The organism is Streptomyces ziwulingensis (assembly GCF_039542605.1).
GTDB classification, from domain to species: Bacteria; Actinomycetota; Actinomycetes; order Streptomycetales; family Streptomycetaceae; genus Streptomyces; species Streptomyces ziwulingensis.
Map to the genome: position 1 here is coordinate 1 of NZ_BAABIG010000023.1, position 56,998 is coordinate 56,998.

The following is a 56,998-nucleotide window of genomic DNA, read 5'->3' on the forward strand; positions in this document are numbered from 1 at the left end:
CGGGGCGGTGCGCGGCGAGGGCGGCGCCGACATCGCGGCCGGCGGCGGGGCGACCGGCTGGGCCGGTGCGGCCGGCTCCTCCACCGAGACACCGAAGTCGGTGGCGATGCCGGCCAGGCCGTTGGCGTAGCCCTGGCCGACGGCGCGGGCCTTCCAGGCGCCGTTGCGCAGGTAGATCTCCACGATCACGAGGGCCGTCTCGGTGCCCAGCCGCGGCGGCGTGAAGGTGGCGAGCACGGAGTTGTCGTCGGCGCCGCGGAGCGTGGCGGTGGGCTCGATGCCCTGGAAGGTCTGTCCGGCGGCGTCCGGGCTCGCGGTGACGACGATCTTCTCGATGCCCGGGGGGAGGGCGGCGGTGTCGACCGTGATCGCGTCCGGGGCGGTGCCGCCGCCGGAGCGGTGGGTGACGCCGGGGCCGGTGGGCTGGTTGTAGAAGATGAAGTCGTCGTCGGAGCGCACCTTGCCGTCGGCGGTGAGCAGCAGGCCCGATACGTCGAGCCGCACCGGGGCGGTGACGTCCACCGTCACGCGGGTGGTGGCGAGGGGGATGTTCGAGCCGGGGGTCATAGCTGTCATGCCGGGTGAACGAGCGGGGGCGTTTTACCGTTCCCTTACCCGGGGCCGTTCGGCCGACCGGGGGATTCCGCCCCCGCCGCCGCCCTTACGGCACCACCACGATCTTGCGGCCGACCCCCGCCGCGAACTGTTCCAGCGCCTCCGGGTAGCGGTCCAGGGGGATGCGGTCGCTGATGAAGAGGTCGGGGTCGAGGACGCCGCCCGCGAAGAGTTCCGCGGCGCGTTCGTAGCTGTGCAGGACCGCCATCGAACCGGTGATGGTGATCTCCTGGTTGTAGATGCGGTACGGGTCGATCGTCACCCGGGTCGCGTAGTCGGCCACGCCGAACTGGAGGAAGGTGCCCGCCTTGGCGACCCGGTCCAGGCCGTCCTGGATCGCCGCCGCGTTGCCCGTCGCGTCGATGACGAGGTCCCAGCCCTGGGGGCGGTCCAGTTCGTCGGGGCCGGCCGCCGCGGCCGAGACGCCGAGGGAGCGGGCGGTCTCCAGGCGGGCCGGGTTCACGTCGACCATGTCCACGCTCGCCGCGCCGGTCCGCTTGGCCAGCTCCAGCATCATCAGGCCCATCGTGCCGGAACCGTAGATGAGGACGTGGGCGCCGAGCCGGGACCTGAGGACGTCGTAGCCGCGCACCGCGCAGGACAGCGGCTCGATGAGGGCCGCGTCCTGGGTGCGGACGTGGTCGGGGAGCTTCACGCAGTTCGCCACCGGCGCCACCGCGTACTGCGCGGCGCCGCCGGCCGTGGTGACGCCGATGGCGGCCCAGCGTTCGCAGAGGTTGTTGTGGCCGTTGCGGCAGTAGCGGCACTCATAGCAGTACAGGGAGGGGTCGACCGCGACCCGGTCGCCGACCGCCACCTCCGTGACGGCCCCGCCGACGCCGACCACCTCGCCGGCGAACTCGTGCCCCGGCGTGATCGGCAGCTTCGGCGCGAACTCGCCCTGGAGGATGTGCAGGTCGGTGCCGCACAGTCCGCAGGCGGCGACCTGGACGACGACCTCGCGCGGCCCTGGCGTCGGGTCGGGAACCTCGGCGACGACGGCACGGCCCACGGACTCGATGACGGCGGCCTTCATTTCACGGCTCCAAGCGACAGGCCCTGGACCAGTTTGTCCTGGGCGGCGAACCCCGCGGCGAGCACCGGCAGGGAGATGACGAGCGACGCGGCGCACACCTTGGCCAGGAACAGCCCCTGGCTGGTGATGAAGCCGGTCAGGAAGACGGGGGCGGTCTCGGCGACCACACCCGTCAGCACCCGGGCGAAGAGCAGTTCGTTCCAACTGAAGATGAAGCAGATGAGAGAGGTGGCGGCGATGCCGGGCAGCGCGATGGGCGCGACGACACGGGTGAGGACCGTCGGCAGTTTCGCGCCGTCCACCCGGGCCGCCTCGATGATCGCGACGGGCACCTCGGAGAGGAAGGACTGCATCATCCACACCGCGATCGGCAGGTTCATCGAGGTGTACAGGATGACCAGCAGCCAGATGTTGTCCAGCAGGCCGGTGTTCTTGGCGAACAGGTAGATCGGCAGCAGGCCCGCCACCACCGGCAGCATCTTGGTGGAGAGGAAGAAGAAGAGGACGTCCGTCCACTTCTTCACCGGGCGGATGGAGAGGGCGTAGGCCGCGGGCAGCGCCAGGACCAGCACGAAGAGGGTCGAGGCCAGGGAGGCCACCGCCGAGTTGACGAGCGAGGGCCAGGGGCTCGCGCCGCCGCCCGCGCCGAAGAACTCCCGGTAGCCGTCCAGGGTGAGGGAGGCCGCGAAGGACGGCGGGTTGGTGGCGGCGTCCTCCTCCGAGTGGAAGGAGGTCAGCGCCATCCAGGCGATGGGGAGGAAGAAGACGATCCCGGCCAGCCAGGCCACCAGGCCGAGGCCGGCCCCGCGGCCGCGGCGGCGGGGCGGTGCGGACGCCCGGGGCGCGGTGCTCGGGGTGCTCGGTGCGCTCGCGGCGCTCGGTGCGGTCGAGGTGCTCATGCGCGGGACGCCTCCTCACGGAACAGGGACGACACCACGCGCAGGGCGAAGGTCGCGATGACGATCGAGCCGATGACGACCAGGACGCCCGCGGCCGAGGCGAGGCCGTTCTCATGGGCCTGGTAGAAGCTCTGGTAGACGGTGTACGGCAGGTTCGCCGTGCCCAGGCCGCCGGAGGTGAGGGTGAAGACCGCGTCGAAGTTCTGGACTATGTAGATCGAGCCGAGCAGGGCGCCCAGTTCCAGGTAGCGGCGCAGGTGCGGCAGGGTGAGGTGGACGAAGATCTGCCAGTCGCTCGCCCCGTCCACCCGGGCGGCCTCCATCTGCTGCTGGTCCCGGCTCTGCAGACCGGCCAGCAGGATCAGCATCATGAACGGCGTCCACTGCCACACCAGCGACAGTTCGACCGCGAGCAGCGGGGTGTTGGAGATCCAGTCGGGCTGGGGGCCGCCGACGTAGTGCAACAGGCCGTTGAGCAGGCCGTACTCGGGGTTGTAGAGGACGTGCTTCCACAGCAGGGCCGCCGCCACCGGTACCACCAGGAACGGGGCGATCAGCAGGGTGCGGACCACGCCCCGGCCCTTGAACCTGCGGTCCAGGAGCAGGGCCAGGGCCAGGCCGACGACCAGGCTGGCCAGGACCACCGCCACCGTCAGCAGGATCGTCGTCCACACCGACTTGCGCAGGTCGGGGTCGGTGAGGACGTCGCCGTAGTTGGCCAGGCCGGTGAAGTGGCGGGCGTCCGGGTAGAGCGCGTTCCAGTCGAAGAAGGAGATCACCAGCGTGGCCACGAAGGGGAGCTGGGTGACCGCGATCATGAAGATCAGGGCGGGGAGCAGCGGGGCCCGGGTGGCCCAGGCGCGCAGCTTGGTGGAGGGGCCCCGGACCGGGGTGCGGACGTCGGTTGCGGCCGCGGGGGCCGTCGTCGTGGCGGTCATCGTCCCTCGTACTCCTCGGCGATCTTCGCGGCGAGCTCCTGCGACTTCTTCAGGGCCGACTCGACGGACTGGCGTCCGGCGATGGCCGCGCTGATCTCCTGGGAGACCTTGGTGCCCAGGTCGGTGAATTCGGGGATGCCGACGAACTGGATACCGGGGGCGGGGCGCGGCTGCACACCGGGGTCCTTGGGCTTCGCGCCCTCGATGGCCTCCTTGGTCATCTCCTGGAAAGCGGCGGCCTCCTCGCGGTACGCCGGGTTCTCGTACGTGGAGGCACGCTTGCCGGCCGGGACGTTGGACCAGCCGATCTCGTCGCCGACGAGCTGCTCGTACTCCTTGCTGGAGGCCCAGGAGACGAACTTCCACGCCTTGTCGGTGTTGCGGGACGCCTTCTGGATGCCCCAGGCCCAGGTGTAGAGCCAGCCGGCCGAGTCGGTCTTCTCGACCGGGGCGGGGGCGTAGCCGACCTTGCCCTTGACCGGGGACTTGGCCGATTCGAGGGAGCCGGCCGCGGAGGTGGCGTCGTACCACATGGAGACCTTGCCCTGGGTCATGTTGTTGAGGCACTCGGCGAAGCCGGCCTGCGGGGCGCCGGACTCGCCGTGCTCGCGGACCAGGCCGACGTAGAACTTGACCGCCTTCTCGAACTCGGGGGAGTCCAGGCGGGCCTGCCAGTCCTTGTCGAACCAGGTGCCGCCGAAGGTGTTCACCACGGTGGTGAGCGGGGCCATCACCTCGCCCCAGCCGGGCAGTCCGCGCAGGCAGATGCCCTTCATGCCGGGCTCGGCGCCGTCGGCCCGCGCCGCGAGGTCGGCGACCTGCTGCCAGGTGGGGTGCTCGGGCATGGTCAGGCCCTCCTTCTCGAAGATGTCCTTGCGGTACATCAGGAAGGAGGACTCGCCGTAGAAGGGCTGGCCGTAGAGCTTGCCGTCCTCGCCGGTGAGGGACTCGCGCATCGGCTTCAGGACGTCCTGCTCGTCGTAGGCGCGGTCCTTCGCGGCGTAGGAGTCCATCTCGCGCAGCCACTCGTTGCGGGCGTAGATGGGGATCTCGTAGTTGGAGAGGGTGGCGACGTCGTACTGGCCGGCCTGGTTGGCGAAGTCCTGGCTGATCTTGTCGCGGACGTCGTTCTCCGGCAGGACGGTGAAGTTGACCTTGATGCCGGTCTCTTCGGTGAAGTGGTCGGCGGTGAGTTTCTGCAACTCGACCATCTGCGGGTTGTTGACCATCAGGACGTTGATGGCGTCGCCGCCGGACCCGGTCCCGCCCGCTCCGACCCAGCAGCCGGTGAGCAGCGGGGCGAGCAGCGTCCCTGCGGCGGCCGTGACGAGCGCGGCTCGTGGCCTCCGTCGGCTCTGGGTTCGCATGGATCGCTCCTGGACGTAAGGTGACAAAAGGGTGGGTTAAGGGTGTGGTGCCGCCGCGCGGGGCGCGGTACGGAGCCGGTCAGACGCGGATGACCTGGGGGCCCAGCAGTGAGTAGCGGTGGGCCTCGGCGGCGGGCAGCAGCGTGCTGGTGACGATCGCCTCCAGGGAGCCGATCTGGGCGAAGCGGCAGAAGCTGACCGCCCCGAACTTGGTGTGCGTGCCCGCGAAGACGGTGCGCCGCGCCGCCCGGATCGCCTGCGCCTTCACCTCGCTGACCGCCGGGTCGGGGGTGGTCAGGCCGTGTTCGCGGGAGATGCCGTTGGCGCCGATGAAGGCCAGGTCGAGGACGAATCCGGCCAGCATCCTGGTGGTCCAGTGGTCGACGGTGGCCAGCGTGCCCGAGCGGACCCGGCCGCCGAGCAGCAGGACGGAGGTGTCGCCGGCCCCGGCGAGGGCGCCCGCGACCGGCAGGGAGGCGGTGACCACGGTCAGCGGCCGGTCCCGGGGGAGCGCCTCGGCGATGAGCTGCGGGGTGAAGCCCTCGTCGACGAAGACCGTCTCGGCGTCCCCGAGGAGTTCGGCCGCGGCGGTGGCGACCCGGCGTTTCTCGGGGACGTGGCTGGTGGAGCGGAAGGCGAGGGTCGTCTCGAACCCGGCGCTCTCCACCGGGTAGGCGCCGCCGTGGGTGCGGCGGACCAGCCCGTGGTCCTCCAGGGCGCGCAGGTCGCGGCGTACGGTCTCCTTGGCGACACCCAGTTCGTCGGCGAGCGCGGTGACGTCGACCGAGCCGCCGGCCCGGGCGGCCCGCACGATCTCCCGCTGGCGCTCTTCCGCCGTTCTCGTGCCCACGCCCACACCCGCCTCGCCCGTGCCCATGCCCGTGCCCCTGCCCGTTCGGGCCCGATGGAGCCCGAGGGGGCCCGGTGGGCCCTTGGGGGAAAGTTCTACAGCGGGTCCGCGGCGGCTACCAGGTCTGTTGCGGAGGCGATGCTGACCGTTTCTGCCCGTTCCGGTCGCCGGGTGACCGTCATGGACCAGGAGTGGGGCGGAGCGGGGCGTGGGTTCGGGCACGGCGGATGCCCGAACGTCCAAGCGGACGGGCCCGTTCGGTGCCCGTCCGCTCTCATCGGGCCGCTTTCATCCGGCCATCCGTCCGTCACCTCGGGCCGCTTTCATCCGGCCGTCCGGTCCGTTCGCGTTCAGTACGGCCAGATCGGCGGGTCGGTCACGAAGTGGCCGCCCAGACGCGCGTGCGCCGGGTTCTTTGGGTCCAGTTCGCCCTGTTCGGCGATGAGCTTCGCGGCGTAGGGCTCGGAGTCGTCCCGCGGGTCGTAGCCGAGCGCACGCGCGGTGGTGAGGTCCCACCACAGGCGGGTGTTGGCGGAGGAGCCGTAGACCACCGAGTGGCCGACGCCCTCGGCGGTCAGGGCGGCGTGGAAGAGCCGGGCGCCGTCGGCGGGGCTCATCCACACCGAGAGCATCCGCACGCTGGTCGGCTCGGGGAAGCAGGAGCCGATGCGGACGGAGACGGTCTCGATGCCGTGCTTGTCCCAGTAGAACTGGGCGAGGTCCTCGCCGAAGGACTTGGAGAGGCCGTAGAAGGTGTCCGGGCGGCGCGGGGTGTCGATCGGGATGAGCGGGTCCTCGCCCCGGGGCCGCGGGACGTAACCGACGGCGTGGTTGGAGGAGGCGAAGACGACGCGGCGGACGCCTTCCTCGCGGGCGGCCTCGTAGACGTGGTAGGTGCCCTCGATGTTGGCCTTGAGGATCTTCTCGAAGGAGGCTTCCAGGGAGATCCCCGCGAGGTGGACGATCGCGTCGACGCCCCGGACCGCCTCGCGCACGGCGTCCCGGTCGGCCAGGTCGGCGACCACGGCGTCCGGCTCGTCGTCCATCGGGCGCAGGTCGAACGGGCGCAGCTCGTAGCCGAAGGCGGGGAGCAGGTTCCGCATCAGGGTGCCGAGGCCGCCGGCGGCGCCGGTGAGCAGGACGGTGCGGGGAGCGGGCATCCTCGGTGTCTCCTTGAATCGCCGGCCGGTGTTCATCCGGGTTCGTCCGGTGGGCGGTGCACCCCCGGTGGGTAGGCGTGCTCGGCCGCGCCTGGTACACATGCGCGTACGGCATTCATATCCGTGGACACGCTAGAAGTGCCGTCCGTGCCCGTCAAGTGTCCCGCAGGAACGGTGAATCCGCAGGTGTGTTGCGCGCGGACACGCTTGACCGCCCTTCAGGGAGCGGCTTAGCGTGGCATCGTTCAGAAATGTAGACACCCATCATGTAGACGCACATCGTGAATATGGAACAGGGAGACCCCGTGACGTCAGCCCCTCTCGCCGCCCGGCTCACTGTCCCCAGCGGGCCGCTGTTCTTCCCCGTCACGGCCTACGGCCCCGGCGGCGAGGTCGACCTCGACGTCTACCGCGCCCATGTGCGCCGCGGGGTGGAGTCGGGGGCCGCCGCGGTCTTCGCGTGCTGCGGCACCGGTGAGTTCCACGCCCTCACCCCCGAGGAGTTCCAGCTCTGCGTGCGCGCGGCCGTCGAGGAGACCGCGGGCCGGGTCCCGGTCGTGGCGGGTGCCGGCTACGGCACCGCCCTCGCCGTCCGCTACGCCCGCCTCGCCGCGGCCGCCGGGGCCGACGGGCTGCTCGCCATGCCGCCCTATCTGGTCGTCGCCGGCCAGGAGGGGCTCGTGCGGCACTACCGCGAGGTGGCCGCGGCGACGCCGCTGCCCGTCGTGGTCTACCAGCGCGACAACGCCGTGTTCACCCCGGAGAGCGTGGTCGAACTGGCCCGCACCGAGGGGATCGTGGGCCTCAAGGACGGGCTCGGTGACCTCGACCTGATGCAGCGGATCGTGAGCGCCGTGCGCACCGAGGGCCCCGGCGACTTCCTCTACTTCAACGGGCTGCCGACCGCCGAGCAGACCCAGCTCGCCTACCGCGGCCTCGGCGTCGCCCTCTACTCGTCCGCCGTCTTCTGCTTCGTGCCGGAGATCGCCCTCGCCTTCCACCGGGCGCTCGCCGACGGCGACGACACAGTCGCCCACCGCCTCCTCGACGGCTTCTACCGGCCCTTCTCCGACCTGCGCGCCCAGGGCCGCGGCTACGCGGTCGCCCTGGTCAAGGCCGGGGTACGGCTGCGCGGCCTGGACGTGGGCGAGGTCCGGCCCCCGCTGCACGAGGCGGCCAAGGAACACGTGGACCAGCTCGCCCGGATCATCGAGCGCGGGTACGCGCTGCTGGAGGAGGCCCGATGAAGGCGTCCGCGTTCGTCTACCCCTGGGACGTCGTCGGCGACCCGCACGCGGCCGCCGCGATCGCCGGCCTCGGGGTGGAGCAGGTGACGCTCGCCGCCGCCTACCACTCCACCCGCGCCCTGACCCCGCGCCACCCCCGCCACCGCGTCGTCACCGCCGAGCACGCCGCCGTCCTCTACCCGCCGGGCGAGCACTGGCGGGGGCGTGAGCTGCGGCCCCACGAGTCCGGCGACTGGGCGCCCGGCGACGCCTTCGGCGAGGCCGCCGCCGCGCTCGCCGGCGCGGGCCTGGAGGTGCACACCTGGGTGGTCCTCGCCCACAGCTCCCGCCTCGGCGCCGAGCACCCGGGCACCTCCGTCGTCAACGCCTACGGCGACCGCTACCCGTGGGCGCCGTGCGTCGCGCAGCCCGCCACCCGCGAGTACCTCGTCGCCCTCGCCGCCGAGGCGGCGGTGCGGCCGGGCGCGCGCGGCACCGAACTGGAATCCCTCGGCTGGTACGGACTGGCCCATCTGCACGCCCACGACAAGACCGGCGGGGTCGGCCTCGGCGACGCCGGGCAGTACCTGATGTCCCTGTGCTTCTGCCCCGCCTGCCGGGACGGCTACGGCGGGCATGGACTGGACGCGGCGGAACTCGCCGCCGCCGTACGGGACGCGCTGGAACCGGTGTGGCGCGGAGCGCCGTCCGACGGGGGCTGGGCGGGGGTGGAGAAGCTGCTCGGCGAGACCCGGGCGCGGGCCACGCGCGAGTGGCGGGAGACCACCGCCCGCTCGCTCCAGGAGGAGGCCGTCGCGGCGGTACGGGCCGCCGCGCCCGCGGGCTTCCAGGTGCTGCTGCACGCCGACCCGGTGTCGTACCACTGCGGCGCCAACGCCGGCGTCGACCCCGCGCACATCCTGTCCGTCGCGGACGGGGTCGTCGTGCCCTGCGCGGGCGGCCCGGAACCGCTCACCGCGTTCGCCGGCCGGGGCCGGGCCGGCACGGTCCTCGCCGCCAACCTCACGATCGTCTCCGGCATGGGCGGCACCCCGGCCACCCTGGCGGCCGACGCCGCCCGCGCCCGCGAGCGGGGCGCCACCGAACTGCGCCTGTACCACGCGGGGCTGGCGTCGGACGGGGATCTGGAGGAGGTGCGCCGGGGGCTGGCGGAGCGGTGAGCGTACAGCGGGAGCGCCGGGAGCGCCGGGAGCGCCGGGAGCGCCGGGAGCGCCGGGAGCGCCGGAGGCGCNAGGCGCCGGGAGGGGCGAGAGCGTTGGGCGCCGGCGGCGCGTTGAGTTGGGCGCACCCGGTCGCGGTGAGCGCCGCGCCCGCCCGGCGGACCGCCCGACGCCCTGGCGCGACCCCCCCCGGCCGGACCGGCACGACCCGGTCGGGCCGCTTCGCGCTGCCCGCGACCGGGGCCGGGGAAACGCGCTCCGGCCCGGCCGTACCGCGGCCGCCGCGCCCTCTTCCACTTCTCTTCGCCGGACCTTTGTCAGAAGCATTGACGAAGCCCCGCACCCCTCCTACCTTCAACGCGTCGTACCTCGTACGTCATATATGAGACGCGATACGCGAGATCTCATATGCGAGCTGCTCCACGCGAGATCACCCACGCGATCCGACGCGAAGATCCGAGAGGCGCGCATGACCTCTGTGCCCACGCCGATCCCCTCCCGCACGCAAGTCGTGCACGAGGAGATCAAACGCCGCATCCTCACCGGGCGGCTCTCACCAGGTCAGGCCCTGGTCGAGACCGAACTCGCCGCACTGTTCGGGGTGTCCAAGACACCCGTGCGGGAGGCGCTCAAGACGCTGGCCGGCACCGGCCTGGTCGTCATGAGCCAGTACAAGGGCGCCACGGTGCGCATGGTGGACGCGGACATGGCACGCGAGGTCTACGACGTGCGGCTGCTCCTCGAACCGGAGGCGCTGCGGCGCACGGTGCGGCGCGGCGCCTCCCTCGACGCCGCCCGCGCCGCGCTCACCCGGGCCGACAGCGCCACCGACACCGCCGAACGCTCCCTGGCCAACCGGGAGTTCCACCGCGCCCTGTACCTGCCGTGCGGCAACCCGCTGCTCGGCCGGATGCTCGACGAGGTCCGCGACCAGGCCGCCCTCGTCTCCGCCGTCGCCTGGGCCGCCGACCCGTCCTGGGACCGGGAGGCGGGCGAGCACCAGGAGATCCTGCGGCTCGCCCTGGCCGAGGACGCGGACGGCGCCGCCCGCGCCCTCCACCGGCACATCGCGTCGTTCGTCGAGCGCGCCTTCCCGGCGGCGGAACACCGGGCCGGACAGGCCCAGGAAAAGGACGGTCCGGCATGACAACGACGTTCGAGACCCAGCGGACGGCCCTGGCCGACGTGGTGGCGATCCCGGTGACCCCGTTCGCCGCGGACGGCTCCGTCGAGGCGGACGTCTACCGGGCCCTGCTGCGGCGCCTGATCGACGCCGGCATCACCACCCTCACCCCCAACGGCAACACCGGCGAGTTCTACGCCCTCACCCCGGCCGAGCGCCGCCGCGTCACCGAGCTGACCGTCGAGGAGGCCGGCGGCGGCGCCGCGATCCTCGTCGGTGTCGGGCACGACGTACCGACCGCCGTCGCCTCCGCGCTGCACGCCCGGGAACTGGGCGCCCGCATGGTGATGGTCCACCAGCCCGTCCACCCCTACGTCTCCCAGGCCGGCTGGGTCGACTACCACCGCGCCATCGCCGAGGCCGTGCCCGAGCTGGGTGTCGTCCCCTACGTCCGCAACGCGCAGCTCGCCGGCGCCCGGCTCGCCGAACTCGCCGACGCCTGCCCCAACGTGATCGGGGTGAAGTACGCGGTGCCGGACGCGGCGAAGTTCGCCGCCTTCGCCCGCGACGCGGGCCTGGACCGCTTCGTCTGGGTCGCCGGGCTCGCCGAGCCCTACGCCCCGTCCTACTTCTCCGCCGGCGCCACCGGGTTCACCTCGGGGCTGGTCAACGTCGCCCCGGCCGTCTCCCTCAACATGATCGAGGCGCTGCGCGCGGGCGACTACACCGCCGCCATGAAGGTGTGGGAGCAGATCCGCCGCTTCGAGGAGCTGCGCGCGGCCAACGGCTCCGCCAACAACGTCACCGTCGTCAAGGAGGCCCTCGCCTCGCTCGGCCTGTGCCGCCGCGAGGTCCGCCCGCCGAGCAGGCCGCTGCCGGAGAGCGAGCGGGCCGAGGTCGCCGCCATCGCCGCCGGGTGGTCGATATGACCGGGCCGGACCAGGACGGGGCCGCCCCGGAGGCCACCGCGGACCAGGGCGGGGTCACCCCGGAGAACGCCCGGGCCGAGTCCCACCGCCCCGCCGGCGGCAGACGTCCCGAGGAACTGCGCAGCCACCAGTGGTACGGCGCCGGCGGCCTGCGCTCCTTCAGCCACCGGGCCCGCACCCGCCAGCTCGGCTATCTGCCCGAGGAGCACCTCGGCAAGCCGGTCGTCGCGATCCTCAACACCTGGTCCGACATCAACCCCTGCCACGTCCACCTGCGCGACCGCGCCCAGGCGGTCAAGCGCGGGGTCTGGCAGGCGGGCGGCTTCCCGCTCGAATTCCCGGTCTCCACGCTCAGCGAGACCTTCCAGAAGCCGACCCCGATGCTCTACCGGAACATGCTCGCCATGGAGACCGAGGAACTGCTGCGCTCCTACCCGGTCGACGGCGCGGTCCTGATGGGCGGCTGCGACAAGTCCACGCCCGCCCTGCTGATGGGCGCCGCCTCCGCCGACCTCCCGGCGATCTTCGTACCGGCCGGCCCCATGCTCCCCGGCCACTGGCGCGACGAGGTCCTCGGCTCCGGCACCGACATGTGGAAGTACTGGGACGACCGGCGGGCCGGTCTGATCGGCGACTGCGAGCTGCAGGAGCTGGAGAGCGGCCTGGCCCGCTCGCCCGGCCACTGCATGACGATGGGCACCGCCTCCACCCTGACCGCCGCCGCCGAGGCGCTCGGCGTCACCGTCCCGGGCGCCTCCAGCATCCCGGCCGTCGACTCCGGGCACGACCGGATGGCCGCCGCGGCCGGCCTGCGCATCGTGGAACTGGTCCGCACGGACCGCAGACTCAGCGACATCCTCACCGCGGACGCCTTCGAGGACGCCGTCACCACCGTGCTCGGCCTCGGCGGCTCCACCAACGCCGTCATCCACCTGATCGCCATGGCCGGCCGCGCCGGAGTCACCCTCACCCTGGACGACTTCGACCGCGTCGCCCGCACCGTCCCGGTGCTGGCCAATGTCCGGCCGGGCGGACAGAAGTACCTGATGGAGGACTTCCACTTCGCCGGCGGCCTGCCCGGCTTCCTCTCCCGCATCCCGGACCTGCTCCACCTGGACCGGCCCACCGTCTGCCACGACACGCTGCGCGAGCAGCTCGCCGGCGCCCGCGTCCACGACGACGACGTGATCCGGCCCCGCGACCGCCCGGTGGCCGACGAGGGCGGGGTCGCCGTCCTGCGCGGCAACCTCTGCCCCGACGGCGCCGTCATCAAGCACATCGCCGCCGAACCGCGCCTGCTGCGGCACACCGGCCGTGCCGTCGTCTTCGACGACTACCGGACCATGCAGCGCACCGTCAACGACCCGGCGCTGGACATCACCGCCGACAGCGTCCTGGTGCTGCGCGGCTCCGGACCCAGGGGAGGGCCCGGCATGCCCGAGTACGGCATGCTCCCGATCCCCGACCACCTGCTCAGACAGGGCGTCCGGGACATGGTCCGGATCTCCGACGCCCGGATGAGCGGCACGAGTTACGGCGCCTGCGTGCTGCACGTGGCCCCCGAGTCGCACATCGGCGGCCCGCTCGCCCTGGTCCGCACCGGCGACGAGATCACCCTCGACGTCGAGGCCCGCACCCTCCACCTCCATGTGGACGACGAGGAACTGGCCCGCCGCCGGGCGCGGTGGACGCCGCCCCCGACCCGGTTCGAGCGCGGCTACGGCGCGCTCTACGACGCACAGATCACCCAGGCCGACACCGGCTGCGACTTCGAGTTCCTCGCCCGACCGGGCAAGGTGCGGGACCCCTACGCCGGCTAGCACCCCCCGTCCCCGACGGAAGCACGGCGCACACCCCTGTACTGGCAGAAAGCGCTTCCTGCACGCCTTCCCGCACCGCACCGCACCCGCACGACGTACCAGAACGGAGAACAGTCATGGCCCATGCCGCAGCCGTGGCGAAACCGCCCGCGTCACCGAGGCGGCGCCGCACCTCCGCCACCCCGCGCAGGCTCCCGTACCTGCTGATCGCCCCGGCGGGGCTGCTGATGCTGGGCTTCATCGCCTACCCGGTCATCAGCGTCTTCTACTACAGCCTGCAGGAGTACAACCCGACCAAACCATGGCGGAACGGCTACGCGGGCCTGGACAACTTCGTCCGGATCTTCACCGACGACCCGGTCTTCCGGGACACCCTCGTCTTCAGCGCCAAGTGGGTCTTCGTCGAGGTCGGCCTGCAACTGCTGTTCGGTCTCGCACTGGCCCTGATCGTCAACCAGACCTTCGTCGGCCGGGGCCTCGGCCGCGCCCTGGTCTTCTCCCCGTGGGCCGTCTCCGGCGTCCTCACCTCCGCGATCTGGGTGCTGCTCTACAACTCCCAGACCGGCATCACCCGCTACCTCGCGGACCTGGGCGTCGGCTCCTACGGCACGAGCTGGCTGTCGGACACCTCGACCGTCTTCTCGGCGGCGATCGTCGCCGACCTGTGGCGCGGGGTGCCCTTCTTCGCGATCCTCATCCTCGCCGACCTCCAGTCCGTCTCGAAGGACCTCTACGAGGCGGCCGAGGTCGACGGGGCCGGCCGGATCAAGCAGTTCTGGCACATCACGCTGCCGCACCTGAAGGACGCCATCATCCTCGCCACGCTGCTGCGGGCGGTGTGGGAGTTCAACAACGTCGACCTGCTCTACACCCTGACCGGCGGCGGACCCGCGGGGGAGACCACGACCCTCCCGCTCTACATCGCCAACACCTCCGTCGACGCCCACGACTTCGGCTACGCGTCCGCCCTGACCACGGTCGCGTTCGTGATCCTGCTCTTCTGCTCGATGGTCTATCTGCGGCTGAGCAAGTTCGGAGGCGAGAACAAGTGATCACCAAGGAGGCCACCGCGGCCGCGCCCGCCCCCGAGCGGGCCGCCCCCGCCCCGCCCCGCCCGGCGCGCAAGCACCGCCCCGCCTGGGACGAGATCCCCCGCTGGCAGATCTACCTCCCGCTCGGCGGGTACCTCGTCTTCACCCTGATCCCGTTCTACTGGATCCTGCTCTTCTCGCTGCGCCCGGCCGGCTCCACCTCGCTGGTGCCCTGGCCGGTCACCTTCGACCACTTCGAGAAGGTGTGGACCGAGCGCAGCTTCGGCACCTACTTCGGCAACAGCGTGCTGGTCGGCGTCGCCACCCTGGTGATGACCACGCTCGTCGCGCTGGCCGGCGGCTACGCCCTCGCCCGGTTCGACTTCAAGGTCAAACGGGTGTTCATGCTGGCGCTGCTCTGCTCCCAGTTCGTCCCCGGCGCGCTGCTCCTCGTCCCGCTCTTCGAGATCTTCGCCGAACTGCGGATGATCAACTCGCTGGTCAGCGTCATCATCGCCGAGACCGTCTTCCAGTTGCCGCTGTCGATGATCCTGATCAGCAACTTCATCAAGAACGTGCCGTACTCCCTGGAGGAGGCCGCCTGGGTCGACGGCTGCGGCCGGATGCGGGCCTTCCGGATCGTCGTACTGCCGCTCCTGCGCCCCGGCCTGATCGCGGTGGGCTCCTTCGCCTTCGTGCACTCCTGGAACCACTTCCTCTTCGCCCTGATGTTCCTCAACAACCAGGGCAAGCAGACCATCCCGGTCGGCCTCAACACCCTGATGAGCGCGGACAGCGTCGACCTCGGCGCCCTCGCGGCCGGCGGCATCGTCGCCGCCGTCCCCGTGGTGATCGTCTTCGCCTTCATCCAGAAGTGGCTGATCACGGGCTTCAGCGCGGGGGCGGTGAAGGGGTGAGCCGCACCAGCACCTCCGCGCCCCCGCCCGCCGACGCCCTGCCCGTAGTCCCCCCGCCCGCCGTCCCCCCGTCCGCCCCCGTGCCCGTCGTCCTCGCCGGTGCCCGCGGGCACGGCCGCTGGCACCTCGCCAACCTCCGCCGCCTTCAGGAGGCGGGGCTGGTCGAGCTGGCCGGTATCTGCGAGCCGGCCCCGCTCACCGAGGAGGAGTTCGGCGGCCCGCTCCCCGAGCAGTCCGCCGACCTGGGCGCGCTGCTCGACACCACCGGCGCCCAGGCCGCCGTGATCTGCACCCCGATCCCCACCCACACCGACCTCGCGTTGACCGCCGCGCGCAGGGGCGCGCACCTGCTCCTGGAGAAGCCCCCGGCGCCCTCGTACGCCGAGTTCCGCCGCATGGCCGACGGGGTCGCCGAGGCCGAGGTGGCCTGCCAGATCGGGTTCCAGTCGCTGGGTTCGCACGCCGTGCCCGCGATCCGGGAACTGGTCGCGCAGGACGCGATCGGCGAGGTCACCGGGGTCGGCGGGGCCGGTGCCTGGGTGCGCGACGAGGAGTACTTCCGGCGCTCGCCGTGGGCGGGCCGGCGCCGGCTGGACGGCGCCGACGTGGTCGACGGGGCGCTGACCAACCCCCTCGCGCACGCCGTCGCCACCGCCCTCGCGCTCGGCGACTGCACCCGCGCCGAGGACGTCACCGGCATCGAGACCGAACTGGCCCGCGCCAACGACATCGAGGCCGACGACACCTCCTGCGTCCGCGTCACCACCGCGGCGGGCCGCCGGATCACCGTCGCCGCGACCCTGTGCGCCGAGCGGCCCGGCGAACCGTACGTCGTGGTGCACGGCACCCGGGGCCGGATCACCTTCTGGTACAAGCAGGACCGCGTGCTGCTCCAGCGCGCGGGCCACGGCCCCGAGGAGTACGACCACGGCCGCACCGACCTGCTGGAGAACCTCCTCGACCACCTGCGCACCGGGGCCGCGCTGCTGGTCCCGCCGGAGACGACCGGCGCCTTCATGCGGGTGGTGGAGGCGATCCGGCGGGCCCCCGACCCGGCCGCGCTGCCCGGGACGGCCTGGCAGCGGATCGCCGCGGAACGGCGCCGGGTCGTCCCCGGCGTCGACGCCCTCGTCACCGCCGCCGCCGACACCCTGTCCCTCTACTCCGAGCTGGGCGCCCCCTGGGCTCCCGCCACCCGGCGCTCCCTGGAAGGGGTGAGCACCCGATGACCGGCACCGACTCCCCGGTCCTGCGCGTGGCCGGCCGGCCCGTCGGCCGGTACGTCATCCGGCCCGAGCTGCCCGCCCGGCACTCGCCGCGCCCCTACCTGCACCCCGTCACCACCCTGACCGGGACCCCGGTCACCGAGTTCAGCCCGGCCGACCACCCGCACCACCTCGGCGTCGGTGTCGCCGTCCCCGACGTCGAGGGGCACAACTTCTGGGGCGGCCGCACCTACGTCCGCGACCAGGGCCCGACCGAGCTGGACAATCACGGCTCCCAGCGCCACACCGGCTTCCCGCTGCGCGACCCGGACGGCTTCGTGGAGGAGCTGCGGTGGGTCGCCGACGGCACCGAGCTGCTGCGCGAGCGCCGTACGGTCGCCGCCACCGCGCTCACCGACCGGGCCTGGGCGCTGGACTTCACCTTCTCGCTCACCAACATCACCTCCCGCCCGCTCACCCTCGGCAGCCCCGCCACCAACGGCCGCCCCGGCGCGGCCTACGGCGGCTTCTTCTGGCGGGCCCGCAAGGAGGCGGCCGCGCCGGACGTGCTCACCGCGGCCGCCGAGGGGGAGGCGGCCGTCCACGGCCACCGCGCCGACTGGCTCGCGCTGGTGGGCTCCACCTGGTCGCTGGTGTTCGCCGGGGCCACCGGACGGACCCGGGAGGACCCCTGGTTCGTACGCACCGAGGAGTACCCCGGTGTCGGTTCCTCGCTCGCTCACGGCAGCCGCCTGGAGGTGGCCGCCGGTGACACGGCCGTCCGCCGGGTCGTCACCGTCGTCGCCGACGGCCGCCTGGACGCCGACGCCGCCGCCGCGCTGGTCCGCAAGGCGGTGAACCAGTGAGCACACGGGAGGCGGGGGCGGCACAGGACGCACGGGACGCAGGGGACGCACGGGACGCACGGGGCGCGGAGACCTACCGCAACCCCGTCCTGAACGCCGACTGGTCGGACCCGGACGTCGTCCGGGCCGGCGACGACTTCTATCTGACCGCCTCCAGCTTCGGCCGCGTCCCCGGACTGCCGCTGCTGCACTCCCGCGACCTGGTCCACTGGACCCTGGTCGGGCACGCCCTGCCGCGCCTGGAACCGGCCGACGTCTTCGCGGCCCCCCGGCACGACTGCGGCGTCTGGGCCCCGTCCCTGCGCCACCACGCCGGCCGCTTCTGGATCTTCTGGGGCGACCCCGACCAGGGCGTCTTCCAGGTCAACGCGGCGGCCGTCGAGGGGCCGTGGACCGCGCCGCACCTGGTGAAGGCGGGCAAGGGCCTGATCGACCCCTGCCCGCTGTGGGACGAGGAGAGCGGCGAGGCGTACCTCGTGCACGCCTGGGCCCGGTCCCGCTCCGGCGTCAAGAACCGGCTCACCGGCCACCGCATGCGCCCCGACGGCACCGGCCTCCTCGACCAGGGCGAGGTGATCGTCGACGGCGACCGCATCCCCGGCTGGTTCACCCTGGAGGGCCCCAAGCTCTACCGGCACGACGGCTGGTTCTGGATCCTGGCGCCCGCCGGGGGAGTGGAGACCGGCTGGCAGGGCGCCTTCCGCTCCCGCGACTTCTTCGGGCCGTACGAGGAGCGGGTCGTCCTGGAGCAGAAGGACACCGACGTCAACGGCCCGCACCAGGGCGGCTGGGTGCGCACCGCGGCCGGTGAGGACTGGTTCCTGCACTTCCAGCAGCGCGGCGCCCACGGCCGGGTCGTGCACCTCCAGCCGGTGCGCTGGGACACGCCGGACGGCTGGCCGGTGTTCGGCGACGACGGGGCGCCCGTCACCGAGCACCGGCGGCCCGCCCTGCCCGCCGGACCGCCCGCCGCGTCCGCGACCGACGACGACTTCCCCGGCGGACGGTACGGCCTCCAGTGGTCGTGGACCGCCAACCCCGGGGACGGCTGGACGGTCCCGCACCCCGGGGACGGGCTGCGGCTGGCCTGTCTCCGCTCGGCCGACGCGCGTGATCCGCGCAAGGTGCCGAGCGTGCTCACCCAGCGGCTGCCGGGCACCCCGTGCGCGGTCGAGGTCGACCTGCGGCTGGCGAGCGAGGAGCCGGGCGCGCGGGCCGGCCTCGCCGTGCTCGGGGACGCGTTCGCCTGGATCGGGCTCCAGCGCGGCGCGGACGGGGCGGTGCACCTGGTGCACCGCTTCGGCGAGGCGGTCGCCGAGGCGGAACGGGACGCCGCCCACGCGAGACCCGCGCCCGGGGGCCGGGTCCGGCTGCGGGTGGAGATCGACGCCCACGCCCGCTGCCGTTTCCGTCACGACACCGGCACCGGGGACGGCTTCCGCCCGTCGGGCCAGGTCTTCGCCGCCACTCCCTGGCGCTGGGTGGGCGCCCTGCTCGGCCTCTTCGCCCTCGCACCCGGGGACGGGAGCGGGGCCGACGCGGGTACGGCCGTCTTCACCCGGTTCCGGATCAGCCCGCTGTGAACCACCGCGTCCCAGAACCACTCACCCCCACGCGTTCCGCACGTTCATCGTTCCGCTCGACCCAGAAGACCCGACCCAGAAGAAGAGAGCCGACCATGAAGATCAGCAACAGTGGAAACAGCCGAAACGGCAGAAGCGGCAGCGCGGGCAGGCGCCGGGCGTCGGCCGCCGTCGCGCTGGGCGCCGTCCTCGCGCTGACCGCCACCGCCTGCGGGGACGACGGCGGCGGGGCGAGCGGCGACAAGGGCGGCGACGGCAGCGGCAAGGGGAAGATCACCTTCTGGGACAACAACGGCGGTGTCCGCACCGACGTCTGGAAGGAGATCATCGCCGACTTCGAGAAGGCCAACCCGGACATCGACGTCGAGTACGTGGGGATCGCCTCCACCGAGTACCAGTCGAAGGTCGACACCGCGATCCAGGGCGGTGGCCTGCCGGACGTCGGCGGGGTCGGCGCGGCCATGCTGGCCGGGTTCGCCGCCCAGAACGCGCTGGAGCCGCTGGACGACCGGCTCGCGGGGTCGGCCCTGGACGGCAAGCTCAACGAGGACATGGTGGAGTCGCTGAAGGCGGCCGGCGGCGGCGACGGCACGCTGTACTCGGTGCCGACCTCCGCCAACAACGGCGTCCTGTACTACCGCACCGACCTCTTCCAGAAGGCGGGGCTCAAGGAGCCGTCCACCTGGGACGCGTTCTTCGAGGCCGCCGGGAAACTGACCGACGCGGACGACAACGAGTTCGGCTACACGATCCGCGGCGGCGCCGGTTCCATCGCCCAGGCCCTGGACGCGATGTACGGGCAGTCCGGCATCACCTCGTTCTGGGACGCGGAGGAGAAGAAGACCACCCTCAACGACCCGAAGAACGTCGAGGCGCTGGAGAAGTACGCCGAGCTGTTCAAGAAGACCACTCCGGCCGCCGACCTCAACAACGACTTCACGAAGATGGTCGCCCAGTGGGACTCCGGCACCATCGGGATGCTCAACCACAACCTGGGCTCCTACCAGGACCATGTGAAGGCGTTCGGCGAGGAGAAGTTCCGCGGCATCCCGCAGCCGGCCGGTCCCTCCGGCAAGCGGGTGCAGGTCTCCAACCCGGTCGACGGGCTCGGGGTCTTCAGGAGTTCCAAGAACAAGGACGCCGCCTGGAAGTTCATCGAGTTCGCCACCTCGCACGAGGAGAACTCGAAGTTCAACAGGTCGGCGGGGCAGGTGCCGTCCAACAACTACGCGGCGAAGGACGACTGGATCTCCGACGCCGAGCCCACCAAGCTGGCGGCCGAGGCGCTGACGGACGGTTCCACGACGATCGTGCAGCTCCCGTACTACCTGCCGGACTGGAACACCATCTCCAAGGCCGACAACGAGCCGAACTTCCAGAAGGTGCTGCTCGGGAAGATGAGCGCGAAGGACTTCCTGGACACGGTGGCCGAGCAGCTCAACGAGGCGCAGGCCGAGTGGAACGAGCAGAAGGGATAGGTCCGGGCCGGCCGCGGGGCGGTCCGTGCCGCACGGACCGCTCCCGGCCGGGCACGCCCCGCGCCCCTCGGCACGGCACCTGATCCCTTCTTCTGATCCCATCTTCTGATTCCTTCTTCGCAAAGGACCCGGAGTGTCAGTAACCCGGAGACAAGTCACCGCCGCGGCCGCCGCCCTGCCCCTGTCCCTCGCCGCCACCCGCACCGCCCACGCCGAAGGCCACCGCCCGCGCCCCCGCACCCTCCACCTCGCCGGCGACTCCACCGCCGCGCAGAAGTACGCCGACGCCGCGCCGGAGACCGGGTGGGGGACGGCGCTCCCCTTCTTCCTCCGCGCGGGCCTCACCGTCGCCAACCACGCCGTCAACGGGCGGAGCGCGAAGAGCTTCGTCGACGAGGGGCGGCTGGCGGCGGTCCTGGCGGAGATCCGGCCCGGGGACCTCCTCCTCGTCCAGTTCGCCCACAACGACGAGAAGACCGAGGACCCCGCCCGGTACACCGAGCCCTGGACGACGTACCAGCAGTACCTGCGCCGGTACGTGGACGGCGCGCGGGCCCGGGGCGCGCGGCCGGTGCTCGCGACGCCCGTGGAGCGGCGCCGGTTCGACGCGGCCGGGACGGCGCTGGCGAGCCACGGCGAGTACCCGGCGGCGATGCGGGCGCTGGCCGCCGGGGAGGGCGTGGCGCTGCTGGACGTCCAGGCGCTGTCGCTGGCGCTGTGGCAGCGCCTCGGCGCCGAGGGCACCAAGACGTACTTCAACTGGACCGCCACCGAGCAGGACAACACCCACTTCAACCCGCCGGGCGCGATCGAGGTGGCCCGGCTCGTGGTGCGGGAGCTGCTGCGCACCCGGGTCCTGGCGCCCCGGGACGCGCCCCGCCCGGACGCGGAGATCCCGGTCTCCTGGATTCACTGGCCCGAGCCGCGGACCCCGTGACCACCGCGCCCCGCACCGCGTGACCACCCCGACCCGCACCACCTGACCCGCACCACCTGACCCACACCGCCTGCCCCCCGACCCGAACCGCTTGAGGAGAGCCGCGACGTGAACACACCGACATGGCATGCGCATGCCATACGTAGAGCCGCCGTGCTGGCCGGCTGCACCGCCCTCGTGCTGACCCTGACCGGCACCACCGCCCAGGCGCACGGCCACTCGGCGCCCCGCGACCCCGCCCGGCAGACCCTGCCCGCGCACGACGGCTGGGCCGCCCACGGCACCGGCACCTCCGGCGGGGCCGCCGCCGACGCCGCGCGGGTGTACACCGTCCGCACCTGGGCCCAGTTCAGGGCGGCCCTCGCCGCCGGTGGCACCGGGCCCCGGATCATCAAGGTCAAGGGCACCGTCGACGCCGTCTCCGAGGGCTGCGACGCCTTCGCCGCGCCCGGCTACGACTTCGACGCCTACCTGGCGAAGTACGCGCCCGGGACCTGGGGCCTGGACACCGACCTGAGCGCCGAGCCCGACGACAGCCCCGAGGGGCTGCGCCGCGCCTCCGCCGCCCGGCAGGACCAGGCGATCAAGGCGAACGTGCCCGCCGACACCACGATCATCGGCATCGGCCGGAACGCCGGGATCAAGGGCGCCAGCCTCCAGATCAAGGGCGTCGACAACGTCATCGTCCGCAACCTGACCTTCGAGAGCCCCGTCGACTGCTTCCCGCAGTGGGATCCCACCGACGGCGACCGGGGCAACTGGAACTCCGAGTACGACAGCGCCGTGGTGTACGGCTCCACCCATGTCTGGCTGGACCACAACACCTTCACCGACGGCGAGCACCCCGACAGCGCCGCCCCGGTCCACTTCGGCATGCTGTACCAGCGGCACGACGGGCAGCTCGACATCGTGCGCGGCGCCGACCTGGTCACCGCCTCCTGGAACGTCTTCCGGGACCACGACAAGACGATCCTGATCGGCAACAGCGACAGCGAGTCCACCGCCGTCGGCGACCGCGGGAAGCTGCGCACGACCTTCCACCACAACCTGTTCGAGGACCTCGTCGAGCGCGCGCCCCGGGTCCGCTTCGGCCAGGTCGACGTCTACGACAACCACTTCGTCGCCGACGGCTCCTACGCCTACAGCTTCGGCGTCGGCAAGGAGTCCGCGCTCGTCGCCGAGCACAACGCCTTCACCCTGCCGGCCGGGGTGAGTCCCGCCAAGGTGCTGAAGAAGTGGAGCGAGGCCCCGGTCACCGCCGCCCACAACCGCGTCAACGGCCGCCCGGTGGACCTGATCGCCGTGCACAACGCGGAACTCCCGGCCGAGACCCTCCGGTCCGGCGCGGGCTGGACGCCGGTCCTGCGCACCGCGGTCCACCCGGCGCAGGCCGTCCCCGGCATCGTCGGCCGCGGCGCGGGCGCCGGGCGCCCGCGCTGACCTCCCGCCGCGGCGGGCCGGGGCGCCGCGTACCGCCCCGGCCCGTCGCGGACCCGCACCGTCGCGAAGGAGCACCCGCATGTCCCGACCCGCCCCCTCCCGCAGAGGCTTCCTGCTCGGCGCCGCCGGCGCGGGCGCCGCCCTCGGCCTCGCCGCCGGGCCCGCCGCCGCCCGTCCCCGTCCCCGTCTCCGTCCCTTCGGCCGCTTCGGCTCCCCCTCGGACCGCCTGACCCCGGGGGCCCTGTACGTCGACCCGCACGGCCGGGGCGACTTCACCGCCGTCCAGGCCGCCGTCACCGCCGCGACCGGCGCCGGCCGGACCCTCGTCCTCGCCCCCGGCACCTACCGGGAGACCGTCACCGTCGACGCCACCCGCACCGACGCCACCTGGATCGGAGCCACCGAGAACCCCCGCGACGTCGTCGTCGTGTACGACAACGCGGCCGGCACCCCCAGGCCCGACGGCTCCGGCACCTACGGCACCAGCGGCTCGGCCACCACGACCGTCGCCGCCGACGGCTTCACCGCCCGCTGGATCACCTTCGCCAACGACTGGCTGCGCGCCGACCACCCCGGCACCGCCGGCACCCAGGCCGTCGCCCTCAAAGCGCAGGGCGACCGCTCCGCCTTCCACCACTGCCGCTTCCTCGGCCATCAGGACACCCTCTACGCCGACAGCCGCGACCTCGGCCACTTCGCCCGCCAGTACTACGCCCACTGCCACGTCGAGGGCGACGTCGACTTCGTCTTCGGCCGGGCGACCGCCGTGTACGAGCACTGCCACTTCCGCACCCTGCTCCGCACCGACCTGACCGGCCCGCCGTACGGTTTCGTCCTCGCGCCCTCCACGGCGGGCGCCAACTCGCGCGGCTACCTCGTCGTCGGCGGCCGGATCACCAGCGAGGCCCCCGACGCCCACTACAAGCTGGCGCGTCCCTGGGTGCCCAGCTCCGACCCCACCGCCCGGCCGATGCTCACCGTCCGCGACACCCGGCTGGGGGCGGGCATCGACGCGGTGGCGCCGTACGCGAACATGCGGGACGACCACCCGTGGCAGGAGCAGCGGTTCCGCGAGTACCGCAACACCGGACCCGGCGCGGTGATCACCGTCGCGGCGAACCGGCCGCAGCTCACCCGCGCCGAGGCCGCCGCGCACACCAGGGAGGCGTACCTCGGCGACTGGCGGCCCCGTGCCCGGCGCTGAGCCGCCCGGTCCGGGGCCGGGTCCCGGCCTCCGCCCCGGCTTCCACCGCGCGCTCCGGGACGAGCTGACCTTCCCGCTGGCCTGGGGCACCTCGCCGGTCCGGGACTTCGGGGCGTGGCGGGCGGCGGCCCGGGCCAAGGTCGAGGAGCACCTGCTCGTCGACGGGCAGGAGGACACCCCGTACGCCCCCGAGCACGGCCCGGGTACGGACGGCGACGGGTACACCAGGGAGCTGGTCACGCTCTCCCTCACCCGCTGGGGACGGGTCCGCGGCGCCCTGCTCACCCCCTCCGGACCCGGCCCCTTCCCGGCCGTCCTGCTCCTGCACGACCACGGCTCCCGCTTCGACATCGGCAAGGAGAAACTGATCCGGCCCTGGTACGACCGCGCCCGGCTCCCCGCCGCCGAGGAGTGGGCGGACAGACACTTCGACGGGCGGTTCCCGGGCGACGAACTCGCCCGGCGCGGCCATGTCGTGCTCTGTCTGGACGCCTACGGCTGGGGCGACCGCGAACCGCTCGCCTACGAGCACCAGCAGGCGGTCGCGAGCACCCTCTTCCACCTGGGTTCCTCCCTCGCCGGGCTGATGGCCCGTGAGGACGTGCGCGCCGCCGGTTTCCTGGCCGGCCTGGAGCGGGTGGACGCCCGGCGGGTCGCGGCCCTCGGGTTCTCGATGGGCGGCTACCGCGCCTGGCAGACGGCCGCCCTCAGCGACGACGTCACCGCGGCGGTCAGCGTGTGCTGGATGACCGGCCTGAAGGACCTGATGGTGCCCGGCGGCAACACCGCGCGCGGACAGTCGGCGTTCCACCTGCTGCACCCCGGGCTCGCCCGCCATCTCGACCTCCCCGACGTGGCGAGCCTCGCCGCCCCCAAACCGATGATGTTCCTCGCCGGGGAACGCGACCCGCTGTTCACCGCCGGGGGAGTCCGGGCCGCCCACGCGCGGCTGCGCGCCGTCTGGGCCGCCGCGGGCGCGAGCGAGCGGTTGCGCACGGAGCTGCGGCCGGGGCTGGGACACGCGTTCCCCGCGCCCGTGCAGGACGAGGTCTTCACGTGGCTGTCCGCCCGAGCCGCACCGGAACCGGGGCCGTCGCCCGAAAAGACGCACGGACCGGCCGGGCAGCGGCCCGGCCGGTCCGTTACCGGCCGCCCCCAAGGGGGGCTTCGGGGCGGCCGGTCCACCGGGTGTCGGGGGGTGTGACATCCCGGAGTCGGGCGCGGCTGCGCTCGCCTTCTCCTGTCGCCGCCGACGCGGGAAAGGTTGCCGCCCGCCGGAAAAACCCCTACCGGCCCGCGGTGGCCGCGGGTTCCGTCGCGGCCTTGGGGGGCGCGGCGTCCCCGGGCACGAAGTCACCCGCCACCGCCGGCCGTCCCAAGCCCGCGGCCGCCGTCGCCGTGTAGGTGTCGGCCCGCGCGTCCCGGCCGCCGCGCGCGTGGTCGTACTGCGCGGCGAACACCCACTCGCCGGCCGGGACCGTACGCCCCTCCTCCAGCACCCACCGGTAGACGACGAAGCCGTTCCGCTCGGCGGCCGAGAACGCGAAGTCGTCCTCGGGCAGCGTCCGCCAGGCGCCGGTGGCGGAGACCCCGCCGGTCTGCGCCACCCGTATCTCGACGGTGAGCGCGCTCAGCGGCTCGGCGGTGCTCAGGGTCAGGTTGCTCTGCGCCCAGTAGGCGTTGCTGTGCGGGTCCACCACGGCGTCCGACCGCAGCGGTCCGGCGTCGGCGGTGGCGCCGGGCCGGACCGTGCGGCCGGTCGGGGCGGGCGCCGAGGGGGTGGACCGGGCGGCGACCGAACGCCGCGCGGGGGCCGGTTCGCCGGTGAGCGGGGTGACGGCGTGGGCGCCGACCGCCACCACTCCCGCCACCGCGACCGCGGCGCCGGCCACCCGGACCCAGCCGGCCGGCGGGCGGCGTACCTCCGGCCGGGGGCCGGGGTCCCGGCGGGCCCGGCCGTGCTCGACGCGGGCCAGGATGCGCGCCCGGTCCGGCTCGTGCGCCCCGGCCGCCGCGCGCAGCCGGGCGCGCAGCTCCTCGTGCCCGTCCCGCCCGCTCATCGGTTCCCCTCCGCGGCACGCGCGCCGCCCGCCACCACCGCGTGCACCGTCCGCGCGGACTCCCGGTCGCCGAGCAGCCGTTGCAGCTCGGCCATCCCCTTCGAGGTCTGGCTCTTCACCGTACCCACCGAGACCCCCAGGGCCAGCGCCGTGTCCTTCTCGGAGAGGTCGAAGGCGTGCCGCAGCACCACGCACGCCCGCTTGCGGAACGGCAGCCTGCGCAGCGCCGCCTGCACGTCGACCACGCCGGGCACGTCCGGGTCCTCGGCGCGCTCGTCGCGGGGCGACCAGAACAGCGCGACCCGGCGTCGCTCGCGCACCGCGCTGCGGATACGGGAGCGGGCCAGGTTGGCGACGACCCCGCGGGCGTAGGCCGCCGGATGGTCGGCCGCCCGCACCCGGTCCCAGCGGTCCCAGAGCGCCAGCAGGGCGTCCGCCGCCAGGTCGTCGGCGGCGTCCGGTTCCCCCGTCAGCAGCAGGGCGAGCCGGGAGAGTTCCGCGTAGTGGCGCTCGAAGAAGGCGTGGAACTCCTCGGAGGCGGCGTCGTCGACGACTGTGCCCACGGCGTTCTCTCCTCGTGGCGGCTTCCCCGGCATCGAACAGCCGTGCGCCGGGGCGGGTGCGGAAGCGTATCAGCGTCCGCCGGAACTCCGTACGGTTCCCCGAACGCCGTATGGCAGGTCGAACTTGCCGTGCCGCCGCAGGACCCCGCCGGCCGGACCTGACACCGGTGCACATGAGCGCGCGGTGTTGCCGACCGCCGCCGACCGGGAGACGGTGAGACCATGCCACCCCTGACCCCCGCCGCCCCGGCGCTCACCTTCTTCGCCCACCTGTCGGTACGCGTCGACGCCCCGTACGACCTCGGCGAGGCGCCGGACGGCCACCGCCGGCTGGTGCCCCTGACGGGCGGTTCCTTCGACGGACCGGAGGTGCGCGGCACCGTCCTGGCGGCCGGGGCCGACAACCAGGTGCTGCGGACCGCGACCCTGACCGAGCTGGACGCCCGGTACGTCCTGGCCGGGCCCCGGCCGGGGGCGGTCAGCCCGTCAGCGCGGCCCGCATCATCGCCTTGGCCACCGGGGCCGCCAGGCCGTTGCCGCTGACCTCGGAACGGGCCGCGTTCGACTGCTCGACCATGACGGCGACGGCGACCTGGTCACCGGTGGAGTCGGAGGTGCCGTACGAGGTGAACCAGGCGTAGGGCGTCTTGCTGTTGTTCTCGCCGTGCTGGGCGGTGCCCGTCTTGCCGCCCACGGTGACCCCGTCGATCCGCGCGTTGGTCCCGGTGCCCTCCTCCACCACCGTCCGCATCGCCGACCGCAACTGCTCGGCGGTGGCGGAGCTGACGACCCGCTCGGTCCGCGCGTCCTCGTCGTAGTCCTCCAGCACGTCGCCGCCACCGTCGGTGGTCTGCGCCACCATGTGCGGGGAGACCAGCTCGCCGCCGTTGGCGAGGGCCGCCGACACCATCGCCATCTGGAGCGGGGTCGCGGTCACGTCGAACTGGCCGATGCCCGACAGGCCGGTCTGCGCCTCGTCCATGTCCTCGGGGTACACGCTGGCGTAGGCGCGGACCGGCACATCCTGCTCGTCGTCGTTGAAGCCGAACTTCTCGGCCATCGCCCGCACCTTGTCCTGGCCCAGTCGCACCGCCATCTTCGCGAAGACGTTGTTGCAGGAGTACCGCAGCGCGGTGCGGATCGTGGCGTTCTCGCAGGGCGCGGCCGGGTTCTCGTTCGACATCTCCGTGCTGGTGCCCGGCAGGATGTACGGGATCGGGCTGACGGTTTTCTCGTCCACCGACCCGTACAGGTCGTTCTCCAGCGCGGCGGCGGCGACGACCAGCTTGAAGGTGGAGCCCGGCGGCAGCGGCTGGCGCAGCGCCCGGTTGGTCAGCGGCTTGTCCGCGTCCGTGGTCAGCTTCCGCCACGCCGCCCCGGCGGTGTTGGCGTCGGTGAGCGAGGAGGGGTCGTACGAGGGCGTCGAGACGGCTCCGAGGATCCGGCCCGTCTTCGGGTCGATCGCCACGGCGGCGCCCTTGTTGTCGCCCAGCGCCGCCAGACCGGCCTTCTGCACGGCCGGATCGATGGTCGTGACCACGTTCCCCGGCTCCGCCCGCTCGCCGGTGACCGTGTCCATGACGGTCTTGAGCCGCGTGTCGGTGCCGTTGAGCAGATCCTGGTAGATCCCCTCCAACTGCGTCGGCGCGTACGCCTGCGAGGCATAGCCCGTCACCGCCGCGTACAGCTCGCCGTCCGTGTACGTGCGCTTGTACGAGAGGTCGCCGGTCTTCGTCCGCGCCGAGCCGGTGACCGACTCGCCGGCCACGATGATGTTCCCGAGCGGTGCCGCGTACGTCTGGATCGCGTTCCGCCGGTTGTCCTTGTCGTCTGCCAGGGCCTGGCCGTCGTAGAACTGCACCCAGGTCGCCCGCACCAGCAGAGCCAACACCAGGAACAGCGTGAAGACCGCCGCCCGCCTGATCGTCTTGTTCATCCCGTGGGAGGACGAGCGGGCCGGGACGAATCGTTCCCTCTTCTGCGCATCGGGACGGATTTCTCATCCGGCGTTCATGGAACGGGCGCGGTGCTCACAGCCGCCGGGTCGCCAGGGTCAGCCGGTCCCGCGCGTCGAACAGCGCGTCCTTGACCATCTGCTCGTGCGCGGGCGTCAGCCGGGCCACCGGCACCGAGCAGCTCACCGCGTCCCGCGCGGGCGTGCGGTACGGGATCGCCACCCCGAAGCAGCGCAGCCCCAGCGTGTTCTCCTCCCGGTCCACCGCGACGCCCTGCTCGCGCACCTGGCGCAGCTCCTCGATGAGCTTCTCCCGGTCGGTGATGGTGTGCTCGGTCAGCGCCGGCAGCGTCCTGGGCAGCATCTTGCGGACCTGCTCGTCGCTGTACGTGCTCAGCAGTGCCTTGCCCAGCGAGGTGGAGTGCGCGGGCAGCCGCCGGCCCACCCGGGTGAAGGGGCGCAGGTAGTGCTGGGACTGGCGGGTGGCGAGGTAGACGACGTTGGTGCCGTCGAGCCGGGCGAGGTGGATGGTCTCGGTGGTGTCGTCGCTCAGCCGGTCCAGCGTGGGGCGGGCCGCCGCCACCACCTCGTCGCCGTCGATGTAGGAGGTGCCGACCAGCAGCGCCCGTACCCCGATGCCGTACCGGGTGCCCGTGCCGTCCGTCTCCACCCAGCCCAGCTCCACCAGGGTGCGCAGCAGCATGTAGAGGCTGGACTTGGGATAGCCGACGGCCTCCTGGACCGAGGCGAGGGAGTGCATGCCGGGGCGGCCGGCGAAGTATTCCAGCAGCTCAACGGTCCGTACCGCGGACTTGACCTGCGCTCCGCCGCCTGTCTCGCCTGTCGACATCGCCCTTGACCCCTTCGTTGGACGGGAAATAGTCTCCTGGGGTATTCACCCATGAAGACAGCGTTCAGTATATCGAACGTCCCTAGATCTGGAGGGACCCACGGTGGCAGCAGCACCAGTCTGGAGCGTCGACCCCCGTACCGGGAAGCAGCGCGAACAGGTGGCGGTGGAGGCGACGGCCCACGAGGTGGACGCCGCCGTACGCGCCGCGCACGCCGTGCGCGAGTCGCTCGCCGACCGCACGGTCCGCGCCGCCTTCCTGCGCTCGGCCGCCGACGAGCTGGAAGCGGCCAAGGAGAGCCTCGTCGAGGTCGCCGACGCGGAGACCGCGCTCGGTCCGGTCCGGCTCGGCGGCGAACTCGCCCGCACCTGCTACCAGTTGCGGGCCTTCGCCGCCATCGTCGACGAGGGCGAGTTCCTGGGCGTCGTCATCAACCACCCCGATGACACCGCCACCCCGCCCATCCCGGACCTGCGCCGCTACAAGGTGCCGCTCGGCGTCGTCGCCGTCTACTCGGCCTCCAACTTCCCCTTCGCCTTCTCCGTCCCCGGCGGCGACACCGCGAGCGCGCTCGCGGCCGGCTGCCCGGTCGTGGTCAAGGCCCACCCCGACCACCCGGCCCTGTCCGAACTGGTCGCCGCGGTGCTGCGCCGGGCCGCCGCCCGGCACGACATCCCGGCCGGCGTGCTCGGCCTGGTGCACGGCTTCGAGGCGGGCATCGAGCTGATCAAGCACCCGCTGGTCGCCGCGGCCGGGTTCACCGGCTCGGTGCGCGGCGGGCGCGCCCTGTTCGACGCCGCCGCCGCGCGTCCGGTGCCGATCCCCTTCCACGGTGAGCTGGGCTCGCTGAACCCGGTCGTCGTCACCGAGGCCGCCGCCGCCGAGCGCCCCGAGGCGATCGGTACCGGCCTGGCCGGTTCGATGACGCTGGGCGTCGGGCAGTTCTGCGTGAAGCCCGGCCTGGTCCTCGCCCCGTCCGGCGCGGCCGGCGACCAGCTCGTCAAGTCGCTGACCGAGGCCGTCAGCGACACCGGCTCCGGGGTCCTGCTCGACCACCGCATGCGGGACAACTTCCTCGCGGGCGTCGCCGAGCGGGCCGAGCTGCCCGGCGTGGAGTCCCCGGTGACGCCGGGCGCGGGCGGCGAGCACACCGTCAGCCCCGGCTTCCTCACGGTGCCGGCCGGCCGGCTGACCGAGGAGGGCGCGTACGACCTGCTCCTGGAGGAGTGCTTCGGACCGGTCACCGTGGTGGCCCGCTACGAGGACCAGGACGAGGTCAGGTCCGTGCTGTCGCGGCTGCCGGGCAACCTGACGGCGACGGTGCAGTTGTCGTCCGACGAGGCCGCGGGCAACGGGCGCGGCGCGGAGATCCTGGCGGAGCTGACGCCGCTGGCCGGGCGCGTGCTGGTCAACGCCTGGCCGACGGGCGTCGCGGTGGCGGCGGCCCAGCACCACGGCGGTCCGTACCCGGCGACCACGTCGACGTCCACGTCGGTGGGCGGAACGGCGATCGAGCGCTGGCTGCGGCCGGTGAGCTACCAGAACACCCCGGAGCCCCTGCTGCCCGCGGAACTGCGCGACGCCAACGAGCCGGGGCTGCCGAGGCGGTTCAACGGACGCCTGGAGCGGTAGGGCGCGGGGGTGGGCCGGCGGGGGTGACCACGGCGGGCCGAAGTCGTTTGCCGGTCATGAACCTCACCAAGCGCGTCACCGCCGCCGTCTTCCTCCAGGCCGCACTCCTCGGAGTCCTCGCGTCTCCCGCCGGTGCCGTCCCCGACCCCCTGACCCTCGTGAGCTGTGCTGTCCAGGACGTCACGGGGGCGGTGGACCTCGCCGGCCCCGGAGTACCCAGCGAGGTCCCCGTGACGGGCTGTCTCGCCCCGTAGGACCCGACGGGTGCGCGGCGCCTCGGCGGCAGCCGGTGGACGGGGGGTTGTGCCGGGCCCACAGTGGTGCCATGGAGACCTTCGAGAATGCGGTCCGCGCCGAATTCGCCCCGGAGAACACCTACCTGAACACGGCCGCCACCGGTCTGCTGCCCGCCCGGGCCGTCGCCGCCCTGCGGGACGCGGCGGCCTCGGCGGCGGCCGGGCGGCCGTCCGACATGTTCGCCGACGTGGAGGCGTGCCGGGCCGCCTTCGCCCGGCTCGCCCGGGTCCCCGTCACCCGGGTCGCGGCCGGCGCGTCGGTCGCCGTGTTCAGCGCCCTCGTCGCCGCCGCACTGCCCGAGGGCGCCGAAGTCCTCACCGCACAGGGCGACTTCAGCTCCCTGGTCAACCCCTTCCACGTCCGCGCCGACCTGGTGGTGCGCGGCGTGCCGCGGACCTGTACAACACCCCGGCCGACGTCGACCGGCTGCTGAACGCACTGGCGGGCTGAACCCACCGGAACCGGGAAGCCGTGACCCCCGGTCCCCGAGCCCGGGATTCCGCGGAACGCGACCGGGCCGGTGCCTCTCGTCCCACTCGGAAGAGGCCCGGCCGGGGTCGTGTCACGCGCTCACCTCACCGGCGTGAAGTCCCGCGCGCCGATGAACTCGGGCCGGCGTACCGGCGCCGAGAAGGGCTCCACCGCCGCGTTCTCCACGCTGTTGAACACGAGGAAGACGTTGGAGCGGGGGAAGGGCGTGATGTTGTCGCCCGACCCGTGCATGCAGTTGCAGTCGAACCAGGTCGCCGAGCCGGCCCTGCCGGTGAACAGCTTGATGCCGTGGTCCGAGGCCATCCGGGTGAGCGCCTCGTCGGACGGCGTCCCCGCGTCCTGCATCCGCAGCGACGTCTTGTAGTTGTCCTTCGGCGTCTCGCCCGCGCATCCGAGGAACGTCTTGTGCGACCCCGGCATGATCATGAGCCCGCCGTTGGTGTCGTAGTTCTCGGTCAGCGCGATCGAGACCGACACCGTACGCATGTTCGGCAGGCCGTCCTCGGCGTGCCAGGTCTCGAAGTCCGAGTGCCAGTAGAAGCCGCTCGCGCCGAAGCCCGGCTTGACGTTGATCCGCGACTGGTGGACGTAGACGTCCGAGCCGAGGAGCTGCCGGGCCCGGCCGACCACCCGCTCGTCGCGCACCAGCCCCGCGAAGATCTCACTGATCCGGTGCACCTCGAAGACCGAGCGGATCTCCTCGGACTGCGGCTCTACGACCGAGCGTTCGTCGGCGCGGACCGCCGGGTCGGCCACCAGCCGGTCCAGCTCGTCCCGGTACACGGCGACCTCGTCCTCGGCGAGCAGCTCGCCGACGGTGAGGAAGCCGTCGCGTTCGAAGGAGCGCAGGTCGGCCGGGGAGATCGGGCCGGGCGCGTCAGGCGCGCCCCAGACGACCGGGTCCCGCCGGGGGGTGGACACCTCGGTGGGCCCTCGGCTGGGGTAGAGATCGGTGCCGGTGGTCGCGGTCACGGTTCCTCACACCTCCTCGGTGAGCAGCGGGTAGACGCCGTTCTCGTCATGGTCCTCCCGTCCGGTCACGGGCGGGTTGAACACGCAGATGCAGTGGAAGTCCTCCTTGACCTTGAGCGTGTGCCGCTCGTGGCCGTTCAGGAGGTACATGGTGCCGGGCGTGATGTGGTACGTCTTCCCGGTTTCGCGGTCGGTCAACTCGGCGTCACCCCGGGTGCAGACGACGGCCTCGATGTGGTTCGCGTACCACATCTCGGTCTCCGTGCCCGCGTACAGGATCGTCTCGTGGACGGAGAAGCCGACCTTCTCCTTGGCCAGGACGATGCGCTTGCTCTCCCAGGTGCCGGACGCGCTCTTGACGTGCCGGTCGGTGCCTTCGAGTTCCTTGAACGAACGGACGATCATGGTGGTGCGATGCCTCCTGGAGGGGGGGTGTGGGGGTGCCCGCGGCGGACGGTGTCCGTCAGACGGTCTCGCGGACGGCGCGGGCGAGGGCCTGCATGCCCTCGTCCAGCTCCTCGGGGGTGATGGTGAGGGCGGGCAGCAGCTTGACGACCTCGCTCTCCGGGCCGGACGTCTCGATCAGCAGCCCGTGTTCGAAGGCGCGCCGGGCGACCTTGCCGGCCCGGGCCTTGTCGTGGAACTCCAGGCCCCACACCAGGCCGCGGCCCCGGTACTCCTTGATGTCGGCGAGGTTCTCCTCGGTGATGGAGATCAGGTGCTGCTCCACCTGCTCGCCGCGGGTGCGGGTCTGCTTCTCCATCGCGGAACCGTCGGCCCAGTAGGTCTCCAGGGCGGCGGTCGCGGTGACGAAGGCCGGGTTGTTGCCGCGGAAGGTGCCGTTGTGCTCGCCCGGCTCCCAGACGTCCAGCTCGGGCTTGAACAGGCACAGCGACATCGGCAGGCCGTAGCCGCTGATGGACTTGGAGACGGTGACGATGTCCGGCGTGATGCCCGCCTCCTCGAAGGAGAAGAAGGCGCCGGTACGGCCGCAGCCCATCTGGATGTCGTCGACGATCAGCAGCATGTCCTGCCGCTCGCACAGCTCGGCCAGGGCGCGCAGCCACTCGGTCCGGGCCACGTTGATGCCGCCCTCGCCCTGCACGGTCTCCACGATCACGGCGGCCGGCTTGTTCAGCCCGGAGCCCTGGTCCTCCAGGAGCCGCTCGAACCAGAGGAAGTCCTCGACCTTGCCGTCGAAGTAGTTGTCGAACGGCATGGGCGTGCCGTGCACCAGCGGGATGCCGGCGCCGGCCCGCTTGAAGGCGTTGCCGGTCACCGCGAGCGAGCCCAGCGACATGCCGTGGAAGGCGTTGGTGAAGGAGACGATCGCCTCGCGGCCCTTGACCTTGCGGGCCAGCTTCAGCGCCGACTCGACCGCGTTGGTGCCGGTCGGGCCGGGGAACATGACCTTGTACGGCAGGTCGCGCGGGCGCAGCAGCAGGTTCTGGAAGGTCTCCAGGAAGCGGCGCTTGGCGGTGGTCGACATGTCGAGGCCGTGCGTGACGCCGTCCCGCTCCAGGTAGTCGATCAGCGCCCGTTTCAGCACCGGGTTGTTGTGCCCGTAGTTGAGGGAGCCCGCTCCGGCGAAGAAGTCGAGGTACTCGTGGCCGTCCTCGTCGTACATGCGGCTGCCCCGCGCCCGGTCGAAGACGGTCGGCCAGGCACGGCAGTAGCTGCGTACCTCGGACTCCAGGGTCTCGAACACGCTCAGGTCCGGCTGGGTGATGGTCACGGCGAATCGCTCCTCGATGCGAGAGGTCGGTGGGGGAGGCGGGGAGTGTCCGGTGGTCAGCGGAGGTCGGACAGCGGGCCGATGCGGTAGAGGACTTCCGGTTCGTGCGGTCCGTCGGGGAAGAGGTCCGTGTCGAACAGCACCTCGCGCTCCACCTGGGCGCCGCGGCGCTCGGCGAACGAGGTGAACAGCCGCTGCGAGGCGGTGTTGTCCGGGGCGATCGTGGTCTCCAGGGTGGTCACCGCCAGCTCCGCCACCGTGCGCGTGGCCAGACCGTCGAGCAGCGCGGCGGCGAGTCCGCGACCGCGGTACGCCTCGTCCACCGCCACCTGCCACACGAGCAGCGTGCCGGGCCGGTCCGGCCGCACATAGCCGGTGACGAAGCCGACCGCTTCGCCGCTCTCGGCGCGCGCCACGGCCGAGCTGGCGGCGAAGTCCCGGCACCACAGCAGATAGCTGTAGGAGGAGTTCAGGTCGAGGACCTTCGAATCCCGCGCTATCCGCCACAGGGAGGCCCCGTCCGCCACGCTCGGGCGGTCGATCTTCAGGTCTGCTTGTGCGGCAGTCATGTGAATTGAACTTACCCAGGTAAATTCAAAATTGCACCGCCGAATGGGGTTACGTGTGAACGCGTCATGTGTTATCACGCGGGTGCGTGGGTTCGCGTGAGCGAGGGGTCTTTTGTGCGGGTTTCACCCATGCGAAAAGGGCATACCGGAGAGCTTGTGTAACGGGTCACAATCACGTAACCCGTCCGGGGCCTGTCCGGAATGCCTATTTTGGTGTTAACGGAATGTAAGGTGTTTAGCTTCGGAGGATGGGGGCAGAAGCTTATGGGAAGCTGTCGTGATAAGAATTCTGGAATTGTTTTTGTCGGAGCTTCGTAAACATTATGAATTCAGCTACCGGAAAGCTCGGCCGCTATGCGTGCCAGGCGTCCTCGGCGGCCCGCCGGGCAGCCTCCGGGTCGGTCGCCGCACCCTTCTCGGCCAGCGCCGCGCCGAGCGCCGCGAGACAGCCGTGCACCGCGCCCGGGGTCGCGTGCGGACCGTAGTGGTTCACCCGGATCATCTCCCCGGCCAGCGCGCCCCCGCCCGCCACCAGCGGCAGCGCCGGGTCCGCGACCAGGGCCCGCGCCACCAGCTCCGAGGCGTCGACCCCGTCCGGCGCCCGCAGGGTGGTGGCGACCGGCGCCGCGTCCCGCGCCCGGCGCACATACGGCTCCAGACCGCCGCCCAGCGCCGACGCGCCGGCCCGGGTGGCCGCCGCGGCCGAGGCGTGCCGCGCCATCACCGTGGCCGGCCCCTCCGTCTCGATCCGCTCCACGCAGGCGTCCAGGGCGAGCATCTCCAGTTGCGCCGGGGCGTGCGGCAGCGCCTTGCGCCCGCCGTCGATCCAGCGCTCCTTCCAGTCGAGCAGCGAGAGGTACGACCGGCGCGGCGCCGTCGGGTTCGCCGCCATCCGCGCCCACGCCCGCTCGCTGACCGAGACCGCCGACACCCCGGCCGGACCGCCCATCGCCTTCTGCGCCCCGATCACGCACAGGTCGACGCCCCACGTGTCCGGCAGCACCGGCTCCGCGCCCACCGAGGCGACGGCGTCCAGGTAGAACAGCGCGCCGTGCTCCCGTACCACCGCGCCGATCTCCGCGACCGGGTTGGTGTTCCCGGTGGCCGCCTCGGCGTGCACCAGGGAGACGAAGCCGATCTCCGGGTGCTCGGCGAACGCCGCCCGGACCTGGTCCGCCGTGACCGCCTCGTGGAAGGGCACCGCCAGGTCGTGCACGGTCGCGCCGCAGTCCCGCAGCCAGTCGCCGAAGGTCTGCCCGTAGGGCCCGGTGATCACGTTCAGCGCGACGGTGTCCGGACCGGCGGTACCGCGGATCGCGCCCTCCAGCGGCAGCAGCGCCTCGCCCTGCGTGATCAGGACGTCCCGCGTGGTGCCGAGCAGCCGCGCCACCCGGTCCTCGATCGCGGCGAACCGGCCGGCGTCCAGGGGGGCGAGGTCCAGGAAGGGGTGGGTCACGGCGGTGCTCTCTCCACTCACGGTCGGGACGTACGCGACGGGTGCCGTCGGCCTCGGTGCGCTCGGTGAGCGATTCCAGGGCGGTGGCGGCGGCCTCGCACGTACGCGACGTACGGAGTCGAGAGTAACCATGGCCCGCGCCCCCACTCGCGGCGGAGGTCATCCCTCGCGACACCCGTCACGCGCGGCGGGCCTAGGGTGCGGGGCATGAGTGAGCGCGCGGTGCTGCATGTGAAGGGTCGGGTGCTCGTCGGGCCGCGGGACGAGGAGGTCCGGGACGAACTGTGGGTGATCGACGGCCGGATCTCCTACGACCGTCCCGCCGGGGCCGGCGACGTCCGCACCGTCGAGGGCTGGGTGCTGCCCGGCCTGGTCGACGCGCACTGCCACGTCGGCCTGGACCGGCACGGCGCGGTCCCCGCAGCGGTCGCCGAGCGGCAGGCGCTGACCGACCGGGACGCGGGCACCCTGCTGATCCGGGACGCGGGTTCGCCCTCCGACACCCGCTGGGTCGACGACCGCGAGGACCTCCCGAAGATCATCCGGGCCGGCCGGCACATCGCCCGCACCCGCCGCTACATCCGCGGCTACGCCTGGGAGGTCGAACCCGGCGACCTCGTCGCGTACGTCGCCCGGGAGGCCCGGCGCGGCGACGGCTGGGTGAAGCTGGTCGGCGACTGGATCGACCGCGACCTCGGCGACCTCTCGGCCTGCTGGCCGCGCGGCGCGGTCGAGGCGGCCATCGCCGAGGCGCACCGGCTCGGCGCCCGCGTCACCGCCCACTGCTTCGCCGAGGACGCGCTGCGCGACCTGGTCGAGGCGGGCATCGACTGCGTCGAGCACGCGACGGGCCTCACCGCGGACCTGATCCCGCTCTTCGCCTCCCGCGGGGTCGCCATCGTGCCGACCTTGGTCAACATCGCGACCTTCCCCGGCCTGGCCGAGGCCGGCGAGTCCCGGTTCCCGCGCTGGTCGGCCCATATGCGCCGGCTGCACGCCCGCCGCTACGACACCGTCCGCGACGCCTACGACGCGGGGCTCCCCGTCTTCGTCGGCACCGACGCGGGCGGCACCCTCCCGCACGGCCTGGCGGCGGCGGAGGTCGCGGAACTGGTCACGGCCGGCCTCCCGTCCGTCGAGGCCCTCTCGGCGGCCACCTGGTCGGCCCGCCGCTGGCTCGGCCGCCCCGGCCTGGACGAGGGCGCCCCCGCCGACCTGGTCGTGTACGAACGGGACCCCCGCACGGACGTACGCGTGCTGGGGGCACCGTCACGGGTGGTGCTGAACGGGCGGGTGGTGGGGTGACGACCCCGGCCCCGGCCCCGGCCCCGACCCCGACCCCGTCCCGTTCACCCGTCCGTCTCCGGCAGCGCACGCGCCAGCGCGTGCAGGAAGCCGTCCGTCGTCGCCCGGTCCCGTACCGCCAGCCGCAGCCACTGCGCGCCCAGGCCGGGGAAGGTGTCCCCGCGCCGGACCGCGTACCCGAGGTCGCGCAGCCGGCGGCGTACGGCGGTGGCCTGTGGCAGGCGGATCAGGAGGAAGGGCCCCTCGGCGGGCGCCACGACCCGCAGCCCCCGGCCGGCGAACCCGGCGAGACCCGCGACGAGCCGGTCCCGGTCCGCGGCGACGCGGTGGGCGGCGTGCGCGGCCTCCGCCAGCGCCCGGGGCGCCACGCACGCCTCGGCCGCCACCAGCGCGGGCGTGGACACCGGCCACAGCGGCTGGGCGCGCGCCAGTCCGGCGACCGTCTCCGGGTCCGCGAGGACGTACCCGACACGCAGCCCGGCCAGCCCCCAGGTCTTGGTCAGGCTGCGCAGCACGACCAGGCCGGGCACGTCCGTGCGCCCGGCCAGCGCCTCCCGCTCGCCCGGCACCGCGTCCATGAACGCCTCGTCCACCACCAGCGTCCGCCCGGGGCGGGCCAGCGCGGCGATCGCGGCGGCCGGGTGCAGCACCGAGGTGGGGTTGGTGGGGTTCCCGACCACCACCAGGTCGGCGTCCTCGGGCACGGCCGCCGGGTCAAGACGGAAGCCGTCCCGCGCCCGCAGCAGCACCCGGTCCACGGTGTGCCCCGCGTCCCGCAGCGCCGCCTCCGGCTCGGTGAACTGGGGGTGCACCACCACCGGCCGGCGCGTCTTCGACGCCCGCGCCAGCAGCACGAACGCCTCCGCCGAACCCGCCGTCAGCAGCACCCGCTCCACCGGCAGCCCGTGCCGCGCGGCCACCGCCGCCCGCGCCGCCCGCCCGTCGGGGTAGGCCGCGAGCGAGCCCAGCGAGGCGGCCAGGCGGTCGCGGAGCCAGCCCGGCGGGGTGTCCGCGCGGACGTTCACCGCGAGGTCCACCAGGTCCCCACCCGCGTCGCGGACCTCGGCGTCCCCGTGGTGCCGCAGGTCGGGACCCCCGGCCCCGGTCTCAGCGCGCATGGGAGTGCGCGTGCCCGTGCCCGTGGTGGTGGCCGTCGTCGTCGGGGTGGAAGTGCGGCTGCTGCGCCGCCCCCACCTTGTCCTCGAAGCCGGGCAGCGCGATCCGGTACACGCAGGAGTCACAGTTCATCCGCAGATCGCCCCGGACCGCCTCCTCGTACCGCTCCCAGACCAGGTCCAGCAGCTCCGGCTCGGGCCCGATGACGTCCGCCGAGCGCACCGCAGTCCCAGGGTGCGCGGCGGCCCACTGTTCGGTCTGGAGCCGCACCCGGTCCGGGAGGATGCCGGTGAACAGGAAGTACGGCAGGACCACGACACGTTCCGCGCCCAGCCGCGCACACCGGTCGAGGCCGCCCGGCACGTCCGGCCGGGCCAGCGACACGAACGCCGTCTCCACCCCCGCGTACCCGCGGCCCTCCCACAGCAGCCGCGCCGCCTTGAACACCTCGGCGTTGGCGTCCGGGTCGGTGGACCCGCGCCCGACCAGCAGCACGGTCACCCCGGCCGGGTCCCACCCGGGGTCCATCGCCTGGGCCAGCCGGCGCTCCAGCACCCGCAGCAGCGCCGGGTGCGGGCCCAGCGGACGGCCGTAGGTGTACGAGACGCCGGGGTGCCGCTCCTTCTCGCGGGCCAGCGCCGCCGGGATGTCCCCCTTGGCGTGCCCGGCGGAGACCAGCATCAGCGGCACCGCGGCGAACCGGCGCACGCCCCGCTCCACCAGGTCGGCGACCGCGTCGCCCAGCGGCGGCGGGGACAGCTCGATGAAACCCCCGGCGACGGGCAGTTCGGGGTGGCGCCGGCCCAGTTCCCCGACGAAGTCGCGGAACGCCTCGGCTCCGGCCTCGTCCCGGGTGCCGTGTCCGGCGATGAGCAGGGCGGGCGGGGCGGGCGGGGTGGTCACGGCATCTCCTCGAAGGGCGTGGGACGGGACAGGGGAGGGGGAGTGGGGCGAGGGAAGGGGCGGGGGCAGGGGGGCGTCGGTCACCGTGGCGTCTCCTGCCAGCGGTAGCCGCGCGGCGTCACCATGCGGCCGGCGATCTCGCGGGTCGCGGTGTTGCCGACGGTGACCACCGTCATCATGTCGACGGTCGCCGGGTCCAGGGCGGCCAGCGTCGTCAGCCGGCTGGACTCGTCGGCGCGCGAGGCGTTGCGCACCACCCCGACCGGTGTGGCCGGCTCCCGGTGCCCGGCCAGGATCGCGAGCGCCTTCGGCAACTGCCAGTCGCGGCCCCGGCTGCGCGGGTTGTAGAACGTCACGACGAGGTCGGCCTCGGCCGCCGCGCGCACCCGGCGCTCGATGACCTCCCACGGCGTGTGCAGGTCGGACAGGCTGATGGAGACGTGGTCGTGGCCGAGCGGCGCGCCCAGGATCGCCCCGGCCGCCAGCGCCGCCGTCACGCCCGGCACCCCGACCACGTCGATGTCGTCGGACGCCTCGGCGAGCGCGGGCGAGGCCATCGCGTACACCCCCGCGTCACCGCTGCCGATCAGGGCGACGGCCTGCCCGCGCCGGGCCTCCTCGACCGCGGTGCGGGCCCGCTCCTCCTCGGCGCCGAGCCCCGACTCCAGAATCCTGGTGCCGGGCCGCAGCAGGTCCCGGATCTGGTCGACGTACTGGTCCAGGCCGACCAGGACCGAGGCCCGCCGCAGCTCCGCGGTGGCCCGCGGCGTCACCAGGTCCCGGGCGCCCGGCCCGAGCCCGACCACCGCGAGCCGCCCGCGCGCGGGGCGCCGTACGACGGCGCAGGTCGCCCGCGCCGGCCTGCCGTCGGCGCGCTCCGACTTCCGCTTGGGCACGAGGAGTTCGCCGCCGCGCAGCAGGGCGGCGGCCTCCGCGACGGACGGGGTGCCGACGGCGGCGAGCGGCGCGTCGGAGGGGTGGGGCACCTCGACACCGGCCAGCTCCTCGGCCGGGTACGTCACCAGCGGTACGCCGAGCCGCCCGGCGGCGGCGACGATGCCGGGCTCCTCGGCCTTCGCGTCCACGGTGGCCAGCTCGGCCACCGAGGCGGCCGACAGTCCCGCCTCCCGCAGGGCGGCCGTCACCAGGCCGAACACCTCCTCGACGGGCGCGCCCCGCGAGGCACCGACCCCGACCACGAGCGACGGCGGACGCAGCACGACCTCCCGCTCGCCCGCCCCGGCCCCCTCAGCCGCCTGCGCCCCTTCGATCAGCCGGTCCGTCACCCGGATCGTGTACGACCCTCCGGCCGGGCGCTCCCCGGCCGGGCCCTCCTCGACCGGTGAGGGTCCGGCCGCTGCCGGCGTCACCGGCAGCGGCGGCAGCGGCCAGGCCACCTCGGCCCGCAGCACCACCGGCTCGCCGTCCAGCAGCGCCCGGGTCACCCCGGCCACGTCGCCCTCGACGGGCAGCCCCAGCGTGTCGAGGCCCGGCAGCTCCACCGCGTCCGTCGCCGTCGTCACCACCGGCTCGGCGCCCAGCACCGCGGCCACCTCACGGGCGAGCGCGTTGGCACCGCCGCCGTGCCCGCCGACCAGCGACACCGCGAACCGCCCGGCCTCGTCGACGCAGACCACCCCCGGGTCGGTCCGCTTGTCGTCCAGCAGCGGGGCGACGAGCCGCACCACGGCACCGGTCGCGAGGAAGCACACCAGCCGCCCGCACTCCGCGAACGCGGCCCGTACGGCGTCCCCGACCGGACCCTCGTACACCCGGGTGCGCTCCGGCCACGCCGCGGCCAGCCGGTCGCGGGCCGCCGCGCCCGCCGCCGTGGCGGAGACCAGGCCGATCACCTGCCGTTGCCGACTCACTTGGCGGCTCCTTCACTCTTGACGTCGTTCGCCTTCCGGCCGCGCAGCGCCCTGCGGGCCTCGGGGTCGGCCTTGCGGAAACCGTGGAAGTGCCCCGGGTGGTACAGGTGCGAGCGGGTGCCGTGCGCGTCGAGGGCCGGTCCGACCAGGAACAGCGTGTGTTTCCACAGCTTGTGCTCCTTGACGGTCTCCTCCAGCGTCCCGACCGTGCACTTCACGACCAGCTCCTCCGGCCAGGTCACCTGGTACGCGACGACCACCGGCGTCTCCGTCGGGTAGCCGCCCTCCAGCAGCTCCCGCACGAGCTGCCCGCTGCGCGCCGCCGACAGGAAGAGCGCCATGGTCGTGCCGTGCCGGGCGAACTCGCGGACCTCCTCACCGGGCGGCATCGGCGTCTTGCCGCCGCCCAGCCGGGTCAGGATCACGGACTGCGCGACCTCCGGGATGGTCAGCTCCCGCTGGGCCAGCGCGGCCACGGCGGAGAACGAGGAGACACCGGGCACGATCTCGGTCGCCACCCCGATCAGCGCGCACCGGTCGAGCTGTTCCTGCGTGCCGCCCCACAGCGCGGGGTCGCCGGAGTGGATGCGGGCCACGGCCAGGCCGTCCCGCCGGGCCCGCTCGTAGACGGCGACGACGTCCTCCAGCGACATCGTCGCGGAGTCGAGCACCTCGGCGTCCTCACGCGCGTGCTGGAGGACCTCCGCCTGCACCAGGCTGGCCGCCCAGATCACGATGTCGGCGTCGGCGATGGCGCGCGCGGCGCGGAACGTCAGCAGATCGGCGGCGCCGGGGCCGGCACCGACGAAGGTCACCTTGCCGGTGGGGGCATCGGCCATGGATTCGGGTCCTCTCCTACACATAATTACTGCGATTGCCGCTGTCGGACGCGCGCGGACGCGGCCCGATCGGATAGCAAGGGCACATGGCGGTCCTCGTCGCGCTCGGCGCGTTCCTGATGACGCTGGCCGGCGGCTGGACGGCACAGCGGGTGACCGACCGCCGCCACCTGGTGCTCGGCCTGGCCGGCGGCCTGATGCTGGGCGTGGTCGGCCTCGACCTGCTGCCGGAAGCGCTCCGGGCGGCCGACCGCGAGGTGTTCGGCGTACCGGAGGCGCTGCTGCTGTTCGTCGCCGGGTTCCTCCTCGCCCACCTGGTGGAACGGCTGCTCGCGGCCCGCCGGGCCGCGCACGGCGGCGCCGAGCACGGCCCCCGCTCGCCCGAGGTGGGACTGACGGCGGCCGCGGCGATGGTCGGGCACAGCGCGATGGACGGCGTGGCGATCGGCGCCGCCTTCCAGGTCGGCGGCGGCATGGGCACGGCGGTCGCCATGGCGGTCGTCGCCCACGACTTCGCGGACGGCTTCAACACCTACACGCTCACCAGCCTCTACGGGAACGCCCGCCGCAGGGCCGTCGCCATGCTGGTCGCCGACGCCTGCGCACCCGTGCTGGGCGCCGCCTCGACCCTGCTCTTCACCATCCCCGAGCAGGCCCTCGGCGCCTATCTCGGACTGTTCGGCGGCGTACTGCTCTACCTCGCCGCCGCCGAGATCCTTCCCGAGGCCCACCACGACCACCCCGCCCGCTCCACCCTGCTGTGCACGGTCGCGGGCGCCGGGTTCATCTGGCTGGTGGTCGGCGTCGCCGAGTGAGCGGCCCGGTCCGGGCCGACCGGATCTGCCCGGGGTCACAGTTTGCCGCCCCGGCCGCCCCCGCGCCGCGCGGGCGCGATCAGCGTCGACAGATACGGCAGCGGCCCCTCGGTCAGCTCGGCGGCGGCCCGGATCGACTCCTCGGGCAGCCCGAGCGCCGACCCCCACACCGCGTCCGCCAGCCGCCCGGACTCCCGCAGCGCCTCGGCCACCTCGGCCGCCTGCCGCCCGAACTTGTACGCCACGACCGTCCCCGGCCCGTTCAGCGCGTCCTTCAGCACGGCGGCCCCCGCGGTCACCGGCACCAGCGTCAGCGGCTCGGTCCCCTCGGTCAGCACGGCTCCGGACCGCGCCGCCAGGTCCTGCATGGCGGTGATGCCCGGTACGGTCTCCACGACCGTCCCCGGCACCGCCGCGGCGACCGTCTGCGCGAGATAGGTGAACGTCGAGTACACGTTCGGGTCGCCGATGGTCGCGAAGGCGACGCGGCCGTGCGCCCGCAGCAGCCCCGCCACCCGCTCACCGGCCACGTCCCAGGCGGCCTCCCGGCGCGCCCGGTCGGTGCGCTCGTTGAGCGCGAACACGACCCGGACGACCTTCTCGCCGGGTACGTAGTGCAGCACGGTCGCCTCGGCCCGGCCGGGCTCCCCGCCGTCCTTCCCGTCGGGCGCGGCCATCACCGGCACCACGACGACGTCCGCCGCGCGCAGGGCGTTGACGCCCTTGACGGTCACCAGCTCGGGGTCGCCGGGGCCCACCCCGACTCCGATCAGCCTGCTGCTCATGACGTCCGGCACCTCTCCACGAACCGACGGGCGACACCGGGCTCGGCCGCCCAGTGCGTGTGCAGATAGCTCGCGTGCACACCTCGCTGTACGAAACCCTCGACGCGCCGCTCGGGCGCGCGCACCCCCCACGCCGGAGCCGCCCCGGCCCCCGGCGCCACCACCGTCCGGTGGAACTCGTGCCCCCGCAGCCGCGTCCCCGCGACGGCCAGCGCGCTGTCCGACACGGCCACCGCGTCCCGGTAGCCCAGCGTCAGCCGCTCGGACATCCGCCCCGCGGCGTCCAGCACCCCGCACATGGGCAGCCCGTCCAGCTCCCGGCAGAGGTAGAGCAGCCCCGCGCACTCGGCGGCGACGGGAGCGCCGCCGAGGGCGAGTGCGGCCACCGCCCCGCGCAGCGGCTCGTTGGCCGACAGCTCGGCGGCGTACACCTCGGGGAACCCGCCGCCGACGACCAGCCCGGCGGTCCCCTCGGGAAGGGCCTCGTCCCGCAGCGGGTCGAAGGTGACGACCTCGGCGCCGGCCGCGGCGAGCAGCTCGGTGTGCTCGGCGTAGGAGAAGGTGAAGGCGGGCCCGCCGGCGACGGCGACGCGGGGTTTCGCCGGTGACGTCCCGGCCGGCCGAGGTGGCCGGCCGGGAGCGGGCGAAGGTCCCGGGGTCCAGGGGGCGGAGCCCTCCGGCAGCGGCCCGGCGGACCGGGCGAGCCGCTCAAGGGCGTCCAGATCACACCCGAGGGCGACCTGCGCGGCCATGGCGGCCACCGCGTCGACGGCCTGAGCGCCCCGCTCGGCGACCGGCACCAGCCCCAGGTGCCGGGACGGCGTCTCCACCTGAGGCGCCCGCCGCAGCACGCCGAGGACCGGCACCCCGGCCGAGTCCAGCGCCTCCCGCAGCAGCTCCTCGTGCCGGTCGGAACCGACCTTGTTCAGGATCACGCCCCCGATCCGCACCCGCGGGTCCCAGGAGGCGAACCCGTGCACCAGCGCCGCCACCGACCGCGACTGCGAGGACGCGTCGACCACCAGGACGACCGGCGCCCGCAGCAACGTGGCGACCTGCGCGGTGGACGCCAGTTCGCCCTCCCCGGCGGCGCCGTCGAACAGCCCCATCACACCCTCGACGACCGCGAGGTCACAGCCCCGCGCCCCGTGCAGGAACAGCGGGGCGATCAGCTCCGTCCCGCACAGGTACGCGTCGAGGTTCCGTCCCGGCCGCCCGGTGGCGAGCGCGTGGTACCCGGGGTCGATGTAGTCCGGCCCGACCTTGTGCGGGGACACGGCGAGCCCCCGCGCGGCGAACGCGGCCATCAGCCCCGTGGCGACGGTGGTCTTGCCGCTGCCGGAGGCCGGCGCGGCGACGACCAGCCGGGGCACGGACGAGCCGGTCACCACTCGATGCCCCTCTGCCCCTTCTGCCCGGCGTCCATGGGGTGCTTGACCTTGGACATGTCGGTCACGAGATCGGCGAAGTCCACCAGCTTCCCCGGCGCGTTCCGTCCCGTGATCACCACATGCTGGGTGCCGGGCCGGTCGCGCAGCACCTCCACCACCTCGTCGGTGTCGACCCAGCCCCAGTGCATCGGGTACGCGAACTCGTCCAGCACGTACAGCTTGTACGTCTCGGCCGCCAGGTCGCGTTTGACCTGCTCCCAGCCCTCGCGGGCCTTCTCCTCGTTGCTTGCGTTGTCGCCGAGCGGGTCCCGCTGCACCCAGGACCAGCCCTCGCCCATCTTGTGCCAGTCGACGGACCCGCCCTCGCCGGAGGCGCCCAGCACCCGCAGCGCGTTCTCCTCGCCGACCTTCCACTTCGCCGACTTCACGAACTGGAACACCCCGATCGGCCAGCCCTGGTTCCAGGCGCGCAGCGCCAGGCCGAAGGCGGCCGTGGACTTGCCCTTGCCGATGCCCGTGTGCACGACGACCAGCGGCCGGTTACGCCGCTGACGGGTCGTCAGACCGTCGTCGGGGATGACACTCGGCTGTCCCTGCGGCATTACGCGGCCCTCCTCTGTACGTCCTTCACCAGACCGGCGATCGACTCCGCCCGCAACTCGTCCAGCGTCACGGCACCGCCCCCCAGCTCACCCGCGAGCTGCCCGGCCAGCCCCAGCCGCACCGGCCCCGACTCGCAGTCCACGACCACCGAGGCGACACCGTCGGCCGCGAACAGCCGCGCCGCCCGCGAGGCCAGCGCCACCGGCTCCGGACCACCCGTGGCCCGCCCGTCGGTCACCACCACCACCAGCGCCCGCCGCGCCGCGTCCCGCAGCCGCTCCACCCGCAGCACCTCGTGCGCCCTGAGCAACCCGGCCGCCAACGGCGTACGCCCGCCCGTGGGCAGCGACTCCAGCCGCACCGCCGCCGCGTCCACCGACGACGTCGGCGGCAGCGCCACCTCGGCCGCCGACCCCCGGAAGGTCACCAGCCCCACCTTGTCCCGCCGCTGATAGGCGTCGAGCAGCAGCGACAGCACGGCCCCCTTCACCGCGCTCATCCGCTGCCGCGCCGCCATCGACCCGGAGGCGTCCACGACGAACAGCACGAGGTTGCCCTCCCGCCCCTCCCGGGTCGCCTGCCGCAGATCGTCCCGCCGGATCACCAGCCCCGGACCCGAGCGGCCCCGCGCCCGCTGGTGCGGAGCGGCGGCCCGCACGGTCGCGGCCAGGTGCAGCTTGGTCAGCGCGCCCCGGGGCCGCCGGGCCCCGGTGGTCCGCCCGTGCTCCGTCCGGGCCCGCGACCGCCGCCCGGCCGCGCCCTCACCCAGACCCGGCACGCTCAGCACCTTGGTACGGAACGGCTCCGCCGCCCGTACGGCGGACTGCTCGCCGCCGCCGGCGCCGGACGGCCGCGGCTCACCGTCCTCCCCGGCCTCCGGCCGCGCGGCGGTGTCACCGCCCTCGGAACTCTCAGAACCCTCGGAACCCTCGGGACTCTCAGAACCCTCGGGGCCCTCGGGACTCTCAGAACCCTCGGGACTCTCAGAACCCTCGGGGCCCTCGGAAGGCGGCTGACCGCCCCCGTCACCGGGGCCGTCCGGACCGCCGTCCGGACCGCCGTCCGGGTCGGGGTCCTCGTCGTCCGGCCCGCCGAACTGCTCCAGCGTCTCGTCCAGCTTGTCCTCGTCGAGGCCCGGCGCGTCGAACGGGTTGCGCCGCTTGCGGTGCGGGAGCGCCAGCAGCGCGGCCTGCCGCACGTCCTCCGCCAGCACCTCGGTCCGCCCGGCCCACGCCGCCAGCGCGGTCGCCGTGCGCGCCATCACGATGTCGGCCCGCATGCCGTCCACCTCGAACGCCGCGCAGGTCGCCGCGATCTGCCGCAGCGCCCCGTCCCCGAGCCGCACCGACGGCAGCAGCTCCCGCGCCGCCACGATCCGCGCCCGTACGGCGGCCTCCTCGTCGGCCCAGCGCACCGCGAACCCGGCGGGATCGTCGTCGTACGCCAGCCGGCGCCGTACCACCTCGACCCGCTGGTCGGGTTCGCGCGAGGCCGCGACCTCCACGGTCAGCCCGAACCGGTCGAGCAACTGCGGGCGCAGTTCCCCCTCCTCCGGGTTCATGGTGCCCACCAGCAGGAACCGCGCCGCGTGCCGCACGGAGACGCCCTCGCGCTCCACGTACGAGGCGCCCATCGCGGCGGCGTCCAGGAGGAGGTCGACCAGGTGGTCGTGGAGGAGGTTGACCTCGTCGACGTAGAGGATGCCGCGGTGGGCGTCGGCCAGCAGGCCCGGCTCGAACGCCTTCACGCCCTCGGCCAGGGCCCGCTCGATGTCGAGCGCGCCGACCAGCCGGTCCTCGGAGGCGCCGACGGGCAGCTCGACCATCCGGGCCGGCCGGGACTCGAAGGCCCCCGGCTCGTGCGGGCCGTCCGGGCAGCCGGGGTCCGGGGCGTCCGGGTCGCAGGAGAAACGGCACCCGGAGACGACGTCCACCCCCGGCATCAGCGCCGACAGCGCCCGCACGGCCGTGGACTTCGCGGTGCCCTTCTCGCCACGCACCAGCACACCGCCGACGGCCGGCGAGACGGCGTTCAGCAGCAGCGCGAGCCGCAGATCGTCCTGACCGACGACGGCCGTGAACGGGAACGGGGTACTCACTTGTCGTCACCCTCCAAGTCGCCTTCGAGTTCCAGATAGGTGGCGCGCAGCCGCTCCAGCGTCCGAGCGTCCGGCTCCGCCCACAGGCCGCGGTCGGCGGCCTCCAGCAGCCGTTCGGTGATCCCGCGCAGCGCCCACGGGTTGGACTTCTTCATGAAGTCCCGGTTCTCCGGGTCGAAGACGTACTCGGCGCTGAGCTTCTCGTACATCCAGTCGTCCACGACCCCCGCGGTGGCGTCGTAGCCGAAGAGGTAGTCGACGGTCGCCGCCATCTCGAAGGCGCCCTTGTAGCCGTGGCGCCGCATCGCCGCCATCCAGCGCGGGTTGACCACCCGGGCGCGGAACACCCGGTGCGTCTCCTCGCCCAGCGTGCGGGTCTTGACCTGGTCGGGGGTGGCCGAGTCACCGACGTACGCCTCGGGGCTCGCGCCCGTCAGGTGCCGCACCATGGCGACCATGCCGCCGTGGTACTGGAAGTAGTCGTCGGCGTCGACCAGGTCGTGCTCACGGGTGTCGACGTTCTTCGCCGCCACCGCGATCCGCCGGAACGCCGTCTCCATGTCCCCGCGCGCCGCCCGCCCGTCGAGTCCGCGCCCGTAGGCGTAGCCGCCCCACACCGCGTACACCTCGGCGAGGTCGGCGTCCGAGCGCCAGTTGCGGGCGTCGATCAGCGGCAGCAGCCCCGCGCCGTACGCGCCCGGCTTGGAGCCGAAGACGCGGGCGGTGGCCCGGCGCCGGTCGCCGTGCCCGGCGGTGTCCTCGTCGGCGTGCGCCCGCACGTAGTTGGACCCGGCGGGCTCCGCCAGCTCGGCCACCGCCCGCACCGCGTCGTCGATCAGGCCGATCACGTGCGGGAACGCGTCCCGGAAGAAACCGGAGATGCGGACCGTGACGTCGACCCGCGGGCGGCCCAGCTCGTCGAGGGGCACGATCTCGAAGCCGGTCACCCGGCGCGAGGCGTCGTCCCACACCGGGCGGCAGCCCAGCAGCGCCAGGATCTCGGCGATGTCGTCGCCCTGGGTGCGCATCGCGGAGGTGCCCCACACGGTGAGGCCGACCGACTTCGGGTACGCGCCGGTGTCGGTCAGGTACCGCTGGATCAGGGAGTCCGCCAGCGACTGGCCGACCTCCCAGCTCAGCCGGGACGGGATCGCCTTGGGGTCGACGGAGTAGAAGTTCCGGCCGGTCGGCAACACGTTGACCAGGCCGCGGGTGGGCGACCCGGACGGACCGGCCGGGACGTAACCGCCGTCCAGGGCCAGCAGGATGTGCCCGATCTCGTCCGTGGTCCGGGCGAGCCGCGGCACCACCTCGGCGCAGGCGAACTCCACCACCGCCACGGCCTCGGGCAGTTCGGCGTCCAGCACCTCGCCCACCAGGGCGGCCGCGGCCGTGCGGTCCCAGTCCCGTGCCTCCATGCCCTGCGCGATCCGCCGGCAGAGCTGCTCCAGCAGGTCGATCGCGTCGGCGCCGGTCCGGGCCGGGCCCTCCACCAGGGCGGTCAGCTCGGCCGGCACCTTCACCGGGGCGCCCGGCTCGGCCAGCAGGTCCTTCTCCACCAGCCCGAAGTGCCCGGCCAGCGAGGCCCGCAGCCCCGGCAGGGCGTTCGCCTGCCCGCCCCACACCTGCGAGGCGCGCAGCACCGCGAGGACCAGGTTGACGCGGGGCTCGCCGACCGGGCCGCCGCCCAGGACGTGCAGGCCGTCGCGGATCTGCACGTCCTTGATCTCGCACAGGTAGCCGTCGATGTGCATGACGAACCCGTCGAAGGCCTCGTCGTCCGGCTGGTCGTCCACGTGCAGGTCGTGGTGGAGTTCGGCGGCCTTGACCAGGGTCCAGATCTGGGCGCGGACCGCCGGGGCCTTGGCCGGGTCCAGGTCGGAGACGAGCGCGTACTCGTCGAGGAGCTGCTCCAGCTTGGCCAGGTCGCCGTAGGTGTCGGCGCGGGCCATCGGCGGCACCAGGTGGTCGACCACGGTGGCGTGCCCGCGCCGCTTGGCCTGGGTGCCCTCGCCGGGGTCGTTGACGATGAACGGGTAGATCAGCGGCAGGTCGCCGAGGACCGCGTCGGGCGCGCACCCGGCGCCGAGCCCGAGGCCCTTGCCCGGCAGCCACTCCATCGTGCCGTGCTTGCCCATGTGCACTACGGCGTCGGCGCCGAAGGTGTTGTCCAGCCAGCGGTAGGCCGCCAGGTAGTGGTGGGAGGGCGGCATGTCCGGGTCGTGGTAGATCGCGATCGGGTTCTCCCCGAAGCCGCGCGGCGGCTGGATCATCACCACGACGTTCCCGAACCGGAGCGACGCCAGCACGATGTCGTCGCCGTCGACGTACAGCGACCCCGGCGGCTCGCCCCACGCCTCGGTCATCGCCGCCCGCAGCGCCGGGTCCAGCTTCTCGAACCAGGCCCGGTAGTCGGCCAGCGGCACCCGCGCGGGCGCGGCGGCGAGCTGGTCCTCCGTCAGCCACTCCACGTCGTGCCCGCCGGCCTCGATCAGCCGGTGGATCAGTTCGTCACCGTCGTCGGGGTAGCCGTGGACGCCGTACCCCGCGTCCCGCAGCGCGTCCAGCACCCGCACCGCCGAGACCGGGGTGTCAAGGCCGACCGCGTTGCCGACCCGGGAGTGCTTGGTCGGGTACGCGGTGAAGACCAGCGCGATCCGCTTGTCGGCGTTCGCCTTGTGCTTGAGCGCCGCGTGCCGTACGGCGATCCCGGCGACCCGCCCGGCCCGCTCGGGGTCGGCGCGGTACACGGGCACCTCGTCCGGTCCCTGTTCCTTGAAGGAGAACGGCACGGTGATCAGCCGCCCGTCGAACTCCGGGATGGCGACCTGCATCGCCGCGTCCATGGGGGAGAGGGCGGCGTCGGACGCCTCCCAGGCCGCCTTCGACGAGGTCAGGCAGAGCCCCTGGAGCACGGGCACGTTCAGGTCGGCGAGGGCCCCGATGTCCCAGGCCTCCTCGTCGCCGCCCGCCGACGCCTGCGAGGCGTGCGTGCCGCCCGCCGCGAGGACCGTGGCGACCAGGGCGTCGGCCCGGCCGAGGATCTCGTACAGCCCGGCGTCCGCGCCGCGCAGCGAACCGCAGTACACGGGCAGCGCGTTGGCGCCGTGCGCCTCGATCGCGTCGCACAGGGTGTCCACGAACGCGGTGTTGCCGCTGAGGTGGTGGGCCCGGTAGAAGAGCACGCCGACCGTCGGACGGCCCTCCTGGACGGTCCGGGAGCCGTGCACGCCGAACTCCGGCATCTGCTGCGGCTCGTCGAAGCCCTCACCGGTCAGCAGCACGGTGTCGGAGAGGAACCGGGCGAGCTGCGTGAGGTTGGCGGGGCCGCCCGCCACGAGGTAGCGCAGCGCCTCGGCCACCACACCGGCCGGGACGGAGGACTCCGCCATCAGCTCCGCGTCCGGCACCGACTCGCCGCCGAGCAGCACGGTCGGGATGCCGGACGCCTTCAGCGCGGCCAGCCCGTCCTCCCAGGCCCGCTTGCCGCCGAGCAGCCGGACGACGGCGAGGTCCGCGCCCGCCACCAGGGACGGCAGCTCGTCCTGGACGTCGACCCGGTTCGGGTTGCCGATCCGGTAGGCGGCGTCCGACGCGCGGGCCGCCAACAGGTCCGTGTCGGCGGTCGACAACAACAGCACAGTGCTCATGCGGGCGCTCCAGGTGGAAGGAAAGGCAGTCCTTGCGGCGCGCCGGACTCGATGAGCCGCCACAGCGCGTCGGTGTCCGCGTGCTCTTCGATCAGATCGCCGAGCCGGTCGAGCTGCTCCTCGCGCAGCGCGCCGAACGAGGTGTCGGGGGCGGGGACGAAGCGGCGGCCCGCGGCGGCGGCCACCTCGCGCAGGAACGCCCGCCGGAAGCCGTCCGACTCCAGCGAACCGTGCCAGTGGGTGCCCCAGGTGTGGCCGACCCGGCAGCCGTCCAGGAACGGCTCCCCGCCCTCGACGGAGGCGACCCCGTGGTGGATCTCGTACCCCTCGACGGGCTCGCCGAGGGCCTCGCCCACCGGCCGGCCGAGGGTCTTCCCGGCCGCGAACCGCACCCGCACGGGCAGCAGTCCGAGCCCGGCGACCTGTCCCCGGCGGCTCTCCACGTCGTCCTCGATGTGCTCGCCGAGCACCTGGAAGCCGCCGCAGATGCCGAGTACCGGCCGCTGTTCGGCGGCCCTGGCGCGGAGCGCGTCGGCGAGGCCCCGCTCCCGCAGCCACTCCAGCGCCCGGACCGTCCCGCGGGTCCCCGGCACGATCACCAGGTCGGCGTCGGCCAGTTCGGCCGGCCGGTCCACGAACCGCACGATCACGCCGGGCTCGGCGGCCAGCGCGTCCACGTCGGTGAAGTTGGACATCAGCGGCACCGCGCAGACCGCGATCCGCAGCACGTCCTCGCCGGCCGGCGGGGCGGTGTCCGACTCCCGGACGGTGCCGCGCAGCGACACCCGCAGCCCGTCCTCCTCGTCGATGCCGAGCCCGTGCCGGAACGGCAGTACACCGTAGGCGCGGCGGCCGGTGAGGCCGCGCAGCATGTCGAGGCCGGGCTCAAGCAGCGAGACGTCGCCCCGGAACTTGTTCACCAGGAATCCGGCGACCAGCGCCTGGTCCTCGGGTGAGAGCAGCGCCACCGTGCCGAAGAAGGAGGCGAAGACGCCACCGCGGTCGATGTCGCCGACGACGAGGACGGGGAGCCCGGCGCCCCGGGCGATCCCCATGTTCACGATGTCGGTCCGGCGCAGGTTGATCTCCGCCGGACTGCCCGCCCCCTCGCAGATCACCGCGTCATACGTGCCCCGCAGCTCGGCCAGGCACTCCAGCACGGTGCCGAGCAGCTCGCGCTGCCGCCCGCCGTGGTAGCCGCGGGCGCTCATCTCCCCGACCGCCCGGCCCAGCAGCACGACCTGGCTGCTGCGCTCGCCACCCGGCTTGAGCAGCACCGGGTTCATCAGCGCGGTCGGCTCCACGCGGCACGCCTGCGCCTGCATGGCCTGCGCCCGCCCGATCTCGGCGCCCTCGCGGGTCACGAACGAGTTGAGGGACATGTTCTGCGCCTTGAAGGGCGCCACCTTCACGCCCTGCCGCACCAGCCAGCGGCAGATCCCGGCGGTGACGACGCTCTTGCCGGCGTCGGAGGTGGTGCCGGCCACGAGCAGGCCACCGTTCATGACGTCCGTCCTTTCGCGGGCGGCCGGCGGACGGGCGTCCGGCGGCCGAGCAGGCGGGCGCCCGCGCACACGCCGAGCGCGAGCCAGCTCACGCGGCGGGAGAGGCGTACGGCCCGGTCGATGTCGCTCACCCGGACGGCCCGCCCGGTGCCGCCGCCCAGCACCGGCCGGTGCTCGACCCGGCCGCCGTACGACAGGGTGCCGCCGAGCCGCACCCCGAGGGCGCCCGCGAAGGACGCCTCGACGGGACCGGCGTTGGGGCTCGGATGGGCGCTCGCGTCGGCGCGCCAGGCCCGTACCGCGCCCCTCGGGTCGCCCCCGGCGGCGACGGCGAGCAGGGCGGTCAGCCGGGCCCCCGGCCAGCCCGCCACGTCGTCCAGGCGGGCCGAGGCCCAGCCGAACCGGCGGTACCGGGGCGACTTGTGACCGACCATGGCGTCGAGGGTGTTCACGGCCCGGAAGGCGAGCAGGCCGGGCACCCCGGCCACCGCGCCCCACACCAGCGCGCCGACCACCGCGTCCGAGGTGTTCTCGGCGACGGACTCCACCACGGCCCGCGCGATCCCGTCCGCGTCCAGGGACTGCGGGTCGCGTCCGCACAGGTGCGGCAGCCGCTCCCGGGCGGCCTCCACGTCGCCGGCCTCCAGCGCGCGCCCGACGGCGCCGGCCTCGCGGACGAGTGACGTACCGCCGACGACGGCCCAGGTGGCGGCCGCGGTCAGGGCGACGCGGGCGGCGGGGGAGGAGCGCACGGCGCGGGCGGACCCGGCGCCGAGGGCCGCGGCCGCGCCGACGCACACGGCGGTGTGCAGCGCGCCCCGCCCCCGGCGGTCGCTCCACAGGATGTTCTCCACGGCACCGGCGGCGCGGCCGAACGCGGCGACCGGATGCCCGCGGCGGGGATCGCCGAGGAGCAGGTCACCGAGGAGGCCGGCGGCGGCGCCGTACGCGAAGACGCGTTCGGCACGCACGGGCTCAGCCGGTCACACGGTCGGGAAGAGACCTGGAACGGAACCTCGCGGGGCAGCCGGGCATCGCGTCGTGTCCTCACTCAGGGTGTCCACGCCCTGGTTCGAAGAGACCGGCGGTGAGAGTTCCTGACTCCCCGGGGATTCCTCCCCGGGTCACAGTGGCGGGACCGCGCCGGATTCGCACCGGGCTTCCTCTCCTGCCGCCGTACATGGCCTCGGCAGTCCACCACGCCCCGCGAACACCCGTCAACTTGCCGTTGACCTGCGAGGGGGGAGTGTGCGAAGGCCCACAGCGAGGCGGGGTGCGAGCGGGCCGGGCCCGCTCGCACCCCGCCTCGTCGCGGATGGCGCCGGTCAGGCGACGATCAGGTAGATCCCGTACGCGACGGCCGCCGCGCAGGCCGTGAAGCAGGCGTACGCGCCGGTGACCGCGAGGCCCGCGGAACCGCCCCGGGCGGTGGCCCGCTCCTGGCGGGAGAGGCCGGCGATGCCCAGGGTGAACAGGGACACCAGCGCCACGGTGATCACGAGACTGACCCCGAAGACGGAGCCGAGGGCTGCCCAGTCGATCTGCATGGTGGTTCTCTTCTCTTCCTTCGTGCCCGGGCGGGATCAGACGGGGGTGGCGGCCGACGCGGCCTTGGACCCGGCGGCGGGGACGGCGGCGGGGGCCGGGACGGTCGCCGTCAGGCCCTCGCTCACGCCCGCCGGGGGCGGCGGGGACACCGCGGCGATGGCGTCGGTGACGACACCGGGCTCCTCGGCGGCGGTGACGTGGGTGTGGTCGACGACCTCGCGCCGGGAGATCCGCCAGATCGCGAAGCTGGCGGCGACGAGGAGGACCGCGACCAGCGCCGTGCCCCAGCCGCCCAGTCCGCAGACCCACTCGGCGAGCGCGGCGACCAGGGCCGCGGCCGGCAGGGTCAGACCCCAGGCGACGAACATCCGGGTCGCCGTGGACCAGCGCACCACGCCGCCCTTGCGGCCGAGACCCGCGCCCATCACCGCGCCCGAGACCGAGTGGGTGGTGGAGAGGGAGAAGCCGATGTGGGAGGAGGCCAGGATGACCGTGGCCGCGCTGGTCTGGGCGGCGAAGCCCTGCTGCGGCTGGAGGTCGGTCAGGCCCTTGCCCATGGTGCGGATGATCCGCCAGCCGCCGAGGTAGGTGCCGAGCGCGATGGCCAGGCCCGCGGAGAGGATGACCCAGACCGGCGGGTCGGAGTCGGGGGCGAGGGCGCCGCCGGCCACCAGGGCGAGGGTGATGATGCCCATCGTCTTCTGCGCGTCGTTGGTGCCGTGCGCCAGCGAGACCAGGCCGGCGGAGGCGATCTGCCCGGCGCGGTAGCCCTTGGTGGCGGCCTTCCCGTCGGCCCCGCGGCCGAGCCGGTAGGTCAGCCGGGCGCCGAGCAGCGCCGCGACCCCCGCCACGATCGGGGCGGCGATCGCCGGCAGCAGCACCTTGGTGACGAGCACGTCGCCGTGGACCGCGCCGACGCCGGCCGAGGCGACGGCGGCGCCGATCAGACCGCCCATGAGGGCGTGCGAGGAGCTGGAGGGCAGGCCCACCAGCCAGGTCACCAGGTTCCAGAGGATCGCGCCCACCAGGGCGGCGAAGATGACCTCGGGACGGATGCCGGTCTCGTCGACGAGACCCTTGGAGATCGTGTTGGCGACCTCCACCGAGAGGAAGGCGCCGACAAGGTTGAGGACGGCGGACATCGCCACCGCCACCTTGGGCTTGAGGGCACCGGTCGAAATGGTGGTGGCCATCGCGTTGGCGGTGTCGTGGAAACCGTTCGTGAAATCAAACGCGAGTGCGGTTATCACCACGATCGCGAGGATCAGCGAGAAGCTTTCCATTTACCCAGGCAATCGTTCGAGGTCATTGGCTGGTCGAACGTAAGTAACGTGGATGAACGGAAGATGAACTGGGTGGGGCGTCACGGTGACCGGAATCGGGGGCCCCGCCTCGGCCTCCCCGGCCGGGCCGTTTCCGGCCCCGGGCCCGCCTGGCAGGATCGCCGCAGCGCCGGACGACGGCGGGACCACCACAGGGGCGCCAGGGGCGCCCGGGAGGAGGCCGGGCCGTGGCCGAGGCACAGGGCGGGCGGGTACGCCCGGAGGAGGCGAGCGCCTGGGAGGCGCTCGTGACGACCGCCCGGCGCACGGTGGCCGACGGGCTCGTGGTCGGCACCTCGGGCAACGTCTCGGTACGCGTCGGGGACACCGTCCTGGTCACCCCCTCCGGCGTGCCCTACGACCGGCTCACACCGGCCGACGTCACCGGCGTCGGCCTGGACGGGCGGCAGCTCCTGGGCACCCTGGTCCCGACCAGCGAGCTGCCCATGCACCTCGCCGTGTACCGCGCCACCGACGCCCGCGCCGTCGTGCACACCCACGCCGTGCACGCGACCGCCGTCTCCACCCTCGTCCCGGAGCTGCCGCTCGTCCACTACATGGCCGCCGCGCTCGGCGGCCCCGTCCGGGTCGCCCCGTACGCGGCCTACGGCACGGACGAACTGGCCGGGCACGTGCTCCGCGCCCTCGAAGACCGCTCCGGCTGCCTGCTGCGCAATCACGGCACGCTCACCCACGGCAGCTCCCTCGACCAGGCGTACGACCGCACGGCCCAGCTCGACTGGATGTGCCGCCTGTGGCTCACCGCCTCCTCGGTCCCCGGCCTGACCCCCTCGCTGCTGACGCCGGGCCAGTTGGCCGAGGTCGGGGAGCGGCTGCGGGGCTACGGGCAACCGGGCTGAG

At 73.6% G+C, this 56,998-nt stretch carries 50 protein-coding genes, 1 pseudogene and 1 riboswitch; of the genes and pseudogenes, 22 read left to right on the plus strand and 29 right to left on the minus strand.

Annotated elements, in window-relative coordinates; all coding sequences use genetic code 11:
* The 7 genes from ABEB00_RS13255 to ABEB00_RS13285 form a co-directional block, all read right to left on the minus strand.
* Positions 1–576, minus strand: a 576-nt coding sequence (locus tag ABEB00_RS13255; protein WP_345619686.1) for a TerD family protein, incomplete at its 3' end; no start/stop codon positions are given.
* Positions 577–661: 85 nt separating this feature from the next.
* Positions 662–1,651 (minus strand): zinc-dependent alcohol dehydrogenase family protein, encoded by a 990-nt coding sequence (locus tag ABEB00_RS13260; protein WP_345619687.1) that lies wholly within the window; start codon positions 1,649–1,651, stop codon positions 662–664.
* Entirely contained in the window at positions 1,648–2,550 is a 903-nt protein-coding gene (locus ABEB00_RS13265) for a carbohydrate ABC transporter permease (RefSeq protein ID WP_345619689.1), read from the minus strand. The genes ABEB00_RS13260 and ABEB00_RS13265 overlap by 4 nt, the downstream gene beginning before the upstream one ends.
* Positions 2,547–3,488, minus strand: coding sequence for a carbohydrate ABC transporter permease (locus ABEB00_RS13270; RefSeq protein WP_345619690.1), 942 nt, complete (start codon positions 3,486–3,488; stop codon positions 2,547–2,549). Before ABEB00_RS13270 ends, ABEB00_RS13265 begins: the two co-directional genes overlap by 4 nt.
* The gene (locus ABEB00_RS13275) at positions 3,485–4,855 is read right to left on the minus strand and encodes an ABC transporter substrate-binding protein (protein WP_345619691.1); all 1,371 of its coding nucleotides are present in this window, start codon (positions 4,853–4,855) and stop codon (positions 3,485–3,487) included. Before ABEB00_RS13275 ends, ABEB00_RS13270 begins: the two co-directional genes overlap by 4 nt.
* Before the next feature lie 79 nt (positions 4,856–4,934).
* Complete coding sequence (locus ABEB00_RS13280) at positions 4,935–5,732, minus strand: DeoR/GlpR family DNA-binding transcription regulator (RefSeq protein WP_345619692.1); 798 nt, start codon at positions 5,730–5,732, stop codon at positions 4,935–4,937.
* 323 nt (positions 5,733–6,055) lie between these two features.
* Positions 6,056–6,865 (minus strand): NAD-dependent epimerase/dehydratase family protein, encoded by an 810-nt coding sequence (locus tag ABEB00_RS13285; protein ID WP_345619693.1) that lies wholly within the window; start codon positions 6,863–6,865, stop codon positions 6,056–6,058.
* A gap of 305 nt (positions 6,866–7,170) precedes the next feature.
* Between ABEB00_RS13285 and ABEB00_RS13290 the strand changes: the two genes are divergently transcribed.
* From ABEB00_RS13290 to ABEB00_RS13360, 15 genes are all read left to right on the plus strand, one after another.
* A complete protein-coding gene (locus ABEB00_RS13290; RefSeq protein WP_345619695.1) occupies positions 7,171–8,112 on the plus strand; it encodes a 5-dehydro-4-deoxyglucarate dehydratase in 942 nt (313 codons plus the stop codon).
* Positions 8,109–9,272, plus strand: a complete 1,164-nt coding sequence (locus ABEB00_RS13295; protein ID WP_345619697.1) for a hypothetical protein — start codon at positions 8,109–8,111, stop codon at positions 9,270–9,272. The genes ABEB00_RS13290 and ABEB00_RS13295 overlap by 4 nt, the downstream gene beginning before the upstream one ends.
* A 469-nt stretch (positions 9,273–9,741) precedes the next feature.
* Positions 9,742–10,419, plus strand: a complete 678-nt coding sequence (locus ABEB00_RS13300; RefSeq protein WP_345619699.1) for a GntR family transcriptional regulator — start codon at positions 9,742–9,744, stop codon at positions 10,417–10,419.
* On the plus strand, positions 10,416–11,324 hold the full coding sequence (locus ABEB00_RS13305) for a dihydrodipicolinate synthase family protein (RefSeq protein WP_345619700.1): 909 nt from the start codon (positions 10,416–10,418) through the stop codon (positions 11,322–11,324). Before ABEB00_RS13300 ends, ABEB00_RS13305 begins: the two co-directional genes overlap by 4 nt.
* Positions 11,321–13,144 (plus strand): L-arabinonate dehydratase, encoded by a 1,824-nt coding sequence (gene araD, locus ABEB00_RS13310; protein ID WP_345619702.1) that lies wholly within the window; start codon positions 11,321–11,323, stop codon positions 13,142–13,144. Before ABEB00_RS13305 ends, araD begins: the two co-directional genes overlap by 4 nt.
* A gap of 116 nt (positions 13,145–13,260) precedes the next feature.
* A complete protein-coding gene (locus tag ABEB00_RS13315) occupies positions 13,261–14,196 on the plus strand; it encodes a carbohydrate ABC transporter permease (protein ID WP_345619704.1) in 936 nt (311 codons plus the stop codon).
* On the plus strand, positions 14,193–15,092 hold the full coding sequence (locus ABEB00_RS13320) for a carbohydrate ABC transporter permease (protein WP_345619706.1): 900 nt from the start codon (positions 14,193–14,195) through the stop codon (positions 15,090–15,092). The genes ABEB00_RS13315 and ABEB00_RS13320 overlap by 4 nt, the downstream gene beginning before the upstream one ends.
* 38 nt (positions 15,093–15,130) lie before the next feature.
* Positions 15,131–16,321 (plus strand): Gfo/Idh/MocA family protein, encoded by a 1,191-nt coding sequence (locus ABEB00_RS13325; protein ID WP_345619820.1) that lies wholly within the window; start codon positions 15,131–15,133, stop codon positions 16,319–16,321.
* Positions 16,318–17,163, plus strand: coding sequence for a DUF6807 domain-containing protein (locus tag ABEB00_RS13330; protein ID WP_345619707.1), 846 nt, complete (start codon positions 16,318–16,320; stop codon positions 17,161–17,163). The genes ABEB00_RS13325 and ABEB00_RS13330 overlap by 4 nt, the downstream gene beginning before the upstream one ends.
* 89 nt (positions 17,164–17,252) lie before the next feature.
* A complete protein-coding gene (locus ABEB00_RS13335; RefSeq protein WP_425586484.1) occupies positions 17,253–18,746 on the plus strand; it encodes a glycoside hydrolase family 43 protein in 1,494 nt (497 codons plus the stop codon).
* Between the two features lie 95 nt (positions 18,747–18,841).
* Positions 18,842–20,224 carry an ABC transporter substrate-binding protein gene (locus tag ABEB00_RS13340; RefSeq protein ID WP_345619710.1) on the plus strand — a complete coding sequence of 461 codons (1,383 nt, stop codon included), beginning with the start codon at positions 18,842–18,844 and terminating at the stop codon, positions 20,222–20,224.
* Between the two features lie 133 nt (positions 20,225–20,357).
* A complete protein-coding gene (locus ABEB00_RS13345; RefSeq protein WP_345619712.1) occupies positions 20,358–21,161 on the plus strand; it encodes a rhamnogalacturonan acetylesterase in 804 nt (267 codons plus the stop codon).
* Between the two features lie 108 nt (positions 21,162–21,269).
* Entirely contained in the window at positions 21,270–22,601 is a 1,332-nt protein-coding gene (locus ABEB00_RS13350; RefSeq protein ID WP_345619713.1) for a pectate lyase family protein, read from the plus strand.
* A 79-nt stretch (positions 22,602–22,680) separates the two neighbouring features.
* The gene (locus ABEB00_RS13355) at positions 22,681–23,805 is read left to right on the plus strand and encodes a pectinesterase family protein (RefSeq protein ID WP_345619714.1); all 1,125 of its coding nucleotides are present in this window, start codon (positions 22,681–22,683) and stop codon (positions 23,803–23,805) included.
* A complete protein-coding gene (locus ABEB00_RS13360; RefSeq protein ID WP_345619716.1) occupies positions 23,792–25,009 on the plus strand; it encodes a dienelactone hydrolase family protein in 1,218 nt (405 codons plus the stop codon). The genes ABEB00_RS13355 and ABEB00_RS13360 overlap by 14 nt, the downstream gene beginning before the upstream one ends.
* A gap of 82 nt (positions 25,010–25,091) precedes the next feature.
* Here the strand turns inward: ABEB00_RS13360 and ABEB00_RS13365 are convergent, their stop codons facing one another.
* On the minus strand, positions 25,092–25,865 hold the full coding sequence (locus ABEB00_RS13365) for a hypothetical protein (RefSeq protein WP_345619718.1): 774 nt from the start codon (positions 25,863–25,865) through the stop codon (positions 25,092–25,094).
* On the minus strand, positions 25,862–26,428 hold the full coding sequence (locus ABEB00_RS13370) for a SigE family RNA polymerase sigma factor (protein WP_345619720.1): 567 nt from the start codon (positions 26,426–26,428) through the stop codon (positions 25,862–25,864). Before ABEB00_RS13370 ends, ABEB00_RS13365 begins: the two co-directional genes overlap by 4 nt.
* Before the next feature lie 222 nt (positions 26,429–26,650).
* On the opposite strand from ABEB00_RS13370, the gene ABEB00_RS13375 reads away from it, so the two are divergent.
* Positions 26,651–26,971, plus strand: a complete 321-nt coding sequence (locus tag ABEB00_RS13375; protein ID WP_345619721.1) for a DUF3237 domain-containing protein — start codon at positions 26,651–26,653, stop codon at positions 26,969–26,971.
* Here ABEB00_RS13375 and ABEB00_RS13380 read toward each other — a convergent pair.
* Positions 26,907–28,364 carry a peptidoglycan D,D-transpeptidase FtsI family protein gene (locus tag ABEB00_RS13380; RefSeq protein ID WP_345619723.1) on the minus strand — a complete coding sequence of 486 codons (1,458 nt, stop codon included), beginning with the start codon at positions 28,362–28,364 and terminating at the stop codon, positions 26,907–26,909. The genes ABEB00_RS13375 and ABEB00_RS13380 overlap by 65 nt on opposite strands.
* A gap of 94 nt (positions 28,365–28,458) precedes the next feature.
* Entirely contained in the window at positions 28,459–29,232 is a 774-nt protein-coding gene (locus ABEB00_RS13385; protein WP_345619724.1) for an IclR family transcriptional regulator, read from the minus strand.
* A gap of 103 nt (positions 29,233–29,335) precedes the next feature.
* Here ABEB00_RS13385 and ABEB00_RS13390 point away from each other — a divergent pair, with 103 nt between their 5' ends.
* The 3 genes and pseudogenes from ABEB00_RS13390 to ABEB00_RS13400 form a co-directional block, all read left to right on the plus strand.
* The gene (locus tag ABEB00_RS13390) at positions 29,336–30,865 is read left to right on the plus strand and encodes an aldehyde dehydrogenase (NADP(+)) (protein ID WP_345619725.1); all 1,530 of its coding nucleotides are present in this window, start codon (positions 29,336–29,338) and stop codon (positions 30,863–30,865) included.
* Positions 30,866–30,921: 56 nt separating this feature from the next.
* Entirely contained in the window at positions 30,922–31,119 is a 198-nt protein-coding gene (locus tag ABEB00_RS13395; RefSeq protein WP_345619727.1) for a hypothetical protein, read from the plus strand.
* A 71-nt stretch (positions 31,120–31,190) separates the two neighbouring features.
* Positions 31,191–31,553, plus strand: a pseudogene (locus ABEB00_RS13400) (aminotransferase class V-fold PLP-dependent enzyme); the annotation flags it as partial.
* A gap of 179 nt (positions 31,554–31,732) precedes the next feature.
* On the opposite strand, the gene thpD reads toward ABEB00_RS13400, so the two are convergent.
* The 5 genes from thpD to ABEB00_RS13425 all read right to left on the minus strand — a co-directional run bounded on the left by thpD (position 31,733) and on the right by ABEB00_RS13425 (position 36,386).
* Positions 31,733–32,626, minus strand: coding sequence for an ectoine hydroxylase (gene thpD / locus ABEB00_RS13405; RefSeq protein WP_345619728.1), 894 nt, complete (start codon positions 32,624–32,626; stop codon positions 31,733–31,735).
* A gap of 6 nt (positions 32,627–32,632) precedes the next feature.
* Positions 32,633–33,031, minus strand: a complete 399-nt coding sequence (locus ABEB00_RS13410) for an ectoine synthase (protein WP_345619729.1) — start codon at positions 33,029–33,031, stop codon at positions 32,633–32,635.
* Positions 33,032–33,089: 58 nt separating this feature from the next.
* The gene (ectB, locus tag ABEB00_RS13415; protein WP_345619730.1) at positions 33,090–34,361 is read right to left on the minus strand and encodes a diaminobutyrate--2-oxoglutarate transaminase; all 1,272 of its coding nucleotides are present in this window, start codon (positions 34,359–34,361) and stop codon (positions 33,090–33,092) included.
* 56 nt (positions 34,362–34,417) lie between these two features.
* Positions 34,418–34,930 (minus strand): diaminobutyrate acetyltransferase, encoded by a 513-nt coding sequence (ectA, locus tag ABEB00_RS13420; RefSeq protein ID WP_345619732.1) that lies wholly within the window; start codon positions 34,928–34,930, stop codon positions 34,418–34,420.
* Positions 34,931–35,282: 352 nt separating this feature from the next.
* Positions 35,283–36,386, minus strand: a complete 1,104-nt coding sequence (locus ABEB00_RS13425) for a pyridoxal-phosphate-dependent aminotransferase family protein (protein ID WP_345619822.1) — start codon at positions 36,384–36,386, stop codon at positions 35,283–35,285.
* Between the two features lie 207 nt (positions 36,387–36,593).
* Between ABEB00_RS13425 and ABEB00_RS13430 the strand changes: the two genes are divergently transcribed.
* Positions 36,594–37,691, plus strand: coding sequence for an amidohydrolase family protein (locus ABEB00_RS13430; protein WP_345619733.1), 1,098 nt, complete (start codon positions 36,594–36,596; stop codon positions 37,689–37,691).
* Between the two features lie 44 nt (positions 37,692–37,735).
* Here the strand turns inward: ABEB00_RS13430 and cobC are convergent, their stop codons facing one another.
* The 4 genes from cobC to cobM form a co-directional block, all read right to left on the minus strand.
* Positions 37,736–38,809: an Rv2231c family histidinol phosphate aminotransferase CobC gene (gene cobC, locus ABEB00_RS13435; protein WP_345619734.1), complete on the minus strand. Its 1,074-nt coding sequence runs from the start codon at positions 38,807–38,809 to the stop codon at positions 37,736–37,738.
* On the minus strand, positions 38,799–39,710 hold the full coding sequence (locus tag ABEB00_RS13440) for a sirohydrochlorin chelatase (protein ID WP_345619735.1): 912 nt from the start codon (positions 39,708–39,710) through the stop codon (positions 38,799–38,801). The genes cobC and ABEB00_RS13440 overlap by 11 nt, the downstream gene beginning before the upstream one ends.
* An 80-nt stretch (positions 39,711–39,790) precedes the next feature.
* A complete protein-coding gene (gene cobJ, locus ABEB00_RS13445; protein WP_345619824.1) occupies positions 39,791–41,563 on the minus strand; it encodes a precorrin-3B C(17)-methyltransferase in 1,773 nt (590 codons plus the stop codon).
* Positions 41,564–41,577: 14 nt separating this feature from the next.
* Complete coding sequence (cobM, locus tag ABEB00_RS13450; protein ID WP_345619737.1) at positions 41,578–42,420, minus strand: precorrin-4 C(11)-methyltransferase; 843 nt, start codon at positions 42,418–42,420, stop codon at positions 41,578–41,580.
* A gap of 86 nt (positions 42,421–42,506) precedes the next feature.
* Between cobM and ABEB00_RS13455 the strand changes: the two genes are divergently transcribed.
* Positions 42,507–43,235: a ZIP family metal transporter gene (locus ABEB00_RS13455; RefSeq protein WP_345619739.1), complete on the plus strand. Its 729-nt coding sequence runs from the start codon at positions 42,507–42,509 to the stop codon at positions 43,233–43,235.
* Between the two features lie 35 nt (positions 43,236–43,270).
* Here ABEB00_RS13455 and cobI read toward each other — a convergent pair whose 3' ends face one another.
* The 9 genes from cobI to ABEB00_RS13500 all read right to left on the minus strand — a co-directional run bounded on the left by cobI (position 43,271) and on the right by ABEB00_RS13500 (position 56,098).
* The gene (gene cobI, locus ABEB00_RS13460; RefSeq protein WP_345619740.1) at positions 43,271–44,020 is read right to left on the minus strand and encodes a precorrin-2 C(20)-methyltransferase; all 750 of its coding nucleotides are present in this window, start codon (positions 44,018–44,020) and stop codon (positions 43,271–43,273) included.
* On the minus strand, positions 44,017–45,408 hold the full coding sequence (locus tag ABEB00_RS13465; RefSeq protein ID WP_345619741.1) for a cobyrinic acid a,c-diamide synthase CobB: 1,392 nt from the start codon (positions 45,406–45,408) through the stop codon (positions 44,017–44,019). Before ABEB00_RS13465 ends, cobI begins: the two co-directional genes overlap by 4 nt.
* Positions 45,405–46,013: a cob(I)yrinic acid a,c-diamide adenosyltransferase gene (cobO, locus tag ABEB00_RS13470; RefSeq protein WP_345619742.1), complete on the minus strand. Its 609-nt coding sequence runs from the start codon at positions 46,011–46,013 to the stop codon at positions 45,405–45,407. Before cobO ends, ABEB00_RS13465 begins: the two co-directional genes overlap by 4 nt.
* The gene (locus ABEB00_RS13475) at positions 46,013–48,112 is read right to left on the minus strand and encodes a putative cobaltochelatase (RefSeq protein ID WP_345619743.1); all 2,100 of its coding nucleotides are present in this window, start codon (positions 48,110–48,112) and stop codon (positions 46,013–46,015) included. The genes cobO and ABEB00_RS13475 overlap by 1 nt, the downstream gene beginning before the upstream one ends.
* A complete protein-coding gene (cobN, locus tag ABEB00_RS13480; RefSeq protein ID WP_345619744.1) occupies positions 48,109–51,762 on the minus strand; it encodes a cobaltochelatase subunit CobN in 3,654 nt (1,217 codons plus the stop codon). Before cobN ends, ABEB00_RS13475 begins: the two co-directional genes overlap by 4 nt.
* Positions 51,759–53,267, minus strand: coding sequence for a cobyric acid synthase (locus ABEB00_RS13485; RefSeq protein WP_345619746.1), 1,509 nt, complete (start codon positions 53,265–53,267; stop codon positions 51,759–51,761). Before ABEB00_RS13485 ends, cobN begins: the two co-directional genes overlap by 4 nt.
* Positions 53,264–54,238, minus strand: a complete 975-nt coding sequence (locus tag ABEB00_RS13490) for a cobalamin biosynthesis protein (protein WP_345619747.1) — start codon at positions 54,236–54,238, stop codon at positions 53,264–53,266. Before ABEB00_RS13490 ends, ABEB00_RS13485 begins: the two co-directional genes overlap by 4 nt.
* A 101-nt stretch (positions 54,239–54,339) precedes the next feature.
* A riboswitch (cobalamin riboswitch) is annotated at positions 54,340–54,481 on the minus strand.
* Between the two features lie 111 nt (positions 54,482–54,592).
* Positions 54,593–54,814, minus strand: a complete 222-nt coding sequence (locus ABEB00_RS13495; protein ID WP_345619748.1) for a hypothetical protein — start codon at positions 54,812–54,814, stop codon at positions 54,593–54,595.
* 36 nt (positions 54,815–54,850) lie between these two features.
* Positions 54,851–56,098, minus strand: coding sequence for an inorganic phosphate transporter (locus ABEB00_RS13500; RefSeq protein ID WP_345619749.1), 1,248 nt, complete (start codon positions 56,096–56,098; stop codon positions 54,851–54,853).
* Between the two features lie 227 nt (positions 56,099–56,325).
* Between ABEB00_RS13500 and ABEB00_RS13505 the strand changes: the two genes are divergently transcribed.
* Positions 56,326–56,997 carry a class II aldolase/adducin family protein gene (locus ABEB00_RS13505; RefSeq protein ID WP_345619751.1) on the plus strand — a complete coding sequence of 224 codons (672 nt, stop codon included), beginning with the start codon at positions 56,326–56,328 and terminating at the stop codon, positions 56,995–56,997.
* Position 56,998: the final 1 nt, after the last annotated feature.

What these genes read in the sequence shown, in the direction of transcription:
- ABEB00_RS13265 (WP_345619689.1), bottom strand. Translation starts at nt 2,550, where the DNA reads ATGAGCACCTCGACCGCACCGAGCGCCGCGAGCGCACCGAGCACCCCG.
- cobI (WP_345619740.1), bottom strand. Translation starts at nt 44,020, where the DNA reads ATGAGCAGCAGGCTGATCGGAGTCGGGGTGGGCCCCGGCGACCCCGAG.
- ABEB00_RS13285 (WP_345619693.1), bottom strand. Translation starts at nt 6,865, where the DNA reads ATGCCCGCTCCCCGCACCGTCCTGCTCACCGGCGCCGCCGGCGGCCTC.
- ABEB00_RS13330 (WP_345619707.1), top strand. Translation starts at nt 16,318, where the DNA reads ATGACCGGCACCGACTCCCCGGTCCTGCGCGTGGCCGGCCGGCCCGTC.
- ABEB00_RS13410 (WP_345619729.1), bottom strand. Translation starts at nt 33,031, where the DNA reads ATGATCGTCCGTTCGTTCAAGGAACTCGAAGGCACCGACCGGCACGTC.
- ABEB00_RS13260 (WP_345619687.1), bottom strand. Translation starts at nt 1,651, where the DNA reads ATGAAGGCCGCCGTCATCGAGTCCGTGGGCCGTGCCGTCGTCGCCGAG.
- ABEB00_RS13430 (WP_345619733.1), top strand. Translation starts at nt 36,594, where the DNA reads ATGAGTGAGCGCGCGGTGCTGCATGTGAAGGGTCGGGTGCTCGTCGGG.
- ABEB00_RS13270 (WP_345619690.1), bottom strand. Translation starts at nt 3,488, where the DNA reads ATGACCGCCACGACGACGGCCCCCGCGGCCGCAACCGACGTCCGCACC.
- ABEB00_RS13395 (WP_345619727.1), top strand. Translation starts at nt 30,922, where the DNA reads ATGAACCTCACCAAGCGCGTCACCGCCGCCGTCTTCCTCCAGGCCGCA.
- ABEB00_RS13455 (WP_345619739.1), top strand. Translation starts at nt 42,507, where the DNA reads ATGGCGGTCCTCGTCGCGCTCGGCGCGTTCCTGATGACGCTGGCCGGC.
- cobC (WP_345619734.1), bottom strand. Translation starts at nt 38,809, where the DNA reads ATGCGCGCTGAGACCGGGGCCGGGGGTCCCGACCTGCGGCACCACGGG.
- ABEB00_RS13305 (WP_345619700.1), top strand. Translation starts at nt 10,416, where the DNA reads ATGACAACGACGTTCGAGACCCAGCGGACGGCCCTGGCCGACGTGGTG.
- ABEB00_RS13485 (WP_345619746.1), bottom strand. Translation starts at nt 53,267, where the DNA reads ATGAACGGTGGCCTGCTCGTGGCCGGCACCACCTCCGACGCCGGCAAG.
- cobN (WP_345619744.1), bottom strand. Translation starts at nt 51,762, where the DNA reads ATGAGCACTGTGCTGTTGTTGTCGACCGCCGACACGGACCTGTTGGCG.
- ABEB00_RS13355 (WP_345619714.1), top strand. Translation starts at nt 22,681, where the DNA reads ATGTCCCGACCCGCCCCCTCCCGCAGAGGCTTCCTGCTCGGCGCCGCC.
- ABEB00_RS13500 (WP_345619749.1), bottom strand. Translation starts at nt 56,098, where the DNA reads ATGGAAAGCTTCTCGCTGATCCTCGCGATCGTGGTGATAACCGCACTC.
- ABEB00_RS13375 (WP_345619721.1), top strand. Translation starts at nt 26,651, where the DNA reads ATGCCACCCCTGACCCCCGCCGCCCCGGCGCTCACCTTCTTCGCCCAC.
- araD (WP_345619702.1), top strand. Translation starts at nt 11,321, where the DNA reads ATGACCGGGCCGGACCAGGACGGGGCCGCCCCGGAGGCCACCGCGGAC.
- ABEB00_RS13280 (WP_345619692.1), bottom strand. Translation starts at nt 5,732, where the DNA reads ATGGGCACGGGCGAGGCGGGTGTGGGCGTGGGCACGAGAACGGCGGAA.
- ABEB00_RS13315 (WP_345619704.1), top strand. Translation starts at nt 13,261, where the DNA reads ATGGCCCATGCCGCAGCCGTGGCGAAACCGCCCGCGTCACCGAGGCGG.
- ABEB00_RS13385 (WP_345619724.1), bottom strand. Translation starts at nt 29,232, where the DNA reads ATGTCGACAGGCGAGACAGGCGGCGGAGCGCAGGTCAAGTCCGCGGTA.
- ABEB00_RS13495 (WP_345619748.1), bottom strand. Translation starts at nt 54,814, where the DNA reads ATGCAGATCGACTGGGCAGCCCTCGGCTCCGTCTTCGGGGTCAGTCTC.
- ABEB00_RS13295 (WP_345619697.1), top strand. Translation starts at nt 8,109, where the DNA reads ATGAAGGCGTCCGCGTTCGTCTACCCCTGGGACGTCGTCGGCGACCCG.
- cobM (WP_345619737.1), bottom strand. Translation starts at nt 42,420, where the DNA reads ATGGCCGATGCCCCCACCGGCAAGGTGACCTTCGTCGGTGCCGGCCCC.
- cobO (WP_345619742.1), bottom strand. Translation starts at nt 46,013, where the DNA reads ATGCCGCAGGGACAGCCGAGTGTCATCCCCGACGACGGTCTGACGACC.
- ABEB00_RS13365 (WP_345619718.1), bottom strand. Translation starts at nt 25,865, where the DNA reads ATGAGCGGGCGGGACGGGCACGAGGAGCTGCGCGCCCGGCTGCGCGCG.
- ABEB00_RS13340 (WP_345619710.1), top strand. Translation starts at nt 18,842, where the DNA reads ATGAAGATCAGCAACAGTGGAAACAGCCGAAACGGCAGAAGCGGCAGC.
- ABEB00_RS13275 (WP_345619691.1), bottom strand. Translation starts at nt 4,855, where the DNA reads ATGCGAACCCAGAGCCGACGGAGGCCACGAGCCGCGCTCGTCACGGCC.
- ABEB00_RS13300 (WP_345619699.1), top strand. Translation starts at nt 9,742, where the DNA reads ATGACCTCTGTGCCCACGCCGATCCCCTCCCGCACGCAAGTCGTGCAC.
- ectA (WP_345619732.1), bottom strand. Translation starts at nt 34,930, where the DNA reads ATGACTGCCGCACAAGCAGACCTGAAGATCGACCGCCCGAGCGTGGCG.
- ABEB00_RS13380 (WP_345619723.1), bottom strand. Translation starts at nt 28,364, where the DNA reads ATGAACAAGACGATCAGGCGGGCGGCGGTCTTCACGCTGTTCCTGGTG.